Raw genomic sequence first — 40,867 nt, 5'->3', positions numbered from 1 at the left:
GCGCGAAGGAAGAACGCCGACGAATCGTCGCTTCGGTCTGGTCGCCACTGGACAACCCCGGTGAGGTGGCGTTCGAGAACCACCTCAACGTCTTCCATATCGGCGGTCACGGCATGGACGAGGACCTTGCCAAAGGAATCGCCGTATGGCTCAACTCGTCGGTCATCGACAAGTTCTTCCGCACCTTCTCGGGTCACACACAGGTCAACGCCACCGACCTTCGAACCCTCCGGTTCCCCACCGCCGACACATTGCGCGAACTGGGATGCAACTCCGTCGTGTCTCAGGTCGAGGTTGACTCCCTGGTCAAGGAGTTGATCGCCGCATGAACGAACTGAACGACGCCGCGCATGAGCGCGTGGAAGAGGCTCGAATAGTCCTTGAGACACTCGGAATGGATGCCGAGCGCAGCAACGAACGATCAGCGCTCGTGCTGCTGGCGCTCCTGAAACTCACACCCTCCGAGTCCTGGACCGAAGCTGCCAATCCGATGCTTGGCACGCGCGCGATCATGGACTTCATCCGCGACGAGTACGGCAAGGACTACGCGCCGAACACCCGTGAAACGGTTCGGCGGTTCACGCTGCATCAGTTCGTGGAAGCACAGCTCGTCGTGCAGAACCCAGACCAGCCGCAGCGCCCCGTCAACTCGCCAAAGTGGAACTATCAAGTCACGGCTGAAGCATTGGACGTGCTGCGCGCCTACGACGCCGACGAGTGGCCGTCCGCTGTCGATCGGTATCGCGCTGAGCTGCCGGGGCTCAAGGCCCGGTACGCGGCGGTGCGCGAGATGGATCGCATCCCGCTCGCCCTCCCTGATGGGTCGGTCTTCACCCTGACGCCGGGCGGCCAGAACGTCCTGCTCAAGGCGATGGTCGAGGACTTCTGCCCGCGCTTCACCCCAGCCGGACAGGTGCTGTACATCGGCGATGCAGGCGACAAGTGGGCACTCTTCGAACGGGACACCCTCGCGTCGCTCAAGGTGACGGTCGACGAGCACGGCAAGATGCCCGACCTCGTCATCTACCTTCCAGACCGCAATTGGCTTGTGCTCCTCGAAGCAGCCAGTTCCCACGGCCCAGTCGACTCCAAGCGGCAAGCCGAACTTGCTGATCTGTTCGCGGAGTCAACGGCGGGGCTCGTCTACGTCTCGTGCTTCCCCGACCGGGCCGAGTTCCGCAAGTACGTCGACAAGATCGCTTGGGAGTCCGAAGTCTGGTGTGCCGACCACCCCACCCACATGATTCACTACAACGGCGAACGCTTCCTCGGGCCATACGAATAGGGCGGCTCCATGCGCCAGGATCAGCGGGTCACCGGGCTCGTTGAGAATATCGGCAGCACGGTCGTGCGCTTGGTTCCGCGCCGAAATCAGCTGCTGGTCTCCCCGGCGAGTATGAACGGCGGCGAACGGTTCGGCGAGTACTGCGTCGGGCTGTTCGTCCTCTTCGCCGATGTAGATGCGCTCGAAGAACGCCTGGTTGGCGAGGCGCTTGCCGTTGTCGTCGGACTGCCAGTACGTCTGCGCGCAGCGGGCGAGCAGGCCTATCGCGGTGGCGAGGTGCTTGCGCTGCCCGGTGTGTTCCTCGTGCCCGCTGTCGAGCTTGCGGTCGATCTCGGCGAGGCCGGCACGGATGCGGTCTTGGTGGCGCTTGAGGGTCTCGAGATCGATGGCGTATGCTCTCGCTGGCCCGGCCCAAGGAGGCCACCCACGCGTGAGCCCGCCACCACGTCGCGCGCTCGTCTCGGCGTGGGGAGAACCGCATCTCCACCCGCGCACAGAAGCGCGCGGGCACCGGTTCGCGCCTTCCGTGGTCACAGCAGCGAATCGATCTCGGTGGTAACGAGGTCTGAGAGGTGTTGCGCGGTTGTGAGATCCTGGTTCAGGCGGTTCTTCGTGACCGCGAACGATATCCCCGTGGTGGGATCGGCGTAAGCATAGCTACCGCCTCCACCGGGCCAGCCGAACGCTCTCTGAGGTTCGTCACTCGGGGCTCCGATGCGCCCCAGCGGGTAGCCCAGGGCCATTCTCGCCGGGGTGTCGAAGACCTGGTCGGTGCCCTCGAAGGCGACTGCTGACAGCTCTGTCAGCTGGCTCGCGGGGATCAGCTCGCCGTCCAGCACCGCGGCGTACACCGCCGCGAGGCCTCGTGCGGTGAATGTACCCACGGAAGGGATGTCAGCCTGCAGAAGGTCTGGGTCATTGCCCATCGACGCGCGCGGTCGCGTCTCCCACGGCGCCAGGATGCTGACATGTCCTGCCGGTTCGATCGAGACCGGATCGGCATCCTCCAGGCGGGCGAGCCGGTCAAGCTCGGTCGGGGGCACGCCGAAGTACAGCTCGCCCGCGATCCCGAGGGGTGCCGCGATCCAGTCGTGCAACAGCCCGCGCATCGGCTTGCCGGTGAGTCGTCGCGCGATCTCGCCGACCAGGAAGCCGAAAGTATAGGAGTGGTAGCCGGTCTGGGTCCCGGGTTGCCACACCGGTTCCGCCGCAGCGATGGCCGCGCAGACCCGTGGCCAGTCGGCGAGGTCGGCAGGGCCGAGCGTCTCGGGGATGGCCGGCAGCCCGACGGTGTGGGTGAGGACGTGGCGGAGCGTCGCTGCGCCCTTGCCATGTGCGGCGAACTCCGGCCACACCTCTGCCACGGGTGTGTCGTATCGGATCAGGCGATCTCGTGCTCACTCTCCGTGGTCATGATCGAGCCACCTGACGGCCGAGCGCATCCAGCCAGTTTCCGGTGCCCTGCTCACGCCACTCGGGCTGTTCCCGATCGTCCAGGAACACGTCGTGCTCAGTGAGGATCAGGCGGGTTCCGTCACCGTCCGCTTCGAACTGCACGGTCGTGAGCGACATTGTCGAAAGGATCTCGTCGGTAAACAGCGCCGTGGTGTAGACGATGCGTTCCTCGCGCACGATGTCGTGGTACTCGCTCCTCGCGACCAGACTGCTCTCACCAGCGCCGTGCACGATCTCGGTGCCGCCGACCCGGAACTCCAACGAGTAGCGGTCGTCGTGAACAGCGAACCACCTGGCCTTGGACTCTTGATAGGACCAGGCGCCGAAGACCGCGGCAGGGGCTGCCGAATAGGTCCGCTCGAGCGTAAACGTGCTGTGCTTCACCGAGTGATCGGTCATTATTCCATCTCCTTCTTCTCATCGTCGAGCACCGCCTGAAGTCGATCCAGGTGGTGTTCCCACGCGGTTCGCTGACGCTGCAGCCATGCCTCGGCGTTACGCAGGCCGGCCGGGTCGATCTGGCATGTGCGGACGCGCCCGACCTTCTGCGACCGCACCAGCTCGCTGTCCTGCAAGACCTTCAGGTGCTGCACCGTGGCGGCGACGGTTACGCCGAGCACGGCCGCCAGCTCGCTCACGGAGGCAGGCCCCGTGGTCAACCGTTCGACAACCGCTCGACGGTTGCCATCCGCGAGCGCGTGGAACACGCGATCCGCCATTTGGTTAAGCATGTGCTTAACTATAGACGCTCCGCCACAGATGGTCAAGCGTTCACTTAAGTAAATCCGGGAGGGACGAACACGACGACACCGACCAGCCCAGCGATGACATCTCAGACGAGGAATGGGGAGCGCACCTGGCGAACCGGCGCACCACCTTCGCCTACCTCGTCGAGGACGCCGCCACCGAGCACAAGAGCCCGGCTCGGACTCCGCTGACCAGCCAGCAGGAGCGACTTCATCACGGGCCGAGCCGCGCTCAGGTCACGGGGGCCGGGACTGCTCAGCTTGGCGACGGGGCCTTCGTGTACCCCCACACTGTCGCCCGGTGAACCCCGAACCGCTTCGCGATCGACAGCACACTTTCGCCGCCCGCTCGCGCGGTTCTAATAGCTTCTACTTCCTTCTGCGTTGCCCATGGCGCCCATGATTGCGAAGAACCAGACGATGAGCAGCGGCACCCGCCAACCCTTGAATAGCGCGAGCGCGCCGAGCGTGAACGCAGCATAGGACCCCATGTTGCCCCAGATGAAGAATTCGACTGTCGTGGGGGCGCACCGAACACGTCTTCTGGCCAGCGTATCCAGAATCGGCCGGAGTATTCCTCGGCGAAGTGAAGGAACTGCCATGCGAGCGCCGCAAGATAAATCGGCAGCACTCGTGCCGGGTCCGGATCAGCCTTGGCCGTGCTCGCGAGGTGCAGCCCGCACGCGATCACCATCGCTGGGATGAACAGGTCGAGCGCCATCTGGCGGTCATTGTGCTCGTCGTCCCGGTGGAGCAGCACCAACAACGGAATCGTCACCTGCTTCGCGTCGTCCAGGATCGAACGCGGCACGAAACTGCCCGCGAACAAGCTGGCGGCTCGAATAAATCGCGCGGCACGAGAAAGCTCATTGGTTCGGCGGCAACGCGTCGAGACAAGATGGCGAACACGCATCGTCCTCACTCTCGTTCAGAGGTGTGGCCGGGTGATCAGCTCGAGATAGTGACCTGATGGGTCATGCAAGTAGGTGCCTCGGCCCCATGCTCGTTGTTGATCTCGCCTGGTCGCGTTCGTTGCGCGCAGTAGGCGCTAGCCGCCGCAGGTTGGGCTATACGGCTCGCCTTCGAAAAGGCCGTTCGTCCACTCCAGGAGTTCGCCGGGGAGCGGCGATCCCTCCTCGACAATGTCCATGTGTCCCATGCCGGGATAGGTGCGGTATTCCACCGGCTGGCCTGCGGCGCATTGGTCGGCGACGAACTTGGCCTGCACTTCGGGCAGCACGAGGGTGTCCGCCTCGCCTTGGCCTATGAACAGCGGCGCTTCGATGATGCCTCGCGGCGTGTTCTCCTCCGCATGCTCGAGGAGCGAGCCGTGGAGGGGGTCGCCGGCCCACACGGTGCCGTCGGCGAACAGGGCGGTGGCGATCGAGGCTATCGTGCCCGGGTCCGTCAGGCAGCGCTTCGCCGTCTCGTCGACGAGGATGCGCGCGCCCGGGCGCACATAGTCCCGCAGCGCGATGTCGTCATACACGGCAGCGTATGAAGTGATCATGAAAGCTCCGAAAACACTGCCGATGCGGGTCTGGGTGAGGCCCGCGAGGAGCCCCGCTAGGTCGCTGGCGGGCGAGAGCGATGCCACGCCTGCGATGTCGAGTTCGGGGGCATAGGACGAGGCGAGCCCACCCGCCCACAGGGACGCGTGCCCGCCCTGCGAATGCCCCCAGATCGCAGTCCGCGAGCCGAGGTGCGCTTCGTTCAGTTCCTGCGCGGCCCGAATGGCATCCAGCACGCTGCGTCCCTCGGATTCGCCGACGAGATACCCGTGGGGGCCCTTGGTGCCGAGGCCGATGTAGTCGGTTGCGACGACCGCCCAGCCCTGAGCGAGAACGCCGTTGATTGACGGCATGGCGCCGGCCACGAACGGATGCTCGAGCAGTGAGGGCGCACAGCCTTCGGCTGAGCCGGTGGTTCCGTGTGCCCAGGCGATGACCGGCGCGCCCTGTGACCCGGTGGGGGCGGCGATGATAGCGGACGCCACGGTGATCGACCCGTCAGCGGCCGTTGTCGTGTACAAGGTGCGCCAACCGGTGGCATCTGCAGGTATATCGGTGGTGAACGGTTCCGAGTGAATAAGTGTGCCTGGCTCGGCCGGGAGGTCGTGGGGTGCTGAGTAGAACGAGTCGGGGACAGGAGTGCCTGAGAACTTCGAGCTCACCCAGAGCGCGCCGAACGCGAGTACGCACACCATCCCGGCGGCGACCGGACGCACCCACGTGCGGTGTTTGCGCTGGCCGGCGTCCAGCGGCTTCTTGCGCAGGATTCGCAGTGCGTCACCGAGCTGCTCGACACCAAAGACAATGAGCTGCACGCCGAACACGACCGACAAAGCGAAGACCGACAGATCCGGCCACGCCAGCGCGACGATGCCGAACGCGATCCAGGAGATGCCGAACAGCGCATCAGCAATCCACCCGTCGCTGCGCCCTACGACAGCCTGGAAGACCTTGACTGCGCCTGCGATGATGAGCGCGGCAACCACACAAAGGACCAGTATCGTGATCGTCAGGGCAGGGATGGCGAGTACCAGGATGCCGCCGGTAACCCACGCAATCCGGGCACACCACGTCAGCGCACGGTCGGGCTTGGAGCGGCTGGCGTCCGAGGGGATGAATGCGTTCACGAACATGCCGCACGCGATCAGAACCACGAGCGCACCCAGTGACGCGAAGGGGCGGACGACCAGCAGCACGCCGCTGGCGACGGCAAGGACTCCGACCGCGATCAGGAACGCCGGCTCACGTGTCCAGTTCCACGCGCCGACGCGGGAAAACCGTCCGAGAACACTGCTGAATGCGGAGGCCACAATGCTGAGGTTACAGGCCTGGGCCCGCGTCATCGGTGCGGCCAATAGTGGTGTGCGCCGGGGAACTGGGCCGACACCACGGTGGACCTCATCTGGGCTTGTTGCCGGCATCGACACGACGGCGGCGACCATCAGTGGGCTTCCGCAGCTGAGGAAAAGTCTGCAGGGGCTTAAGGCAGCGCGAGTTATGCGGATGCAACCGTGGGGCGGCGACCGGTCGCCGGAGGCGTCCGGCTAAAATTGCTTGAAATTTCGCGCCGCAGGGAGCGGCTGGAACCGCAATCACTGGTGAGGGCGGAATTGCTGGATTCGCGGCTGATCGGAGGAATGCCCGATGTCATTGCTGAACGTGCATGCCTCGTCCTGGCAACAACTGGCGGATGTCTACAGGTCATCGGTTGTGCCCATGGACATAGACGACCTATCGGCGTCGTTCGACGCCGACATGGCGTGCTGGGACATGGGTGAGGCAATCAGCGTCGTGCATATCCGTACCTCTCCCGTGCAAATGAGTCGGCGTGCATCGCACATAGCGCAATCCAACTGCGATTCTCTGATTCTCGGTCTGAACATGTCCGGACGAATGTACGGCAGCGTGGCGGGATCCCTGTGCGGGCTCGAGGGAATCTCCGCCTCATTTTTGCCTATCGATGCTCCCTGGACCGTCGTGATTGAGACCGACGTTGAGCATCTGACGGTACGACTATCGCGCAGCGCGCTTCATCTGTCGGATTCGATGGTCAACAGGGGCGTGATGCACGCCATCTGCTCGAGCAACCCCTATTTGCGGGTGCTTGCGGGATACCTGAGGTCGGTCGAAGACAGTGCGGTGTTCCTTGACCAGTCTGCGTCCGAATTCATGGGGTCGGTCGCATTGGAACTCGTCACCAACATGCTGCTCGGTCTATTGGACGAAAAGCGCACCTCAATGAGCGCCGACGCGTTGGCGCTGTCCATGGTGCAGTTCATTCGAGAGAACTTCACGAATCCTGATCTGTCGGTGGGGCCCATTTCGTCCAAATTCCGAGTTTCGGAACGCTATGTGCATCGGGTCTTCGCGGAAATGAACGATACCCCCAGCCGCATGATTCAACGGTTTCGGATCAAGCGTGCCTGCGAACTTCTGGGGAATTCGACGATGACGGTTGCTGGCATCGCCGGGGCGGTGGGATACCTGGACATCTCCACCTTCCACCGCGCTTTCAAGCGCGAGATGGGTATGTCGCCCAAGGCGTGGCGAGAGCGTTCGCAAACTGCCACAGGCCCGGTCGCAGAACGCCCGAATGTTGTTCTAACGGCAAGTTAGCGTGTCATCGCGGTGGCTGAGCGGCCACCGTCTGATACGGACTTGGGGTAGGACATGAAGATCGAGTTCAGCGGGACGATTCTCGCGCCAGCGCTGGCAGCGGCACCCGTAGCGATAGTGCTGGCTTTCAACCGGTACCGGAAGCGCCATCATGCGACACCCGAGGAGGCGAATCGCCAATACCCGGGAGATGACCTGGTGCCCGAGGTGCCGGGATTTGACACCCGCGCCATCACGATCGATGCGCCACCTGAGAAGGTCTGGCCACTGATCAATCAGCTCGGCCAGGACAGGGCAGGCTTTTACAGCTTCTCCACCTTCGAGCGGATAGTGCACTTCCTCATCCATAACACCTACGAGCCGCAGGCACGCTGGCAGCACAAGGCAGGCGACTGGATCTTCTACGGTCAGCAGGGGATCGGCAGCGGAATCGTGGAACACGTTCCGGGCGAGTACATGACCACGTTGTCCGATACGCGCAAGCCGCCGACTCAGGATGGCGCGATCGCCTGGGCGCCGCCGGGCTGGAACCAATACGCGTTTTGCTGGAACTTCCACCTCATCCCACTACCCGACGGCAGAACCAGGTTCATCTCCCGAACCGGTGGCTGGGGAGAACTGGGCGACCGGCATCCGCGACTCGGCACCTTCATCAACACCTACCTGTGGGGATGGTCCGGCACGGTGATGACCACCCGCATGCTCGAGGTCATCAGGGCGTGCGCGGAAGGCAAGCCCTTCATCAAGTCATAGGCCCTTCCTGGCGGTTCGGGCGTTCTCGGCCAGAGAAGCAATGGACGCTCATGGTCGCAATCCTTTGCAAACGCAGCCACTCGACGCAGCGCGGCCCGGTGGCGCAGGTGATATGAAAGCGAGATCAGAATGAAAAAGACAACATGCACAGGCGAACTGGTCGGAACAGCGCGCCTGATCGGCGGGCTGGCAGTAGTCGCTGCCCTCGGCATACCGCTTTATGCCGCGTCCATCAAAGTCTTCGATGCGATTTGGGGAAACACAGTCACGACGCGTGGCGCGGCAATGTCTGAAGACCAGGATTCGGCAGCCACACAGGCGGACCGTCCATGAGCCAGGACGTCGCCAACTCGCTGGGGCCGTCGGCCGAGCAGCGCGTCCATGTGACGAGGCTTGCCGATGGCACCCGCAGACTCCTGCAGTGGCCGGTCCGCGACGATCCCTACGGGCCCGCGACCAAGCGACGCCTGTGGCGAACCAGGGCGATCTACCTGGTCGTGGCAGCGGTCGGAGTGGGGCTGGTGCTTCTCGCCTCGGGCCCGCGTTGGCACGCCTTCGGAATCGGGTTGCTGTTTCCCGGTGCCGGCATGTTCTATCCGGCCGATGGGGCGGCCACGGTACTGCTCAACCTGGTTTGGTTCGCGGGCACGCTGGCGGTCTTCGCGCTGAGCCTGCTCATCTGGTTCGCGACCGCGAACATATTCGCCCCGATCGCAGTCTGGGTGGGCGCAGCCGCTGTGGCCGCGTTGCGCACCCCACAGGCGGGTAACGATTGGTTCGCGGTTATCCCGCTGGCCGGCCTGCTGGCGTACGCCATTGCTCACCGGATATGGGTACAGCGCAGTTTCGCCCGGGCCGAGCGGGCCACCGGTGAAAGAAATGCGGCCGTTGCGGACATGGTCATGCCTGCTCGGCCGAGTTTTGTTCCTGCCAAGCCCTTTGTCGGTTCTGAGTTGACCGAAGATGAGCTCTCCTTGCTGCGGTATCCCTTGGAACTGGGACTTCAACCGGTGGAGTCATTTTGGGGCTTCGATCGTATGGATCAGTTCCGCGACGCCGCTACCCGCTATCAGGCGGATTTCCTCGGATATCTACTGGCGCTCGTAAATTACTCCCGGATGCCCGCATTTCGCGGTTATCTTGCCCAGGCGCAGCGCAACCTTATCGACAAAGTGCTGCTCCCGCCGATGTGGGACTACTGGCGATTGGAGAACCGCTGGGGCAACCTGCGGTGGAGTGGCGATCCGGTGATCCGGGACAACATCATGCTCAGTGGTTGGCTCGGCATGCACGTCGGACTCTACGAGTCGGTCACCGGAGACCACCATTACAGCGAGCCGGCCGGACTGACGTTCCGGTGGAACGAGTCGAAAGCGTACGTTCACGATCTCGGAACCATGAACCGCGCGGTCTACGACAATTTCCGCCGCTACGACCTGGGATTCTTTCCGTGTGAGCCCAACTGGATCTATCCGGTCTGCAACTCGGCCGGAATGATGTCACTGATCCTGAACGACAGGCTCCACGGGACCAATTATTCGGCTGATCTGGCCGATAGCTATCGCTTCGCCCACGAGCGGGAGTTCGTTGCTCCCGACGGCACTCCGGTTGGTCTGAAGTCGACAAGATTGGGGTGGAACATCACGGTTCCTGAGGCACTCAAGAACCTGTCCACCGGTGGCCAGGCAGCCGGTTCGTCCTTGGCCGCCCGCGATTCCAGCGGTACAGCGTCGAGCACATTGTTCCTGCCCTTCCATACCGCGATCTTCCCCGATATCGCCGAACGCGACATCGTCGGCGGATCCTACGATGCGACACGTCAGGCAATCCTGTCCGGTGCGCTCGATTTGCACGCGATGTCTGCGGCCGGACCGCAAACCGGCGGGCCTGCGTATCTCGGTGTACTCGGTTATGCGACCGAGTACGGTGATGACGAACTGGCGGATGCCGTCAAGAAGGCATTCTGGAGCGATCCCAACTCCCACCTGGTCACCGAGAACGGGGTCAGATACTTCGACTGGGTCAAGCCGGAAGATCCCCTGCAGCCGGCTCGGCCGCGGCGCGACTCGATAGCCCCGGTGATGATTCAAAGCGTTCTGCTGTCCGGCTTCTTCGGCCGCCACGGTGCCGGTTATGACCTGATCAACCGGGGCAATCTGGACGAGTGGGACCGTGGGCCCCTGCTGGACGAGGTGCCGTATCCGGAGGTTCTGGTGGCCCGCGCGGTTACCGACGGCGAGGCGCTGGATGTCGTCCTGCGGCCGGGCGGTGAAGGCGGGCGGTTCACGATTTCGCTCTCCCGGCTGCGGCCTGGGCACGCCTACCGGGTGTCCGGTGCGCTGCAGCATGTGGTCGAGGCGGACGCGGAAGGTCGCGCTGAGCTAGAAGTCGACGTCCCGGGACGACACGAGCTGCGGGTGGAGCCGACCACCGCGTCGGCTGACCTGCTTCGGTGAGGGACCGATCATGGCGTGTTGCCTGATTGCCGCGTGGTTGTTCGGGTGGGTGAGGTCCGGAATCTCCGGACTGTGGCATTCCGCGACGGGGGTACCTAAGCCCGTCTCCCGTTTCCGCCCGCCAGAACCACCCATCGGCACCTGGAGTCAGCAGCATCCCTCACCGACCGACAATTCCGTGACGTCGAACGCCCGGCGGAGCCGACCGCGGCGGTGGACGTCGTTTGGGCTGGTCGCCGCCTTGGTGGGCGAGATCGTGCTGGCAGTTCTGTTGTGGCATTGGTGGCAGATTCAGGCCGGACGACTGATGATGCATCACTCGATGCCAGACTCCCCGAATGCCCTTGTCGTGATGGTGGTCGCCGGCAGCGAGGTGGCGCTGATCGTCGCAGCACGAGTGTGGCGGCAACGGCGTGTGCTGGCGGCTATCGCTATCGCCGGTCTCGCAGTGGTGGTGATCTCCACACTCCTGGGTGTCTCGGCTGGCTCGCATGTCGCGGCCATGGCGGAGATGGTGCTACTAACCACGGTGATTCCGATTGCGCTTACGGTGGGCACCGGCCGGCGAATGCCGGGTCCCGACGATGACCTCACGACTTCGGCCTCGACCAGTGCGCGACTACGGCTGATCCTTGCTGTCGCGGCGGCCGCTGCGTTGGTTGGGTCGGTATTCGTTTGGCACCTTCCGGTTATCCACCACGCCATGAACCAGCAGATGGTGTTCGTCCGCAATGCGGGCTATCTGGCGGTCGGCATGGCCTTGTGGTTCCTGTTGACCAGCGGGCTTCGTCCGGGACTTCCGGCGAAGACGTGTGTGCTGCTGCTACGGCTCGCTTACGGTGGCATGGGTGTCGTCGCGCTCGCCATGATCATCGGTGGGCAACCGCTGATGCCGGGAATGGAATCCACGCTGCCGTGGTCATCCCTGGCGGATCAACGAGCAGGGGGCCTCATCATGATGCTGGGCGACACGCTGCTCGTGTTGCCGGTCATCGCCGCGGCCTCGGTTGCTTCGGCCGCTCAGCAACCGGGATCGGATACGACATGGTTGCCGCAAAGCGCAGCCAGACGAGAAATGGAACTGATGTGAACACTGCGAACGAGCAAGAACTTGTGGCATGGCATGGACCCTCCGGGGCCTGGTATGCGACGGCACTGATCACCTTCGGGCTGGCCGGATTGGCATATCTCCTTGGCACGGCAGCGCTTGGCGTTGCATCCTCAGCAGCGCCGAATTCGACACGGACGATCACGCTGCTGGTGATCGCCGGGGCCGCGCTGCTCGCCGGGCTTGGCGTCGCTGTCTATCCTCGTCCGAAACCCACCCGCTTGGGCTACGTCAGGGACACGGTGAAGCGATGCGTGCGTGGGTCGGTGTGCAGCCTCGCCTTCAGCTGGTCGGTTCTCAGCTTCGTAGATACCTCGGCCTTCGGTGTTGCACCGATTGGCCAGACCTGGATCTTGGCGATCACACAGTTGGCCGGACTCGTCATTGCTGCCGTCTTGTGGGACCCGGCACAGAAACGAATTCTGCGCGCGTGGCTCGCCACCGTCAAGGGATACTCCATGTCGGCCACCGGGGCGGCGCAGTAGCGGCCGGGCTGGCCCGGGCCATCGGTTCGTCAAATAGTGGTCTGGCATCGTCCACGACCTGGATTCACCAGCGGATGATCATTCCCGTGGTGGTCAGGCCAGCACCGGTTCCGACGAGCAGCACCCGGCTGCCTTCGCCGATCCGGCCACCGGTGAGCGCCTGATGCAGTGTCAGCGGAATGCTCGCGGCGATGACGTTGCCATAGCGCTCCAGTGTGGTCTCCACCTTCTCATCAGGCCAGTCGTAGCGTCTCAGCAGCTTCATCCCGGCGGAGCTGGTCTGGTGGGGAATCGCCAGGTCGATGCCGTCCAAGCCCCGGGAAAGCCCTGGCTGCAGCTTCTCCAGAAAGCCCGGCAGCACCTTGTGCGCCAGCATCAGAGTCCGTCGTCCGTCCATGTGGAAGGTGAAGTCACGCCGGTCCGTGCTCGCATTCAGACCTGGGCGCCGATAGCCTCCCCCGGGAATCTCGGTGGCGGTGGCACCCTCGGGCCAGATCTGCGCCACGTAGCGCTCGATGCCTTGCTCTGGACGCTCTGCCGGTCCGAGGATCACTGCGGCCGCACCGTCGCCGAACAGCAGAGAGGACTCCGGATCGTCCAAGTTGAGGCCCCGGCTGGCGACCTCGCAGCTGACCACCGCGACGTGCCGAGCCTGCCCGGTCGCGATCAGCATCGAAGCCTGATAGATCCCGACCAGCGCGCTGACACAGGTGGAATGCACGGAGAAAGCCGGCCGTCCGACGAATCCGACGACTGCTGCCAGCTGGGCTGAGCCATCCGGGATCGGCTGCGGGAAACTGCCGGAGGCGTGGATGAGCACGTCGAGATCATCGACGGTCAGATTCGCTGTGGCCAGGGCCTGGACGAGCGCATCCGCGCCGTAGCTGACCGGGTCCTCGCTGGGATCCATCCAACGCCGCTCCCGGACTCCGGTCGCCTCCTCCGCCTTGCGCGGATCCACGCCGACACGCGCAGCCAGTTCCGCGGTGGTGACCACCCGTTCCGGCAACGCCTGTCCGGTCGCCAGGATCCTCATCTGCAGCATTCCCACTCCTCAACCCCGCAGCAGAACCCCCGCCGCATTCGCGCCACGAAGAAGATGCGTGCCACCGGCGCCCCTCGATTGTGACGCGTTCCCAGGTCACCAAGTGATGGCGCAACTCACCAGCGATCCGTCCCGGTCGTTGGAGCGTCATGAGAGACCACCACCTCTGCCGCCGGATGCCTGGCAAGCCAGCTGCGCCAGAATCCACCGGTGCGCCGAGCTGCGGCGAGATCGTGGAAGACGACGCGACGAGCCAGCCAATGCGGCTCGATTCCCTCTCGCAGTGCCCGTTCGCTCCATGCGACATCCCCGGCCAGGAGCACCAGACCGGCCCCGTCCCCGGTCTCCTCGCCGGTCCGGGCGACGGCGCTGACCGAGCCACCCGTATGACCGGGCGAGGGGACGATCCACAGACTGCCATCTGCGAAGAAGTCCATTGCCTGGGTGAACGGCGCCAACCAGTGCGGAGCGTCCGAAAAAGCGAACGGACGCAGTCGTCCCGCGTCCGGGACGATCGCGGGCACGATACCGTGACGCACCGCGGTCAGCCCGCCGAAACTGGTGAGTGCCTCGATCTCCGGCTGGTCCAGCCACACCGGAGCATGCGGAAAGTCGGCGGCCCCCGCCAGGTGATCCATGTGCAGGTGAGAGCAGATGATGGCCCGCACTGAATCCGCGGCCACCCCGCGCCGCGCCAGTTGTTCGGCCAGTGTCTGCCCGGCCGGCAGCCGCACGGGTAGCAAGGTCCCATACGGCCAGGCCGGCCAGTGCCGTACCGCCTCGACCGCTGCTCGCGAGTAGCCCGTATCGAACAGGACCAACCCGTGCTCGGGGTGCTGGATGAGTGTCACCCCTGCGGGGAATCGTTTGCGGCGCCAGAGCTCACCGCGCTGCGCGAGTGCCCCGATCGACACGCACCAGCCCGCTTGCAGTTGCTCAACTGCGAGGGTTGCCGTGCTGGCAGGGGTTGCCGGACGCGTCGACGATACGACCGGATGGCGTCGTCCCGGTGGCTCGACGCCCGAGAGCATGGCCGACAGCGTCGATGCCAGACCCCCGGTGAAGATCGGCTGGTAGCCCAGTTCGGTTCGTGCGCGGGTGAGATCCAGACGCAATCCACGAGTCAGCAGGCGGATCCCGGTGGCGGTGAGTTTCGGCTCGCCGCGGCGCAGGATCCGCGCGACCTGCTCGGTTCCGGCGGCCACCAACTCGACCGGACGCGCAGCCATGCGGCGGCCGGGACGAGCCACGCCCAGCGCGTCCGCCACCTGATCGATGCTCGCCCACACGGCGATAGGGTCACCGTCGGCGATGTTGACGGGCCCCGAGATGTCGCTCTCGACCGCCAGGCGGACGGCGTGGGCGGCATTGTCGACATGGGTGAGGTCGGTCAGCACGTCGCCGTCCACCAACCGAGGCAGCCGTCCGGCCTGTAGCGCCGCAATGACGCGGGGCATGATCGACGCGTCACCCGGCCCGTAGAGGCCCCGCGGCCGCAGGATGCAAGCCGCCGGATACGACCGGGACACCGCCACCTCGGCGAACCATTTGCTCTTCGCATAGTCGCTGTCGAATCGCGGTCCGACCCGAAGGCTCTCCGGCACCGGCCGGGCCGCAGTCCCCCACGTCGGATCGTCGTGCACCGCCCGGTTGTAGATACTCGGCGAACCGATGTACACCAGCCGGATTCCCCGCTGCGCGCACGCGGCGGCAAGTCGCGCCGAGGCATCGACGTTGGTGCGGCGCAGGTCTTCCCAGCGACCCCAGAGAGTCGACAATGCCGCGCAATGGACGACCGCGTCCACGCCGTCGAGCAAAGCCGGGAGATCCTGCGGTCTGGTCAGGTCGGCAGGCAGCAGTCGCACGCCGAGGCTTTCCAGCGCCGCACGCCGCTCCGTTGAGAACGTGCGGCCGGTACCGAGCACCTTGTGTTGTTCGGCCAGGAGCTTTGTCACCCGTCCCCCGAGGAACCCCGACGCTCCCGTGACCAATACCTTCATACGGTTGATTGTTGCAGGCAACGACGCTGACCCGGCTTTCCGAGCTGGTCGGTGACGCGGGCGGAAGTGTCACCATCGATTGGGCGGCCTGCCGAAGTGTCGTACCGTGATTCATCAGACACCAAGGAGACGGCAGTGACCTACTACGCCGACGGCACATTGTTGCAACGTCCGGGCTTGCTCGAATGGCAGAAGAACCACCGCGACGCCTTCGGTGTCGTCAGCACGCTGGGTGAGGCACGCCGACGCAGATCGTGGCGGACCTTCGGCTGGCTCGAGCCCGGCAACGACTACCGCACCGGGGCCTGCCCGCCCGAGTTCCTCCGGGTTCTGGAGGCAGCCGCCGATCACCCCGTCAATCGGACCAGAGGAATCCACCGTTGCCAACTCTGCCCGACGAGCACCCAAGACATCATGGCACCGGCCCCGAGCTACCCGACCACGACCGGGAGACTACTGCACCTCGGTTCGGCCTCGCTCGAGGTACGCGACGCCAACGGCCAGATCTGGATCGCGCCCACCCTCGTCCTGCACTACATCGCTGAACACGGCTACCTGCCACCCGCAGAGCTCGCGGACGCCGGCCCGGCCTGACAAGAACTCACCGATCATGCCTGCCACGCTGGCCGATGTGAACCGATCCAGCCCGGGCGTCCCTCTCGTCGGTCAGCCGCCAGCCGGCCGCCTGCTCGCGGCTGTGCCAGAAGTCGCGGTATCTGCCGTCAACTGCGATCAATTCTTCATGCGTGCCGGCCTGGACGACCGTGCCGTCGTCGCCGAGTACCACGATCGCGTCCGCCGAGCGAATGGTGTCGAGCTTGTGCGCGATCACCAGCACCGTCGAGCGCCGGCGCAAGGCTTCGACCGCGGCCACGATATTCGCCTCATTCTCGGGGTCCAGCGCGGAGGTCGCTTCGTCCAAGAGCACGATCTCCGAGCCCTTGAGCAGCGCGCGCGCCACCGAGACGCGCTGTCGCTCACCGCCGGACAATGCTCGTCCGCCCTCACCGACCAGGGAGTTCCAGCCGTCAGGCAGCCGGTCGACGATCTCGCTCACCCCGGCCAAATCGGCGGCCCGCTGCACCTGTTCATCGGGAGCAGATGGATTGCCGACCAGCACGTTCGCACGCAGCGTGTCGTCGAAGAGGTAGACGTCTTGGAAGACCATCGACAGCTGGCCCATCAGCTGTTCGACCGGTTGATCCCGCACATCTACTCCTCCGACCCTCACGATGCCAGAATCTACGTCGTAGAAGCGCGCGACCAGGCGGGCGATGGTCGTCTTACCCGAACCGGACGGCCCGACAAGCGCAGTCATCGTGCGGGCGGGCACTTTCAGCGAGACATCATCGAGCACCCGGACTTCCGGCAGATAGCCGAAGCTCACGTGATCGAGTTCGATCTGGCCGGGCTCACTCAGCGTCACAGGGTCAGTGGCGCCGCTCAGTACCGGGGCACCCAAGAGCCCATCTGCGGTGGCAACGTTTTGTCGTTGAGCCTCGATCCCGAGCCGCTGTTCCCCGATCTCGGCGAGAATCTGGTTGGCTCGCAACGCGATGCCGATGAATGCGAAGGCCTCGAGTGGCGCCAATTCACCGCTGATAGCGAACCCCGCCGCGAGCATGATCAGCCCGATCACCACGATCTGAGTGACCACACCGTTCAACAGATTTCCCAGCAACGAGTACCACAAGTCCCGGCGCGAGGCCCTGGATTCTTCGGCGAGGGCTTCTTCCAGCGGCAGATCGTCGTCGGCACGGCCGGCCGAGCGCAATGCCGGCTGATTCGAGGCGAACTCGACGATCCGCATCGACAGCTCCTTGCGCGGTGGCTCCACCTGCGCCATGCCGACTCCGGCCACCTTGGCCGACGCCCACATGATCAGTGCGAAGACAGGTACGGCGATCGTCAATGCGAGCCCGAGCTTCGGCTTCCAAATCCAGGTTCCGGCAAGCAGCACCAGCCCGGACGCGGTGCCGACATAGATCGGATAGATCATGTGCGCCACGGCTCCGGCCAGCCCGAGGATTCCGTCGCTGACGAGCCTGGACGAGGTCGCCGCGAATCCCTGCTTGAACCAGCCCAGCGGCAACCTGGCCACGTGGTCGCCGATCACCTGATGCAGCCTGGTGATCATGTCCATCGCAGCATCGAAGTTCTTCACCACCTGGAAATAGCTGATGATGAAGTTGACGACGGCGAGCACCGCCAGCACGATCAGCCAACCACCGATGCCCAGCCCCCAGGAGGGTTCCCCCGAGGCAAGAGCGGTGGACGCAGGCAGCAGCGCCAACAATGCCGCGCCCTGGATGACCCCGACCACAATCGCCAGCCCCAGGCTGAGGTTGAAGAGTCGCCGGCCCTCCGGGGTCATCAGGTGCTTGAAGTTCTCGATCATGCCGAGTTGGCGTCCGGTCTTGGTCACTCCTGCGTGCGTGGACGCGCCCGATTTCCGCGTGTTCTCGACAGCTTCGGCGGCGCTCATGCGCGGGCCTCCTTTGCCTGGTAATTGGCTTCATGACCGCGCCACAACGCTGCGTAATGGGGTTCGTCGGCAAGTTCTGCATGGGTTCCGTGCGCGACGATCCGGCCGCGTTCCATCACCGCTATCTGGTCGACCCCGACAATCGAGGCAGGCCGGTGCGCGATGACCAACACGGTGCGCCCCTGTGCAAGCTTGGTCAACGCCACCTGAATCTCCGCCTCCGATTCCGGATCGGTGAAGGCAGTGGCTTCGTCCAGAATCAGGACCGGCGCATCGGTGAGCAACGCCCGCGCGATCGCGATGCGCTGCTTCTGCCCGCCGGACAGGTCGGTATCCGATCCGACGATCGTGTCATAGCCCTTGTCCAGTGCCTCGATCTCGTCGGCGACCTGGGCCGCCCGAGCTGCCCGGCGAATCTGCTCATCGGTGGCGTCCGGCCTCGCCAGCGCAATATTGTCGCGAATCGAGATTCGCATCAGCTGCGGATCCTGCAAGACGAACGCCACCTTGGCGTATAACTGTTCGCTGCTGATCTGTCGCAGGTCGGCTCCACCGAGGGTGATGCATCCGGAATCAGGATCCTGGAAGCGGGCCACCATCGTGGCCAGCGTCGATTTGCCAGAACCAGATGGTCCGATGAGCGCGGTCACGGTACCCGGTGCCAGCGTCAAGGTGACGTCGTCGGCGGCCACCGTGTCTCCGTAGGAATAGCTGACGTGCTCGAAATGCACTTCGTCGCTCGCAGGAGATTGCGGATCTGCCGGCTCAGCGAGAGTGGGAATGCTGATCAGGTCCTGGATGCGTTTGGCCGAGGCTCCTGCCCGTTGATAGGCCCACCCGGTGTTCCCGATGGTTTGGATGGCAGCAGGTACCACCAATGCGATGAGGGTGGTGGCGAGCACATCGGCCGCGCTCACCCAGCCGGCATTCACCAGGGCTGTGCCGCCACCCAGATTCACCGCCAACAAGACGGGTACCGAGACGAACCCGACCGCCCATGAATTCGACTTGATCATCGGCCCATTCCAGGCATCCCAAAAATCCCCGAACTCCTTCGCAGCTTCGGCATAGCGCCCATGTGCGCGCCCCACGATGCCGAATGCCTTGACGACGGTGATGCCCGAAACAAACTCGATCATGCGGGACGAAACCTTGGCCAGCCTTGCCTCCATCTCCGCGGTTTTCACCGGCATGTCGCGCATGCACCAGGCGTAGATGCCTGCATATATCGGCAAAGTGGCAAGCGAAAGCAGACCCAACCGCCAGTCGACGATGAAGGCGTAGGAGACCAGCCCGATGGGCATGAAGATCGCCGAGGCGGTCTCCACGGGCGCATGTGCAATCAACGCATGTAGGGCAAGCAGGTCGTCTTGGACGGCCTTGCGGATTCTGCCCGAGGTCGTGGCACTGAACCACGACAGCGGTGCGTGGGCCAGGCTGGAGATCATCTGCGCGCGGAGATGAGCGGCCAGCTTGATGTCGCAGAAATGGGTCACGGCGAGTGCTACGAAGTAGATCACCAACCGGGCAACGAACGCCCCGATGAGGAAGTTCACCACAGCCCAAACCCGGCCGGAATCAGGATTCACGCCTTGGCTGTGAGCGGCGATCAGAATCTCCCCCAGCCGCACCAATGCGACATAAGGTGCCACCGCGATGAGCCCCGATATAGCGCCGAGGATGCGGCCCACCCACATGCGGGTCCTCACCGGAGCGAGCATCTGACTCAATGCGGCCTTGTCAATCGCCTGTTTTTCGGCCGCCGCCGCAGTCAGTTCGTCGAGCACGGACGCGACGTCCGGTGCGTTTGCCTGGGTTGTCATCTGACTTCCTCTCGGGAGGATTCGAAGCGGCGATCGGCGTTTGAGATCTGGCATCCCTGCGTGACCTGGAAGGTGAGCGCGTTCCCACTCCGCTTAGGTAAGGCATGCCTAATGCACAATAGCCTCAGTGGTTCGTGGCCGATACGCCGGGGTCCCGCTTGTTCACGGATCCGGCAGAATGGCGTCCGTGAATCGTGCGCTAGGTCTTGCCGCCGGAACCGCTGCGGACGCCGTCTTCGGCGACCCGAGGCGCCATCATCCGGTGGCCTGGTTCGGCAGCTGGGTCGGCTGGCTCGAGAAGCGCGTCTATCAAGATTCGATTGGCCGAGGGGCGCTCTTCGCCGCCACCGCACTCGCCCCGGTGGCGGCGATCGCTATCGCCGCCGAGCGACTCACCCGCAATCAGCCCGTGGCGCGCGCTGCGCTGACCGCAACGGCCACCTGGGCGGTGCTCGGCGGGCGCAGTCTCGCTTCTGAGGGTAAGCAGATGGCCGACGAACTCGAGGACAATGACATTCCCGCCGCCCGCGAGCGCCTCACGCATCTATGCAGCCGCAATCCCGAAAACCTGGATGCCGCAGAGTTGGCCCGCGGCACGGTCGAATCACTCGCCGAGAACACCTCTGACGCCGTCGTCTGTTCGCTCTTCTGGGGGGCCGTCGCCGGCATTCCCGGCCTGCTGCTGCATCGCGGCATCAACACCCTGGACGCGATGGTCGGCTACCGCAATCCCCGCTACGAGCGCTTCGGAAAGGTCTCGGCCAAGCTGGACGACGCCGTCGCCTTCATCCCGGCCCGGCTGTCGGGCGTGATCTCCGCCGCTCTGGCAGCGACCATCGGCGGCAGCCCGACGAACGCCTGGCGGGTCATGATGCGCGACGCCCGCAATCACCCCAGCCCCAACGGCGGCTGGTGCGAGGCCGCCTGGGCAGGGGCTCTCGACACTCATCTGGGTGGGGCGTCCGACTATCACGGGCACCTCGAACAGCGCCCGCAACTCGGCGATCCGGACGCGCCGGCCCCCGACGTACGGACGATCAGGCGAGCGTCCAGGCTCGTCGGTGCCGTAACCGCCGCATCTGCCGGGCTCGCGGCAGCAGGATCGGTGGTTGTGGGTGCCGTCAATTGGCAACCGCGACGGATGGTAACTCAGCTATCGCCGAGCAGCAGGCCTTCGGCTCGCTGGTTCCAGCTGACCAACTTCCAATAGCCCTCATCGCGGGCACCGAGCATCGTCCAACCGCAATTCGACATGCTCGCCAGGCTGGTGGAGGTCGGATAGTCCCAGCCCAGCAAGCTGGCGGTACCCATCCTGATCGCCAGCCCGTGACTGGCGACGACCACGGTCTGGCCCTGATGCCTGGATGCAATCTCGCGCAGCGCCACGGCCATCCGCACGGCCACTTCGCTCGCCGTCTCTCCCGTCTCGGAGCGGCGGGCATCACGACCTTCGGCCAGGGCTCGGGTGAATTCCGGATTGTCCCGGTAGATTTCCTCGGCCAGCAGCCCTTCCCATGAACCGACATCGATCTCCATCAGCCGGTCATCGGTCGCGATGGGCAGCTCGATCCTGCGCGCCAGTGCCTGAGCGGTGACGTGGGCCCGCTGTAGCGGGGAGGCATAGATAGCGTCAACAGGCAGTTTTGACAGACCGACCGCAGCCATCTCGGCCTGTGCGAGACCGACGTTGTTCAACGGCGCATCGAGCTGCCCCTGAAATCGGCTCTCCACGTTGAAGGTGGTCTGGCCGTGCCGCCACAAGATGATCTGGGTGTGCCCAGGACTCACTGCTCGTCGCCGTCCCCGGCCGGTTCGCTATCGTCGTCGGGAAGTCCCAGTTCGATGATCGGGCAGTCCTTCCAGAGCCGCTCCAGCGCGTAGAGATCGCGCTCCTCGTCGTGCTGAACATGCACCACCAGATCGCCGTAATCGAGCAGCACCCAGCGGTTCTCCCGGCCACCCTCCCTGCGCAGCGGACGAAGCTTCGCCACGTCGATCAGCTTCTCCTCGATGGCATCGACGATCGCGCCCACCAGCCGCTCGTTGTTCGCGCTGACGATCAGGAAGATGTCGGCGATGGCAAGGGGCTCCGACACGTCGAACGCGACAATCTGCTTGCCCTTCTTGTCGTCCGCGGCCTTGGCGGCGAGCCGGGCGATCCTGGTGGCTTCTTCGGTAGCGCTCACATCACATCCAAACTGATCTTCTGAAGATCTCGAGGTTCGGTTTACCAGTCGACAATATCCGCCTCAAGCGTCTCCCCCGCATTCGCCGGGGTGTAAAGACCGCGTTTCGCGACATATTGGACGACGCCGTCGGGCACCAGGTACCACAGCGGCAATCCTTCTCGAACCCTGTTGCGGCACTCGGTTGAGCTGATCGCCAGCGCCGGCACCTCGAGCCGAGTGACCTTCTCGGCCGGCAGATGGCTGATATCGCGAGCCTTCAGGTCGACCCCCGGACGCGACACTCCGACGAAGCTCGCCAGATCGAAGAGTTCGTCGGCTCCGCGCCAGGTGAGGATCGAGCCGAGTGCGTCCGCCCCGGTGATGAAGGTCAGATCGACATCTTCGCCTCGCTCACCACGCAAGTCCTTGAGGGTGTCAACCGTATACGTATTGCCGGCCCGGTCGATATCGACCCGCGACACCGAAAACCGCGGATTGGACGCCGTGGCGATCACCGTCATCAGGTAGCGATCCTCGCGGTTACTGACCTTGCGTCCGGCCTTCTGCCACGGCGTACCGGTGGGTACGAAGACCACCTCCTGTAAGCCGAAGCGAGCCGCGACCTCGCTCGCCGCCACCAAGTGGCCGTGATGGATGGGATCGAAAGTGCCACCCATCACGCCCAGGCGGTACCGATGTTTACCATCGCGAATGCGAGCGAGCCCCAGGTCGATTGACTCGTGGGCCTGTTCACCGACGTCGGTCATGGGCAGCACAATACTGGTCACACGCTCACGGTAGGTAGTCGTTGGTGGTGGCCTGTGCGCCGTCGACCTGGCCTTCGAGCAGACCGTTGTCGAACATCCAGGACGCATAAGTCGCCCAGTCGGCGGCCGACTGCTTGCCGAAGTCCTCGGCGGGGAGCAGCGCCAGCGTCGCCTCGACCATCGCAGCCAGTACCTGCGGCTCGTAAGAGCCCTCGGTCTGCGGGGTCAACGCGTCGATCGCCACGTGAGAATCTGCCACCGCCGCAGCTTGACCGGCGGCGGTGCCGGCAAGAAATGCCTTGACGCGCTCGACATAGTCAGCGTCGGTTTCAAGTCGCTTCGGATTGGCGATGATGACCAGTTCCGAATAGTCGGGGACGCCCAATTCGGTGGCCGGCAGGACGACGACATCGGTCTGGGCAGCCAGTTCGACACCCTCGATATTGCGGAAGGCGCCGAAGATGGCGTCCACCTGATCAGTGAGCAACGCCTGATTGAGGCTCTGCTGAACGTTGGGCAGTTCGATGCTGTCTGGGTTGACTCCTGCCTTGCGGGCAATGAAATCGATCGTCGGCTCCTGGGAGGCCAGCCCCGACAGTCCGATGGTCTTACCCGCGAGATCGCTCGCGCCGGCGATGCCCGAGCCGGCCTTGGTCACCAGCGAGGTCAGCGAGGTGGGGATGAGGGCTGCCACCGAGACCACGTCCAGCCCGGATTCGACTGCGATCAGCGTGTCCGGCTCGTACGAGATGGCCAGGTCGACACGTCCGAGCGAGACCTCGCGGGCGGCGTCAGCGGTATTCGATGGGGTGGTGAAACTGACCTGAATGCCGGCATCTTGGTAGGCGCCGATCTGCTGGGCCGCATAGAGGGCCGCATGATCGGGATTGGGTGCCCAGTCGAGCAGCACGCTGACATCGTCTGCCGCACCGCCGGCCCCGGAGGCCGATGCGTCGGGCCGGCTTGCGGACGATCCGCAGGAGCTCAGCGTCAGGCAGGCTGCGACACCCAGCGCGATCGAGGTGAGTAGCCGTGGAGTCTTCATGGGGTGTTCTCTCTTCTTGGTAGGGAATGGCTTCTTCGTAGGGAATGGCTTCATCGGATGCCTTCGGCCCGGTGGCCGAACGTCAGGAAGTGCCGTCGCTTTCGCTGGGTTTGTTCCAGGGGCAGACCCAGCGTTCCAACCCGGTCACGGCGGCCAGTAACGCGGCCGACATGATCGTGAGGACGACGACCTGCGCGAAAACGAAATCGGTCTGCATACGTGGGATGGCCTGCAGCATCAGGTAGCCGATGCCGTTGGTCGAACCCGTGTACTCGGCGAAGACTGCTGCGACGGGCGCGAAGGTCACCGAGACCCGCAGTCCGGCGAAGCCGCGCGGCGCAGCGAAAGGCAGGCGCACCCGCCAGAAGAGTTCGTGCCGTGAGGCGTGCAGACTGCGAAGGGTATCGATCAGCCGGGCGTCCACAGCACGTATCCCGGCCAGCAGATTGAGTGCGACCGGGAAGAAGCAGAGCAGCGCGACCACGATGACCTTGGCAGCCATGCCGTAGCCCAAGGCGATGGTGAGCAGCGGGCCGATGACGATGATCGGGATCGCCTGCGAAGCGATCAGCAGGGGTGTCATGGCCGATCCGATGACCGGCAGATAGCCGGAAACGATGACGACGATCACCGCCACCGCGACGCCCAGCACAATGCCGGCGAGCGTTTCGCCCAGCGTCAGCCAGGTGGCCGAGCCGAGCCTGGTCGGCCAGGTCGTGATCAACGAGTCCAGCACCGCCCGCGGAGAAGGAATGACGTAATCGGGAATCGCGCCACTGGCGGTCACGCCGATCCAGATTGCCAGCACCAGCAGGACCGTGACCGTCGGCGGCAGGATCTTGCGCCGCAGGTAGGAATTCATCGGTCCGCTCCCGGGATCGCATCGCGTGGACCGGTACCGCCGGGATCCGCGAACGATTGCAGGATCTCCTGCCGAGCCTTGGCGAAGGCAGGGTCACCGAGGAGCAGTTCGCGGGGCCGCTCGTCGTCGAACCAGCCGGGCCAGCTGGCCGCGGCGGTCGCCGGCTCCCCCGGTGCGACTCCTGCCAGCAGCACCACCTCCCGGGAGAGCAGCAGTGCTTCGTCCACATCGTGGGTGACCATGATCAACGTGGCGCTCGAGCGGATGATCGTACGCCGCAGCCACTGCTGGATCTCGGCACGGGTGATGGCATCCAGCGCGCCGAGCGGCTCGTCCGCGAGCAGAATCGGCTTGTCGGCGAGCAGCGCCCGCGCCAGTGCGGCCCGCTGACGCATGCCGCCCGACAGCGCGGCAGGACGCGCGGATTCCCAATCCGACAACCCCCATTGCTGCAACGTGCCATGCGCCCGGGCCCTGGCCAGGGGGCGCCTGATACCGCGGTTGCGCAGGCTGATTGCGACATTGTCGAGCAGGTTCAGCCACGGCAGCAACGAATCGCCTTGGGGCATGATCGCACAGGACGCGAGCCTGCCGGCGGGGTCGTCGTGTCCGAGCACGCTGACCGCTCCGGTGTCCGGTTCGCGCAGCCCGGCGATGATCGAGAGCAGTGTGGATTTGCCGCAACCCGAGCGTCCGATCAAGGCAATGTGTCGGCCCTCGGGAACGGCGAGTCGCACTCGTCCCAAGACAGCGCGCTCGTCCTTCGGGTAGCGATAGCCGAGATCGTGGACGACGACCGCGGACGCTGAAGAATCGGCCGACACATCGGTGGCCATCGACATCCCTCCGCTCATCCGAATGAGGTCAGGTTCAACGGGTGTCATCTCAGCCCCGGCGGGGCACCCCGTGTCGTCTTAACTAACGCGCCGAACTATAGCAGTCCGCCTCAGGTTCGGGCGTGGTGATGCGGATGGCTCCTGCTGCGGTGACCGTGTAGCGGTAGCCGTGGGGTGAGGTCCAATGGTAGACGCCCGGGGTCGGCTGTGAGAGTGTCCACTTTCCGTGAGTTTTCGCACGGTGGGCTTTTCTTGACACGGGTCCGAGGTTGCCGAGGCGGGTTTGACCTGGTCGGCCCTTCACGTAGGCAACTGTGTGGTCGGCATCACAGTTGGACGCCTTCGTGGTGGCGTAGGGGAAGATGTCCACGGGGTTGCGCTGTTCGAGAGCGAAGCGCATCTTGGTCGGTGTTTCGTAGCAGTCGACGGGACGCAGGCCCGCGGGATCAATGATCGGCCGGAGGGTGACTTTCGCTCCAGCGAGAAACTCTGGGAGACGCGCAGTGAGGAGCGGACCCCAGCCCTCGACGCGTGCGACACCGGTGGCACTGCTCGACTCGTTGGCGCTGAGAGCAGGGTCGTCGGACGAGATATGCACGATCAGGGTGCAGTCGATCGGCTTACGGACCACGGTATCTGCTGGCGAGCTGGCGCCTACCTGGGTGGGACTTGGCAAGGCGAAACCTGGCTGATCGTTGGCCAGCCCGTTGTAGGCGTTTTGGGTGATGATCCCGAACGCGAGCGAACGTCTGCGGTCCACATCACGCAAGAGCGCAGTGTCAGGTTTGGCGGAGAAGAGAGTCGCGACATGATTCAGGACTTCGTTGAACTTGATGCCGTCTGCCGCATCGACGACCCCGAAGAGGTTCACGTGGCCATCTTCGATCGGTGAGACCCGGATCCGGCGGGAGTCCCGGCGGCCTTGTTCCCGCTGCATCGCGAGATCAGGGTCGGCTTGGATGATCTGTCCGGGCAGTGCCTTCATGACCCTGGCCCAAGGCAGCATCCCCACGCTCGTGGCGATCGCGGCATCGACCTTGCGCGCCGCCCGATAGGCGAGGTGGGAGCATTCGAAGCAGATCTTCATGGCCTGCCAGACGCGCACGCTGCCGGCGAGGACGGCTTCCCACAACTCGGGGTGCCGGTGGCGTAGGTCCAGGGCGTCACCGATCCTGCCGAGTGCGGTCTTCTGGGAGACCCCAAGTAGTGCACCTAGCTCGAGGGCGAGGAATTCGGCGACTTGAGGGGTGCCATCATGGCCGGGCTGAATCAATCGTTCAATGCCGGCGCCGACGGCTTCGTGGTCAATCTCCCAGCGGTCTGCTGCCCGGATGATCCCCACCAGTTCGGCGATCTCGGCGGCGACGAGCTGCTGATGCGCATGATCGATCGCCTCCAGAATCTCCCGGTTCGACTCATGTTCGATCACCAGCGCTGTGGAGAGCACCGGCTGCGCACTCGCTGCGGTCAACGCCGCGGCCGGCGGCCGCCGAGCTTCGCGGGGTTCCAGGAGTGTATGCTTCATGTTCTAATATTAATCGAACTCATGTTCGTCCGCAAGGGTTCCGGCAGGATCTTTTCACTGTCTTTGTTCGATTTAATCGACCCACGACCATTTCCGCGTTCCTGCGCTGCTGCAAGGTCGCCGGCCTACTGGCTCCGACAGCACGTTGCCATCGCGCCCGCGCGACAGAGTCAGATGGTAATCTGGCCCCATGCGCACAACCATCGATTCCGGCGGGCGGATTGTCATACCAAAGGAACTACGCGACGCCCTTGAGTTGAAGCCGGGACAATTCGTCGACATCGCCATGCTCGACGGACGCATCAGCATCGACGTATCCGGCGTCGGCATGCACTTGGAAACACCCGACGGCATTCCTGTCGCTATACCAGATGAGCCGATCGAGCCGCTCACCGTCGATACAGTGCGGGGCGTATTGGAGCATCTGCGCCGATGAAAGCGCTGGATACAGGCGTTGTCGTTGCTGCATTCGCCCGCTGGCACGACGCACATCACACCGCGCGCGCAGCGCTTTCCTTGCAGCCACAAATCGCCGGGCACTCACTCGTCGAGAGCTACAGCGTGTTGACGCGGTTGCCAGGCCCACATCGTGTCCGCAAAGAATTGGCAGCAGAGTTCCTTGAGCTTGCGTTTCCAGACGTACCGTTGTGCCTCAGCCCGCTGCAACTGCGCAGTCTCGTAACAACGCGGCTACCGGCACTCGGTATCGCTGGCGGAGCCGTTTATGACGCGATCATCGCGGAATCAGTACGGCTCGCTGGAGGCACGCTGATTACCCTCGATCGCAGGGCATTCACAACGTACGAGCGAATCGGATGCCCGGCTGAGCTTCTCACTTATTGATAAGCCCACTCACGAATCCGCGACGTGATCGAGCAGGATCAACGAATCCCGGTGGACGATCTCCCGCTCATACTGGGCACCCGGGTCGGCCGCGAGGCCGGACGAGCGACGCACTTCCTCAAGCTCGCCTTTCCGGACGAACCGCCTCATCTCCAACCCGCCGCTGCCCTTGAAGCTGCCTCAACGCATGGAGACGCGGTACTGGCTGGGCCGCAGACCGGTTTCCCGGCGGAACAGCTCGGCGAATCGTCCGGGAGATGCATAGCCGACGGCGGAAGCAACATGGGCGATGGTCAGATCATCGCGACGTAGGAGTTCTTTGGCGCGACGGATGCGGCAGCGATGCAGGTAGCCGATGGCGCTGACACCCGCCACGGCACGGAAGCTCTCCTTGAATTTGGTCTGGCCCATGCATGCCAGATTGGCTAGTTCGCCCAAGGCAAGCGCCTCTGCGTGGTGCCGATCGATATGGGCCATCACCGAATGAATGCGGCGCTGATCGTCCGCGCTGGTTCTGGACGCTCGGACGTCGGGCAGTCTCCTGGTCCGCTCAACCAACAGTCCCAGCACCTGAAGGACCGTCCCTTCGTACCACAGACAACTCCTCGGCGACTCTCCCGCCTTGGGCCACAGCCGCATGAGCTTCGCCCGCAGCTGCGGCCAGTTGCTGCCATCGGTATTCAGCGACTCGAAAGCATCGGCGACACCGCTGAACTGTCCCCCGTATTCCGCGTCCAGATAGCGGTGCGAATACTCGGGAGTGACCTCGACCCCGACACTTCTGATCGGCACTTGGCCTCGTACCAGGGCATGCCAGCCGGTCGGACGCGAGCAGTAGCCGGCGACGTGATCGGAGCGCAACACTCGTGGCGGATCGTATTGTTCACCGGCGATCGACTCATACCAGGTCACGCTCACGTAATCGGGCAGCGTGAAACTCAGTGGCGAATCCCGCGCCAGGGTGAAATCGTGAATGGCGATCGACCACTGCCCGGTGGGCGAATAGAGATGGTAGTTCCCGGCACCGACTTCTTCCGGCACCTCATACGACATCCAGGTTTCACCGAAACCGAGCGGCGGAGAGATCTGGCGGAAACCGAAGCTGGCAACACTCGGCTGATGGATGCCGCTCACCAGGTGTCGCACCGTCTGTAACCTCTCACCCAGTCGCATCGTGCCGAATCAGATACCACGATCGGACGCAGTCTTGAGCCGATCGGACGCTTTCCCTATACGCCAGACCAACCACGCCCTGCCGAACACTATATTCCACGAAGGTAAGGGTTGCCTAAGCTTGCCCCGGCCGGGAACCATCTGCTTGCCGAAAAGGGAATGAGCATGCGTGAGCAAGTCCGCGAAAACACCAGGACGACCCGGGCGTCCGATGCAAAGAAGGGGCTATCGGCCCGCGACCTGATTACCACCGGCATCTTCATCGCCATCTTCTTCGTCTTCACGATGGCCGGCGGAATGATCGCGATCAGCCCTGTACTGACCTTCGCCATGCCCGCAACGGTCGCATTGGTCACCGGGCCCATCTATCTGCTGCTCATCGCGAAGGTGCCCAAGCACGGTCCGATCATCATCCTCGGAGCCGTGATGGGCATCTTGATGTTCGTGACGGGCATGTTCTGGCTGTGGTCGATCGCCTATGTCGTGGCCGCGATACTGGCAGACCTCATCGCCGGAGCCGGCAAATTCAGTAACCGAACGCTGAATATCGTGAGCTTCCTCGTCTTCTCGCTGAACCCGATGGGCTCCTATCTGATGTTGTGGATCAGCCCGGCCAGCTACGCCGCCTATCTGACCGGCAAGGGCACCGACCCGGCGTATATGGAGACCATGTCCGCCACCGGAACGGTCTGGGTGCTGCCGGCGATGATCATCGCCATCCTGGTCTGCGGGCTGATCAGCGCATTGTTGGGGCAGAAGCTCCTGCGCAAGCAGTTCGAGAAAGCCGGCGCCACCGCGTGAGCGCACTGACCAGGAAGCAGCCTCGCCGCACGTATGTCGACCCCAGGACGAAGCTGGCGACGCTGCTGGTAGTGGTGCTCGCGACGATCGTCGCTCCTACCTGGCAGTGCGAGGCATTGGTCATGGGGTTCTCCGCGATTATCACGATCTCATGGGGCCGATGGCGCTACGCACTCCTGATGACCACAGCCTATGGGCTTGTCATCGCCGGAATGCTCGCACTCGCCTCGACAACCGCGAACGCCCTGACCACGATGGTGATGGCCTTCTTCATGCTCGTCCGCAAGGTCTTCCCGTGCGCCCTGCTGGCCGGCGGGGTGGTCTCGACCACGCGCACCGGCGAATTCATGGCCGCGCTCACCAAGCTGCGGGTGCCCCGGACGCTGTCCATCCCGCTGGCCGTGATGATGCGATATCTGCCGATGGTGCGCGAGGACTGGCATTTCATCTCGGACGCCATGCGAATGCGTGGTCTCTCGCCAACCCCGCTCGGGCTGCTGCGCACCCCGGCGAGAACGGTCGAGTGCGTCTATGTGCCCATGTTGATGTCCGCCAGCACGACCGCCGATGAACTGTCGATGGCGTCCATCGCCCGGGGTATCGAGAACCCTGCCCGGCACACCAGCCTGGTGCCACTACGCTTCACCGGCGTGGACGCCCTCACGCTGGCCTTGGGCGCCTGCTTGCTCGCCGTGATGATCGTGACCGGAGCAGCCCGATGATCCGTTTCGAGAATGTCAGTTTCAGTTACGACAGTGGCGGCGCCGAATCAGGGGTATCCGAGATCGATTTCGAGGTCGCGGCGGGCGAATGCGTGCTGTTCTGCGGAGCGTCCGGTTCGGGGAAGACCACGATCGCGAAACTGGCGAACGGGCTGGCCCCCGACTTCATCCCCGGCCAGATGAGTGGCCGGATACTCGTTGATGGCCGAGACCTCGCCGAATTGGAATCCTGGGAGCGAGCCCGGCTGATCGGGTCGGTCTTTCAGAATCCGCGCACCCAGTTCTTCAATACCGATGTGGCAGGTGAAGTCGCGTTCGCCATGGAATGCCTGGCTTGGCCCGGGCAACGGCTGCGGTCACGCACCAGCGAAGTGATGTCCGCGCTCGAGCTGGCGTCCTTGGCCGACCGCAGCATCTTCTCCTTGTCGGGAGGCGAGCGCCAACGGGTGGCCTTCGCGTCCGCCTATGCGGCGATGCCCGGCAACTATGTGCTTGACGAGCCGACCAGCAATCTGGACGCTCGAGCGACAGATCACCTTGCCGAGTATGTGCGGCTGGCGAAGGCCGAAGGGGCGTCCACCCTGGTCGCCGAACACCGGCTGTATTGGCTCAGCGACTGCGTTGACACGGTGGTCTGGCTGCGCGATGGCCGGATCGGCCAGGTCTTCACCCGCGATGAGTTCTGGGCTCTCGATGCGGGCGAGCGGGCCGCTATGGGGTTGCGATGCACCGACCTCGATGAGGTGGCCTGGTCGACGGAAGACCGGTATCGCCCGCTGCTCCCGGTGGAACGATCTCTTCTCGGCAGTGGTGGCCAATCCCACGAGGACGACGCAGCTTCGGCGTCCGGATACTATCTGGAAGCCGAATCCCTGACCGCGTCCTATCGCGGCAACGACGTGCTCACCGGCATCGACTTCGCCGCCCGCTCGGGCGAGGTGATCGCCGTCACCGGATTGAACGGCGCGGGCAAGACCACGCTCACGCGCCTGATCAGTGGATTGCACAAGAACGGCGGCGGCACCTTGAGGTGGGGTGACCAGCCGCTCACCCGCAAGAACCGGCTCAAGGTGTCGGCCATGGTCTTTCAGGATGTGAACTATCAGCTCTTCGCCGACAGCGTGCTCGCCGAGGTCACCTTCGGGCTCGACCAGAGCGAGCCAGATCTGGCCATCCGGCTGCTTGCCGACCTGGGGCTCGCCGATCTCGCCGAACGACATCCGGCAACCCTGTCAGGGGGCCAAAAGCAGCGGCTCGCGGTGACCTCCTGCATCGCGGCCGGCAAACAGATTCTCACCTTCGACGAACCCACCAGCGGGCTCGATCTGACCGGCATGGATCAGGTCGCCACCCTGGTCAAGAAGGTGGCCGCGGCCGGGAACCTGGTCTTCGTCGTCACCCATGATCTGGAGTTCATCGCCCGTGCCTGCACCCGGGTGCTGCACATCGCCGATGGCCGGCTTCAGCTGGATGCCACGCCCCACGAGCTGCCCATCGGCCACCTTGCGGCTCTCCTGGGCGGCCAGTCAACCAGTAGTCCTCAACTGCTGCAGGCAAGAGCCGCCGACCCCGACAGCTGTTCCCCGGCTACACCGTGACGAGCCGGATGCTCGGCTGAAACACTCGGGCGCTGATGCCACTCCTGGTCTTCTCACGAATCGGCGACATGGGTCAGCAAGATCAATGAATCGCGGTGCACAATCTCACGCTGGTATTGCGCTCCCAGGTCGGCCGCAAGGTCGAACGTCCGGCGTCCGAGCATGGCAGGCAGTTCGTCCGAGTCGAAGTTCACCAGGCCGCGGGCCACCGGGATGCCGGACGGGGTTACCAGGTCGACCGGGTCTCCGGCGGTGAAGTTGCCTGTCACCCGGGTGATACCTGCCGCCAACAGCGAGGCATTCGACCCGATGACCGCATGCACCGCTCCTGCGTCCATATAGAGCGCACCCCGTGCGACCGAGGCGTGTGCCAGCCACAGGAGCCTGCGCGGGCGCCGCTTGTCGATCGGTGAGAATGCCGTGCCCACCGCTGCCCCGTTGAGAATCTCCCCCACCTGGGACGCCCGCCCCAAGACCACCGGAATGCCCGCGCCGGTCGCGATCTGCGCCGCTTGGAGCTTGGTTGTCATGCCCCCTGAGCCGATATTCGAGCCGATCCGATGAGTGTCAACGGTGAGTTCCTCGACATCGGAGACAAAGCCGATCGGCTCCGAGCCGGGCTCGTCCGGATGCGCGGTGAACAACGAATCCACGTCGCTGAGCAGCAGCAATGCGTCGGCACGCACCATCTGCGCGACAAGCGCGGCCAGCCGATCATTGTCACCGAAATGAATCTCGTGGGTGGCGACCGTGTCGTTCTCGTTGATGACAGGCATCACGCCCATGCGCAGCAACGTACCCAAGGTGCGTAGTGCGTTCGCGTAGCTTGACTGCCGGGTGACGTCCTGCACGGTCAGCAGCACCTGACCCACCAAGATCTCGCGCTCCCGGAACAGCTCGGTGTAGCGCTGCACCAGCAAGCCCTGGCCGACGGCAGCAGCAGCCTGTTGGTGTGCCAGATCCCGCGGGCGCCTGCGCAATCCGAGTGGAGCAAGCCCTGCGGCAATCGCTCCGGAGCTGACCAGAACGATGTCATGGCCGTCGTCGTGGGCATCGGCCAAGGCGCTCACCAAAGCGGCAATCCGCTCCTCGGCAATGCCGTGGGAGGCACTGCTCAACGAGGAGGAACCGATCTTGATCACCAGTCGGCGCCCGGTGGCCACCTGCTGACGGACCTCGTCCTCGGTCAGCACGCCATCAAAATCAGGGCTCACCACTACCGCTCGCCGTCCTCATCGAAGTCATGGGAGAGTTCATCGGCAAGCACCTTGCCGTGAAGCTCGCGCCAGTCGGCCTCCCGGTCGTCACCCATCAACTCGTCGCGCGCAGCATGGTAGGCGGCGTCCAGCTCGCGGCGTCGCTGCACCGACGGACGCACCTCGTCGAGTCGTTGGTCCTCGCCGCGGCGCGAGAGCAGTTCTGCACCGGTATCGAGTTGCGGAGCGAAATCGAAGACAACCGGATGCTCTCCGACGCCGATCGCCACGGCATCGCCCGGCTCGGCACCCATGGCCAGCAGCCCGTCCTCGACACCCAGTCGATTCAGCCGGTCGGCGAGGTAACCAACGGCCTCGGCATTACCGAAGTCGGTCTGCCGAACCCAGCGTTCGGGCTTGTTGCCCTTCACTCGCCAGACGAATCCGCCCTCCCCGTCACCTTGCCGCTTGATGGTGAACTCGGGCCCCTTCGAGGCCACCGGCTCGGGATGGATCACGATCCGCCGTGCTGGAGCCGCCGCGATCACGGCGCGACGCTCGCGGACGATCTCGGCCATCGCGAAGGTCAGTTTGGTGAGTCCCTCGCCGGTCATCGTGGAGATCGGGAAGACCTGGTAACCGGCGGCCTCAATGTCAGGAGCGACGATCTCGGCCATGTCGCGGGCGTCGGGCACGTCGATCTTGTTCAACGCCACCAGCCGCGGCCGGTCCTCGAGACCGCCGTGTTCGGCGAGTTCGTTCTCGATGATGCGCAGGTCCGCGAGCGGCTCGCGTCCTGGCTCCCAGGTGGCGCAGTCGATGACATGGACGATGGCCTGGCAGCGCTCGATGTGACGAAGAAAATCGTGGCCGAGACCGCGTCCCTCGCTGGCGCCCTCGATGAGACCGGGCACATCAGCGACGGTGAACGTGGTCTCGCCGGCCACCACGACGCCCAGGTTCGGGATCAACGTGGTGAAGGGGTAGTCGGCGATCTTGGGCTTGGCTGCCGAGATCGCCGCGATCAGGCTTGACTTGCCGGCGCTCGGATAGCCGACCAGGCCGATGTCGGCCAGCACCTTGAGTTCGAGATCGATGATGCGCTCATCGCCGTCTTCTCCCAGCAGCGCGAAGCCCGGGGCCTTGCGGGCAGCCGATGCGAGCGCGGCATTGCCGAGGCCACCCTTGCCGCCGGACGCGACGACTACCTCGTCCACCTCGCCGAGATCGGCCAGCACGCGTCCAGTGCGCTCATCGGTGACGATGGTGCCCTGCGGCACCGCCAATATGATGTCTTCACCGCTGGCGCCGTTTCGGTGCGCGCCCATGCCGGGCTGGCCGTTCTGTGCCTTGCGCACCGACTGCCGGTGGTAGTCGACCAGAGTCGTCAGGCCGGGGTCCGCGCGCAAGATCACCGATCCGCCGCTGCCGCCGTTGCCACCATCGGGGCCACCGAGCGGCTTGAACTTCTCGCGGTGCACCGACGCGCATCCATGGCCCCCATTGCCGGCGCTGACAGTGAGCCGAGCGCGGTCAACGAATGATGGAATCGCCATGAAGTGTGCTTTCTGAGCGTGCATACCAGCAGCGGATGCAGGCTGGCAGCGCCCGTCCGGGCGCGTCTGCCCAGTCTACTAGCTAGACCGCATCAGGCAGCGGCAACGATTCGGCCTCCGGACGCTGCCGCACCGCCGGATGCATCCAGACGAAGCACACCACCAAGCCCATGACGACCGCCCCGATGACCACCGGCAGCACATGACCGATGCCATAGGTGACGGTGCCAATGGTGGGAGCCAGCACGAAGGTGAGCCCATTGTTCATGCCGAGCGTCCCCGCCAGGCCACCTTGCTCCCGGCGTTTCATCAGCAAGGACGGACCTGCGGTATATCCCGGGGTCGCTATGCCCAGCCCGAATCCGATCACGAAGATCGACGTCACGAAGACGACCGCACCCGCGTTCGGGATCAGCATCACGAAGCCCACCAACGCGACAGCACTCCCGATCCGCAAGAGCTTGAACGGAGCCCAGCCCGAGCGCGGCACGATCAGCGCCTGCGCCACGATCTGCCCGATTCCGGCGGCGAGCAGCGTGCCGCCGGTCGCGAGCCCCGTTGCCTCCGCACCCAGACCGAAGCGATCCTGCACCATGAACCCGGTGATGACCTGAATGAAGCCGAGCGAAGTGAACATGCCGAAGCCGGCCACCAGAAACGGCCAGACACGCGGGTCACGCGGACTCACCCATGGCGCCTTCTCAACCGCGACGCCCACCGGCTCGGGTCGAAGTCTCGATACGACGACCAGGCCGATCACCAACAACACCGGGACGAAGGCGAGCGACACCAACAATCCAAAGGCCGCCAACGCCCCGCCGAGCCCGGCCCCGAAGACCATCGCCATGCCCTGCGCGGCGCCCAGCCCGGCCATACCCTTGACCCGTTCGTGCTCGGTGCCGGTGACCTTGGCAATGTAGGTCTGCGCGGTGGGCGCCACTGCCGCCATCGAAGCACCGAAAGCCAGCCCGCGTATCGCGAGAACCAGCACGAAGACCAGTCCAGTGCCCAACAACCCTGTCGTCCCGGCCCACGCCGTGGCCACGAATGCCACCATCGCCGTGCCCGCCAAGGCCACCGCCTGACCGAGCACTCTTCTCGCGCCATGCGACTGAGCGTGGCGTCCCCACGACTGGCTGGTGAGCACCACCATGATTGCCGCCACGCTGATGGTCAGCCCGAGCTGCCACTCCGCCAACCCCAATTCGCGGGCGAGCGGCGACAGCACCGGGCTCAGCATCATCTGCGACATGTAAACCAAGAAGACCACCACGGTGACGGCCTTCACCTGCGGTCGCATGCCTTGCGGACGCACGCCTCCCGCCGGCGCCTGGGCTCCCGCGTCGGCCGGCACGCCATCGGTCAACAGTGCATCGTCTGCCCCGGTCACTTTGCGAGCGTCCATCCCCGCGCCCGGGTCTGAGCCTGCCACATCGCGGCGTAGCGTCCGCCTGCAACCAGCAGCGATTCGTGGTCGCCTACTTCGGTGATGTGCCCCTCCTCGAGGACGACGATCTGATCGGCCGCGACCACCGTCGACAGCCGGTGCGCGATGACGACGACGGTCTTGTCCTTCACCAGCCGGTCGATGGCCTCTTGCACCATGACCTCCGATTCGGTGTCGAGTGCCGAGGTCGGTTCGTCCAGCAGCACGATCGGTGCGTCCTTCAACAGCGCCCGTGCGATCGCGACCCGCTGCCGTTCGCCTCCCGACAGCTGGTTGCCGATCTCCCCCACCCGGGTATGAACCCCGTTCGGAAGCCGGGCGATCAGATCGCCGCAGTTGGCCAGCTCCAAGGCGTCCAGTACCTCCTGCTCGGACGCGGCCGGATTGGCCATCGCCACGTTCTCCAGAATGGTCGCGTCGAACAGGTGCACATCTTGGAAGACGACCGCAATCTGACGCATCAGCTCGCGTTCTTCGACATCGCGGATGTCGGTGCCACCTATCAGCACACGTCCTGTCTGCGGGTCGGCGAACCGCATGATCATCCGCGTCATGGTGGTCTTTCCACCGCCGGATGGCCCGACAAATGCCGTCAGCGAGCCTGCACGAAGCTTCAGATCGATCTCGCTCAAGGCCGGTACATCGGATCCCCGATAGCTGAAGGTGAGGTTCTCGAACTCGACATCGTGGCCGGTGATCGATGCCTGCTGATCGGGCACCGACAGCGGCTTGATCTGCAAGACCTCGTCGATGCGCTCCATCGCCGCCTCGGCGGCTTCGAAGACCGCTGTCAGCGAGGCCGCCCTGGCGATCGGTTCAGCCAATCCAGCTGCCGCCACCACCACGGCCGCCGCGGACACCGGGGTCAGCTGGGCACCGAGAACCAGAGATGCACCGACCGCCACCACGCCGGCCACCGCAAGGTTCGCACCAACGGCGGCGCCGGTGAGCGAGAACGTCACCTCATCTATCGAGGCACGAAGCGCTTTGCCCTGATTCGCCATCGCGTCGACCAGCCGCTCCGAGCGCTCACCGATCTGCCCCGCTGCCTTGAGCACCGGCAGTCCTTGAACATATTCGACGATCCGGTTCGCCGTCTCCGCATCGGCCGCGCCCACGACGCGCTGGCTGGATCCAATCACCGAGTTCTGTTTGACGAGCGCGAACGCCGTGATTGCGGCGCCGATCAGGGCTCCGAAGATCAACCGCCAGTCGATCACCACCAAGGCGGCGATGAACCCGATCGGAATCACCACCAGCCGCACGAAGCTGGACGCGACGGTGCTGGTCGACATCATCGCCGTCGTCACGTCTTGGTTGAGCACCGTCGTCACACCGCCGGATCGGTGTCTGGCCAGTTCCTCGGCCGGGATCTTGCGCAGTTGCTCGCCTATCCGCAACCGCATGTCCTGCATCACGTCGCCGAAGTAGTCGTAGGCGAAGCCCAGCTCGCCGCGCCTGGCAAAGCTCTCCAGGACGAGCAGGGCCGCGAGCACTGCCAGCAGAACGCCCGCACGTTGATTGTCCTGATTCAACAGCGCCACCACGAAAGGCAGCAGCACGATCAGTGCGGCGCCGTTGAGCAGCGCGCCGACGATCGTCATGCGGACGGTGCGGCTCCACTGAGGCCGGAACGGGCCGGCCGCGGTGCCCATGAGTTCGATGATGCGTCTCATGCTTGCTGCTCCTTCATCGTCCGGGCCCGCCGCAATCCCCAGCCTTGAGCGGCCAGATGACGTTCCCACAGCATCGCGTAGCGTCCGGAGGCCGTGACCAGTTGCCGATGCGTTCCGGTCTCGGCGATGCGGCCGTGGTCGAGTACCACGATCTGGTCGGCGTCCACGATGGTGCTCAACCGGTGGGCCACGATGATGACCGTTCGTCCCCTGGTCAACTCGGCGATTGCATCCTGGATGGCGGCCTCATTCTCGGGATCGGCGAAGGCCGTCGCTTCGTCCAAGATCACGATCTGGGCGTCCGACAGCAAGGCACGTGCGATGGTGACCCGCTGGCGCTGGCCACCCGAAAGGCTCGTGCCACGCTCGTCGACCATCGTGGCATACCCCTTGGGTAGCGCCGTGATCTCATCGTGGATTTGGGCCGCTCGGCAAGCTTGCTCGATTTGTTCATCGGTGGCGTCGGGAACCCCCAATGTGAGGTTCTCCCGAATGCTCGCGTGCAGCAGGAATGGGTCTTGAAAGACCAACGCGATGTGACGAAGCAGGTCCTCGGACGCGATCTGCCGAACGTCCACACCACCGACGCTGACCGTGCCCGAGTCGACATCGAAGAAGCGCGGCACCAGCCTTGCCACAGTCGATTTGCCCGATCCGGACGATCCCACCAGGGCGCAGGTGGATCCGCTGGGAATGTCGATGGAGATATCGACCAGGGCGGGCTCGCGATCACTGACGTAAGAAAAGGTGACGTGATCGAAGCGGATGCCTCCGTTCTTCGGACGCCGCGCGGCCTCGGGTTCGGGAAGCTCTGGTAGTTCCAGAACTTCACTGATGCGTACCGCAGCCGCCAACGACTTGTTGACGTAATCGGTCATGAACATCAGCGGCTGGAAGGAGTCGACCGGCATCGCGGCGAGCAGCAGCACAATGACCACGGTCATCGGATCAATCCAGCCGAGTGCGGCCATCAGGTAGCCGCCGGCCGCCACCAGTACGGTCACCGGCATCGGCGCGATGAGCAAGTTGCTCGCGGTTGATGCGGCCTTCGTCCGGTCATTCCAGGCATTCAGTCTCACTGTGAACGAACGGACGCGCTCGGCGTAGCGCGTGAATGACTCGGATCCGCCGTCGAAGGTACGAACCTCTTGCATGCCCTGCACATACTCGACGCTGGACGCATCAATTGCCTCCAGCGCCTTGTTGTAGGCCTCGCTCTCCTGACGGTAGTCCTTCATCGACAGCGACATGACGACGACGAGGATCGGCAAGATGAGCAGCACGACCAGCAGCAACCGCCATTCGATCACGCCGATGGCGATCAGGGAGAAGGCAAGTCCACCAAAGCCTGCACCGATCATGGACGGCGAGTCTGCGATCGCCGCGTGCATGCCTCGCACATCACCTTGGACGATCTTCTTCACCCCACCGGCACCGATGTTCTGGACGGTTCCCAGCGGCAGTTTCCCCAGATGGGCGGTGATGGCGCGGCGCATCATCGACTCGTGGTCGAAGGCCGCCTGATGTGAGACGACACTGCCCAGCGCGGTGCCTGCCGCCGATCCGATCATGGCGGCAATCACGCCTGCAACCCATCCGGTGACCGCGCCCGCGGTTGTTCCTGCGATGAGGTCCTTTACCAACAGCCCGGATAGCACCAGAGCCGCCACCCGTAGACCGGCACCCAACGCGCCGAGTAGCACGGATGCGATCAGCCGGCCTCGCACCGGGGCGATGATTGCCAAGAGCGCCTGACGGGGGTCGCGGTCGCTCGCGGGAGAGCGGAGATCCTCAGCGGCCTCCGGCGGAGCCAGGGCCTGAGCATCACCAATCGTTGTCATCACTTTCCCTCATTCTCGTCGGATGAGCCGCGCGTGCCTCACTCGCATGCTCGGCGCGCCGCGTCTCAACCCTGCGTTGATCTGGGAAGAACAAATCCTTCGTTCTGCCTTCGGCCTTCCCTTGGGGTAACAGCGTACACATAAGCAACGCGTTTGTTAACAAAAGGGCACGGCGGAGCTCGCCGACGCGGGAATCAGGGCAGCAGGGCGTCCAACAGCAGATCGAGATTGGCCTCGAAATCGTCCTGCACCTTGCGTCGGCCTTTGAAACTCTTCAGCGGGGCAAGCGCAGGCAGCTCGTCCGGATCGGTCGCCCGAAAGACCTCTTGCGCCTGGGTGGTGCCCCGGGTATGGGTCATCATCGACTCACCGATCAGGTACTCGAACAGCAACTGCCACGCCTTCAGGGCCGCCTCGGGCTGCAACCCGGAGCGGGCCAAGGCATCGAAGATCTGGTTCATCAACGGCATGATGTGAACACTGGCCAGCCCGTCCACGGTGAGTAGCTGCACCACCCAGTCATGGCGCTGAAAGGCGCTGTGCAGCCCGGCCAGAATCTCACGCAATTCAGCCCTCGGCTCGCCACTGCCAGGCCGCTCGATCGCCAGCGCCACCACATCGAGCATTGCGATCAACAGATCCCGGCGATCGCCCACATGCCGGTACAAAGACATCGGGGCAACACCCAACTCATCGGCCACCCGACGCATCGACAAGGATGCAATCCCCTCGGACTCCACCACGCGAAGCGAGGCGTCAACAATGGCATCCTTCGTCAACGGGAGGCGATGTTGGCCTGGCTGGGACGTTTGCATTTCCCCATCATGCCGCGGTGGACCGGACCACCCGACCCCCGGTGGCTAAGGGTAGGCATCATATGGTAAGCCTTACCTAACGTACACCGTTACCCATTTGAGCGATTGGAACTCTTGATGGCAACAACTCTGCGGAAAATTGCCGCAGCGGGCACGGCGCTGGCGCTTCTCGGACTCACCGCCTGCAGTTCGTCGTCCGCCGACTCCGAAGACGTCGCAGGCTCAGCC

At 64.4% G+C, this 40,867-nt stretch carries 38 protein-coding genes and 1 riboswitch; of the genes, 14 read left to right on the top strand and 24 right to left on the bottom strand.

Annotation, left to right across the window (positions count from 1 at the left end):
* Window positions 1-329, top strand: a 329-nt coding sequence (locus AAFP05_RS06235; RefSeq protein WP_341728986.1) for a hypothetical protein, incomplete at its 5' end; no start/stop codon positions are given.
* Window positions 326-1,285, top strand: a complete 960-nt coding sequence (locus tag AAFP05_RS06230; protein ID WP_341728985.1) for a BsuBI/PstI family type II restriction endonuclease — start codon at window positions 326-328, stop codon at window positions 1,283-1,285. The genes AAFP05_RS06235 and AAFP05_RS06230, both read left to right, overlap by 4 nt.
* A gap of 530 nt (window positions 1,286-1,815) precedes the next feature.
* Here the strand turns inward: AAFP05_RS06230 and AAFP05_RS06225 are convergent.
* The 5 genes from AAFP05_RS06225 to AAFP05_RS06205 form a co-directional block, all read right to left on the bottom strand.
* A complete protein-coding gene (locus AAFP05_RS06225; RefSeq protein WP_341728990.1) occupies window positions 1,816-2,667 on the bottom strand; it encodes a serine hydrolase domain-containing protein in 852 nt (283 codons plus the stop codon).
* Between the two features lie 28 nt (window positions 2,668-2,695).
* Window positions 2,696-3,139, bottom strand: a complete 444-nt coding sequence (locus AAFP05_RS06220; RefSeq protein WP_341728984.1) for an SRPBCC domain-containing protein — start codon at window positions 3,137-3,139, stop codon at window positions 2,696-2,698.
* Window positions 3,139-3,459: a metalloregulator ArsR/SmtB family transcription factor gene (locus AAFP05_RS06215; RefSeq protein WP_341728983.1), complete on the bottom strand. Its 321-nt coding sequence runs from the start codon at window positions 3,457-3,459 to the stop codon at window positions 3,139-3,141. Before AAFP05_RS06215 ends, AAFP05_RS06220 begins: the two co-directional genes overlap by 1 nt.
* 283 nt (window positions 3,460-3,742) lie before the next feature.
* Window positions 3,743-4,399: a hypothetical protein gene (locus AAFP05_RS06210; RefSeq protein ID WP_341728982.1), complete on the bottom strand. Its 657-nt coding sequence runs from the start codon at window positions 4,397-4,399 to the stop codon at window positions 3,743-3,745.
* A 135-nt stretch (window positions 4,400-4,534) separates the two neighbouring features.
* On the bottom strand, window positions 4,535-6,307 hold the full coding sequence (locus tag AAFP05_RS06205; protein WP_341728981.1) for a lipase family protein: 1,773 nt from the start codon (window positions 6,305-6,307) through the stop codon (window positions 4,535-4,537).
* A 334-nt stretch (window positions 6,308-6,641) separates the two neighbouring features.
* Between AAFP05_RS06205 and AAFP05_RS06200 the strand changes: the two genes are divergently transcribed.
* The 5 genes from AAFP05_RS06200 (at window position 6,642) to AAFP05_RS06180 (ending at window position 12,415) form a co-directional block, all read left to right on the top strand.
* Window positions 6,642-7,613 carry an AraC family transcriptional regulator gene (locus AAFP05_RS06200; RefSeq protein WP_341728980.1) on the top strand — a complete coding sequence of 324 codons (972 nt, stop codon included), beginning with the start codon at window positions 6,642-6,644 and terminating at the stop codon, window positions 7,611-7,613.
* A gap of 54 nt (window positions 7,614-7,667) precedes the next feature.
* Window positions 7,668-8,366 (top strand): hypothetical protein, encoded by a 699-nt coding sequence (locus AAFP05_RS06195; protein WP_341728979.1) that lies wholly within the window; start codon window positions 7,668-7,670, stop codon window positions 8,364-8,366.
* Between the two features lie 329 nt (window positions 8,367-8,695).
* The gene (locus AAFP05_RS06190; RefSeq protein WP_341728978.1) at window positions 8,696-10,822 is read left to right on the top strand and encodes a hypothetical protein; all 2,127 of its coding nucleotides are present in this window, start codon (window positions 8,696-8,698) and stop codon (window positions 10,820-10,822) included.
* Between the two features lie 256 nt (window positions 10,823-11,078).
* Entirely contained in the window at window positions 11,079-11,912 is an 834-nt protein-coding gene (locus tag AAFP05_RS06185; protein WP_341728977.1) for a cytochrome c oxidase assembly protein, read from the top strand.
* Window positions 11,909-12,415, top strand: a complete 507-nt coding sequence (locus AAFP05_RS06180) for a hypothetical protein (protein ID WP_341728976.1) — start codon at window positions 11,909-11,911, stop codon at window positions 12,413-12,415. Before AAFP05_RS06185 ends, AAFP05_RS06180 begins: the two co-directional genes overlap by 4 nt.
* Before the next feature lie 64 nt (window positions 12,416-12,479).
* On the opposite strand, the gene AAFP05_RS06175 is transcribed toward AAFP05_RS06180, so the two are convergent.
* Both AAFP05_RS06175 and AAFP05_RS06170 read right to left on the bottom strand, forming a co-directional pair.
* Window positions 12,480-13,460: a ketoacyl-ACP synthase III gene (locus AAFP05_RS06175; protein WP_341728975.1), complete on the bottom strand. Its 981-nt coding sequence runs from the start codon at window positions 13,458-13,460 to the stop codon at window positions 12,480-12,482.
* Between the two features lie 116 nt (window positions 13,461-13,576).
* A complete protein-coding gene (locus tag AAFP05_RS06170; protein WP_341728974.1) occupies window positions 13,577-15,460 on the bottom strand; it encodes an NAD-dependent epimerase/dehydratase family protein in 1,884 nt (627 codons plus the stop codon).
* Window positions 15,461-15,595: 135 nt separating this feature from the next.
* Here AAFP05_RS06170 and AAFP05_RS06165 point away from each other — a divergent pair, with 135 nt between their 5' ends.
* Window positions 15,596-16,054: a hypothetical protein gene (locus AAFP05_RS06165; protein WP_341728973.1), complete on the top strand. Its 459-nt coding sequence runs from the start codon at window positions 15,596-15,598 to the stop codon at window positions 16,052-16,054.
* Between the two features lie 7 nt (window positions 16,055-16,061).
* On the opposite strand, the gene AAFP05_RS06160 is transcribed toward AAFP05_RS06165, so the two are convergent.
* Entirely contained in the window at window positions 16,062-17,858 is a 1,797-nt protein-coding gene (locus AAFP05_RS06160) for an ABC transporter ATP-binding protein (protein ID WP_341728989.1), read from the bottom strand.
* An 83-nt stretch (window positions 17,859-17,941) separates the two neighbouring features.
* A complete protein-coding gene (locus AAFP05_RS06155) occupies window positions 17,942-19,768 on the bottom strand; it encodes an ABC transporter ATP-binding protein (RefSeq protein ID WP_341728972.1) in 1,827 nt (608 codons plus the stop codon).
* A 178-nt stretch (window positions 19,769-19,946) separates the two neighbouring features.
* Here AAFP05_RS06155 and AAFP05_RS06150 point away from each other — a divergent pair, with 178 nt between their 5' ends.
* Window positions 19,947-20,978, top strand: coding sequence for a cobalamin biosynthesis protein (locus AAFP05_RS06150; protein ID WP_341728971.1), 1,032 nt, complete (start codon window positions 19,947-19,949; stop codon window positions 20,976-20,978).
* On the opposite strand, the gene AAFP05_RS06145 is transcribed toward AAFP05_RS06150, so the two are convergent.
* From AAFP05_RS06145 to AAFP05_RS06115, 7 genes are all read right to left on the bottom strand, one after another.
* A complete protein-coding gene (locus AAFP05_RS06145) occupies window positions 20,918-21,556 on the bottom strand; it encodes a histidine phosphatase family protein (RefSeq protein ID WP_341728970.1) in 639 nt (212 codons plus the stop codon). The two genes, AAFP05_RS06150 and AAFP05_RS06145, sit on opposite strands and share 61 nt — an antisense overlap.
* The gene (rsfS, locus tag AAFP05_RS06140) at window positions 21,553-21,954 is read right to left on the bottom strand and encodes a ribosome silencing factor (protein WP_341728969.1); all 402 of its coding nucleotides are present in this window, start codon (window positions 21,952-21,954) and stop codon (window positions 21,553-21,555) included. The genes AAFP05_RS06145 and rsfS overlap by 4 nt, the downstream gene beginning before the upstream one ends.
* A 41-nt stretch (window positions 21,955-21,995) precedes the next feature.
* Window positions 21,996-22,703 (bottom strand): nicotinate-nucleotide adenylyltransferase, encoded by a 708-nt coding sequence (nadD, locus tag AAFP05_RS06135; protein WP_341728988.1) that lies wholly within the window; start codon window positions 22,701-22,703, stop codon window positions 21,996-21,998.
* Between the two features lie 25 nt (window positions 22,704-22,728).
* Window positions 22,729-23,748 carry an ABC transporter substrate-binding protein gene (locus tag AAFP05_RS06130; RefSeq protein WP_341728968.1) on the bottom strand — a complete coding sequence of 340 codons (1,020 nt, stop codon included), beginning with the start codon at window positions 23,746-23,748 and terminating at the stop codon, window positions 22,729-22,731.
* Between the two features lie 82 nt (window positions 23,749-23,830).
* The gene (locus tag AAFP05_RS06125; protein WP_341728967.1) at window positions 23,831-24,610 is read right to left on the bottom strand and encodes an ABC transporter permease; all 780 of its coding nucleotides are present in this window, start codon (window positions 24,608-24,610) and stop codon (window positions 23,831-23,833) included.
* The gene (locus AAFP05_RS06120) at window positions 24,607-25,446 is read right to left on the bottom strand and encodes an ABC transporter ATP-binding protein (RefSeq protein ID WP_341728966.1); all 840 of its coding nucleotides are present in this window, start codon (window positions 25,444-25,446) and stop codon (window positions 24,607-24,609) included. Before AAFP05_RS06120 ends, AAFP05_RS06125 begins: the two co-directional genes overlap by 4 nt.
* A riboswitch (TPP riboswitch) is annotated at window positions 25,435-25,527 on the bottom strand. It overlaps the preceding gene by 12 nt.
* A 1-nt stretch (window position 25,528) precedes the next feature.
* A complete protein-coding gene (locus AAFP05_RS06115; protein WP_341728965.1) occupies window positions 25,529-26,971 on the bottom strand; it encodes a DUF222 domain-containing protein in 1,443 nt (480 codons plus the stop codon).
* Between the two features lie 190 nt (window positions 26,972-27,161).
* Between AAFP05_RS06115 and AAFP05_RS06110 the strand changes: the two genes are divergently transcribed.
* A complete protein-coding gene (locus tag AAFP05_RS06110; protein WP_341728964.1) occupies window positions 27,162-27,407 on the top strand; it encodes an AbrB/MazE/SpoVT family DNA-binding domain-containing protein in 246 nt (81 codons plus the stop codon).
* Window positions 27,404-27,814: a PIN domain-containing protein gene (locus AAFP05_RS06105; protein ID WP_341728963.1), complete on the top strand. Its 411-nt coding sequence runs from the start codon at window positions 27,404-27,406 to the stop codon at window positions 27,812-27,814. The genes AAFP05_RS06110 and AAFP05_RS06105 overlap by 4 nt, the downstream gene beginning before the upstream one ends.
* 9 nt (window positions 27,815-27,823) lie before the next feature.
* Here AAFP05_RS06105 and AAFP05_RS06100 read toward each other — a convergent pair whose 3' ends face one another.
* Window positions 27,824-27,964 (bottom strand): hypothetical protein, encoded by a 141-nt coding sequence (locus AAFP05_RS06100; protein WP_341728962.1) that lies wholly within the window; start codon window positions 27,962-27,964, stop codon window positions 27,824-27,826.
* A gap of 30 nt (window positions 27,965-27,994) precedes the next feature.
* On the bottom strand, window positions 27,995-28,960 hold the full coding sequence (locus AAFP05_RS06095) for an AraC family transcriptional regulator (protein ID WP_341728961.1): 966 nt from the start codon (window positions 28,958-28,960) through the stop codon (window positions 27,995-27,997).
* Window positions 28,961-29,152: 192 nt separating this feature from the next.
* Between AAFP05_RS06095 and AAFP05_RS06090 the strand changes: the two genes are divergently transcribed.
* The 3 genes from AAFP05_RS06090 to AAFP05_RS06080 are packed head-to-tail and all read left to right on the top strand — an operon-like array spanning window position 29,153 to window position 32,108.
* Window positions 29,153-29,788: an MptD family putative ECF transporter S component gene (locus tag AAFP05_RS06090; protein ID WP_341728960.1), complete on the top strand. Its 636-nt coding sequence runs from the start codon at window positions 29,153-29,155 to the stop codon at window positions 29,786-29,788.
* A complete protein-coding gene (locus AAFP05_RS06085; RefSeq protein ID WP_341728959.1) occupies window positions 29,785-30,510 on the top strand; it encodes an energy-coupling factor transporter transmembrane component T in 726 nt (241 codons plus the stop codon). Before AAFP05_RS06090 ends, AAFP05_RS06085 begins: the two co-directional genes overlap by 4 nt.
* Window positions 30,507-32,108: an ABC transporter ATP-binding protein gene (locus AAFP05_RS06080; protein ID WP_341728958.1), complete on the top strand. Its 1,602-nt coding sequence runs from the start codon at window positions 30,507-30,509 to the stop codon at window positions 32,106-32,108. The genes AAFP05_RS06085 and AAFP05_RS06080 overlap by 4 nt, the downstream gene beginning before the upstream one ends.
* 53 nt (window positions 32,109-32,161) lie before the next feature.
* Here AAFP05_RS06080 and proB read toward each other — a convergent pair whose 3' ends face one another.
* The 6 genes from proB to AAFP05_RS06050 all read right to left on the bottom strand — a co-directional run bounded on the left by proB (window position 32,162) and on the right by AAFP05_RS06050 (window position 40,639).
* Entirely contained in the window at window positions 32,162-33,298 is a 1,137-nt protein-coding gene (proB, locus tag AAFP05_RS06075) for a glutamate 5-kinase (protein ID WP_341728987.1), read from the bottom strand.
* Window positions 33,299-33,324: 26 nt separating this feature from the next.
* Entirely contained in the window at window positions 33,325-34,860 is a 1,536-nt protein-coding gene (gene obgE, locus AAFP05_RS06070; RefSeq protein WP_341728957.1) for a GTPase ObgE, read from the bottom strand.
* An 82-nt stretch (window positions 34,861-34,942) separates the two neighbouring features.
* A complete protein-coding gene (locus tag AAFP05_RS06065) occupies window positions 34,943-36,265 on the bottom strand; it encodes an MFS transporter (protein WP_341728956.1) in 1,323 nt (440 codons plus the stop codon).
* The gene (locus AAFP05_RS06060; protein ID WP_341728955.1) at window positions 36,247-37,983 is read right to left on the bottom strand and encodes an ABC transporter ATP-binding protein; all 1,737 of its coding nucleotides are present in this window, start codon (window positions 37,981-37,983) and stop codon (window positions 36,247-36,249) included. Before AAFP05_RS06060 ends, AAFP05_RS06065 begins: the two co-directional genes overlap by 19 nt.
* A complete protein-coding gene (locus AAFP05_RS06055) occupies window positions 37,980-39,824 on the bottom strand; it encodes an ABC transporter ATP-binding protein (RefSeq protein ID WP_341728954.1) in 1,845 nt (614 codons plus the stop codon). Before AAFP05_RS06055 ends, AAFP05_RS06060 begins: the two co-directional genes overlap by 4 nt.
* A gap of 194 nt (window positions 39,825-40,018) precedes the next feature.
* Complete coding sequence (locus AAFP05_RS06050; RefSeq protein WP_341728953.1) at window positions 40,019-40,639, bottom strand: helix-turn-helix domain-containing protein; 621 nt, start codon at window positions 40,637-40,639, stop codon at window positions 40,019-40,021.
* Between the last annotated feature and the right edge of the window lie 228 nt (window positions 40,640-40,867).

The organism is Brooklawnia sp. (assembly GCF_032229645.1).
GTDB lineage: Bacteria > Actinomycetota > Actinomycetes > Propionibacteriales > Propionibacteriaceae > Brooklawnia.
The sequence above is the reverse complement of the archived record's forward strand: the minus strand, read 5'-3'. Positions and strand labels throughout refer to the sequence as shown.

Bases quoted from the DNA above. Each gene is read 5' to 3' on its own strand.
- AAFP05_RS06200 (WP_341728980.1), top strand. From the start codon at position 6,642: ATGTCATTGCTGAACGTGCATGCCTCGTCCTGGCAACAACTGGCGGAT.
- AAFP05_RS06150 (WP_341728971.1), top strand. From the start codon at position 19,947: ATGGCGTCCGTGAATCGTGCGCTAGGTCTTGCCGCCGGAACCGCTGCG.
- AAFP05_RS06125 (WP_341728967.1), bottom strand. From the start codon at position 24,610: ATGAATTCCTACCTGCGGCGCAAGATCCTGCCGCCGACGGTCACGGTC.
- AAFP05_RS06175 (WP_341728975.1), bottom strand. From the start codon at position 13,460: ATGCTGCAGATGAGGATCCTGGCGACCGGACAGGCGTTGCCGGAACGG.
- AAFP05_RS06155 (WP_341728972.1), bottom strand. From the start codon at position 19,768: ATGACAACCCAGGCAAACGCACCGGACGTCGCGTCCGTGCTCGACGAA.
- AAFP05_RS06120 (WP_341728966.1), bottom strand. From the start codon at position 25,446: ATGGCCACCGATGTGTCGGCCGATTCTTCAGCGTCCGCGGTCGTCGTC.
- AAFP05_RS06060 (WP_341728955.1), bottom strand. From the start codon at position 37,983: ATGAGACGCATCATCGAACTCATGGGCACCGCGGCCGGCCCGTTCCGG.
- AAFP05_RS06170 (WP_341728974.1), bottom strand. From the start codon at position 15,460: ATGAAGGTATTGGTCACGGGAGCGTCGGGGTTCCTCGGGGGACGGGTG.
- AAFP05_RS06055 (WP_341728954.1), bottom strand. From the start codon at position 39,824: ATGACAACGATTGGTGATGCTCAGGCCCTGGCTCCGCCGGAGGCCGCT.
- AAFP05_RS06210 (WP_341728982.1), bottom strand. From the start codon at position 4,399: ATGCGTGTTCGCCATCTTGTCTCGACGCGTTGCCGCCGAACCAATGAG.
- AAFP05_RS06065 (WP_341728956.1), bottom strand. From the start codon at position 36,265: ATGGACGCTCGCAAAGTGACCGGGGCAGACGATGCACTGTTGACCGAT.
- AAFP05_RS06190 (WP_341728978.1), top strand. From the start codon at position 8,696: ATGAGCCAGGACGTCGCCAACTCGCTGGGGCCGTCGGCCGAGCAGCGC.
- AAFP05_RS06090 (WP_341728960.1), top strand. From the start codon at position 29,153: ATGCGTGAGCAAGTCCGCGAAAACACCAGGACGACCCGGGCGTCCGAT.
- AAFP05_RS06100 (WP_341728962.1), bottom strand. From the start codon at position 27,964: ATGAGGCGGTTCGTCCGGAAAGGCGAGCTTGAGGAAGTGCGTCGCTCG.
- AAFP05_RS06115 (WP_341728965.1), bottom strand. From the start codon at position 26,971: ATGAAGCATACACTCCTGGAACCCCGCGAAGCTCGGCGGCCGCCGGCC.
- AAFP05_RS06160 (WP_341728989.1), bottom strand. From the start codon at position 17,858: ATGATCGAGAACTTCAAGCACCTGATGACCCCGGAGGGCCGGCGACTC.
- AAFP05_RS06110 (WP_341728964.1), top strand. From the start codon at position 27,162: ATGCGCACAACCATCGATTCCGGCGGGCGGATTGTCATACCAAAGGAA.
- AAFP05_RS06080 (WP_341728958.1), top strand. From the start codon at position 30,507: ATGATCCGTTTCGAGAATGTCAGTTTCAGTTACGACAGTGGCGGCGCC.
- AAFP05_RS06105 (WP_341728963.1), top strand. From the start codon at position 27,404: ATGAAAGCGCTGGATACAGGCGTTGTCGTTGCTGCATTCGCCCGCTGG.
- nadD (WP_341728988.1), bottom strand. From the start codon at position 22,703: ATGACCGACGTCGGTGAACAGGCCCACGAGTCAATCGACCTGGGGCTC.
- AAFP05_RS06050 (WP_341728953.1), bottom strand. From the start codon at position 40,639: ATGCAAACGTCCCAGCCAGGCCAACATCGCCTCCCGTTGACGAAGGAT.
- AAFP05_RS06230 (WP_341728985.1), top strand. From the start codon at position 326: ATGAACGAACTGAACGACGCCGCGCATGAGCGCGTGGAAGAGGCTCGA.
- AAFP05_RS06195 (WP_341728979.1), top strand. From the start codon at position 7,668: ATGAAGATCGAGTTCAGCGGGACGATTCTCGCGCCAGCGCTGGCAGCG.
- AAFP05_RS06215 (WP_341728983.1), bottom strand. From the start codon at position 3,459: ATGGCGGATCGCGTGTTCCACGCGCTCGCGGATGGCAACCGTCGAGCG.
- AAFP05_RS06130 (WP_341728968.1), bottom strand. From the start codon at position 23,748: ATGAAGACTCCACGGCTACTCACCTCGATCGCGCTGGGTGTCGCAGCC.
- obgE (WP_341728957.1), bottom strand. From the start codon at position 34,860: ATGGCGATTCCATCATTCGTTGACCGCGCTCGGCTCACTGTCAGCGCC.
- AAFP05_RS06220 (WP_341728984.1), bottom strand. From the start codon at position 3,139: ATGACCGATCACTCGGTGAAGCACAGCACGTTTACGCTCGAGCGGACC.